The 57,061-nt window shown below is 57.6% G+C and carries 53 protein-coding genes and 3 tRNA genes (2 of these 56 only partly in view); 27 read left to right on the plus strand and 29 right to left on the minus strand.

The window, feature by feature from the left end:
- The 7 genes in view from C4S63_RS13955 to C4S63_RS13985 are tightly spaced (at most 20 nt apart) and all read left to right on the plus strand, a layout consistent with a single transcriptional unit that may run on beyond the window.
- A protein-coding gene (locus C4S63_RS13955) for a chemotaxis protein CheA (RefSeq protein ID WP_103917941.1) crosses the window boundary here: on the plus strand, positions 1-866 show its final stretch. The gene continues 1,330 nt to the left of window position 1, outside the view; the window shows 866 of its 2,196 coding nt (coding positions 1,331-2,196); the start codon falls outside the window, past its left edge; its stop codon occupies positions 864-866.
- Complete coding sequence (locus tag C4S63_RS13960) at positions 856-1,329, plus strand: chemotaxis protein CheW (RefSeq protein WP_062817940.1); 474 nt, start codon at positions 856-858, stop codon at positions 1,327-1,329. The genes C4S63_RS13955 and C4S63_RS13960 overlap by 11 nt, the downstream gene beginning before the upstream one ends.
- 20 nt (positions 1,330-1,349) lie before the next feature.
- On the plus strand, positions 1,350-3,365 hold the full coding sequence (locus C4S63_RS13965; protein ID WP_103917943.1) for a methyl-accepting chemotaxis protein: 2,016 nt from the start codon (positions 1,350-1,352) through the stop codon (positions 3,363-3,365).
- Positions 3,366-3,380: 15 nt separating this feature from the next.
- Positions 3,381-3,773: a response regulator gene (locus tag C4S63_RS13970; protein ID WP_103917944.1), complete on the plus strand. Its 393-nt coding sequence runs from the start codon at positions 3,381-3,383 to the stop codon at positions 3,771-3,773.
- Positions 3,770-4,894, plus strand: a complete 1,125-nt coding sequence (locus tag C4S63_RS13975) for a chemotaxis response regulator protein-glutamate methylesterase (protein WP_103917945.1) — start codon at positions 3,770-3,772, stop codon at positions 4,892-4,894. Before C4S63_RS13970 ends, C4S63_RS13975 begins: the two co-directional genes overlap by 4 nt.
- Complete coding sequence (locus tag C4S63_RS13980; protein WP_103917946.1) at positions 4,891-5,715, plus strand: protein-glutamate O-methyltransferase CheR; 825 nt, start codon at positions 4,891-4,893, stop codon at positions 5,713-5,715. The genes C4S63_RS13975 and C4S63_RS13980 overlap by 4 nt, the downstream gene beginning before the upstream one ends.
- A gap of 10 nt (positions 5,716-5,725) precedes the next feature.
- Positions 5,726-6,172 carry a chemotaxis protein CheX gene (locus C4S63_RS13985; protein WP_103917947.1) on the plus strand — a complete coding sequence of 149 codons (447 nt, stop codon included), beginning with the start codon at positions 5,726-5,728 and terminating at the stop codon, positions 6,170-6,172.
- Between the two features lie 294 nt (positions 6,173-6,466).
- Here C4S63_RS13985 and C4S63_RS13990 read toward each other — a convergent pair whose 3' ends face one another.
- Both C4S63_RS13990 and C4S63_RS13995 read right to left on the minus strand, forming a co-directional pair.
- Positions 6,467-6,922 carry a PaaI family thioesterase gene (locus C4S63_RS13990; protein WP_103917948.1) on the minus strand — a complete coding sequence of 152 codons (456 nt, stop codon included), beginning with the start codon at positions 6,920-6,922 and terminating at the stop codon, positions 6,467-6,469.
- Positions 6,923-6,947: 25 nt separating this feature from the next.
- Positions 6,948-7,748 carry an IclR family transcriptional regulator gene (locus C4S63_RS13995; protein WP_062817947.1) on the minus strand — a complete coding sequence of 267 codons (801 nt, stop codon included), beginning with the start codon at positions 7,746-7,748 and terminating at the stop codon, positions 6,948-6,950.
- 286 nt (positions 7,749-8,034) lie between these two features.
- Here C4S63_RS13995 and C4S63_RS14000 point away from each other — a divergent pair, with 286 nt between their 5' ends.
- The 3 genes from C4S63_RS14000 (at position 8,035) to C4S63_RS14010 (ending at position 12,809) form a co-directional block, all read left to right on the plus strand.
- The gene (locus C4S63_RS14000) at positions 8,035-9,459 is read left to right on the plus strand and encodes an aldehyde dehydrogenase family protein (RefSeq protein WP_103917949.1); all 1,425 of its coding nucleotides are present in this window, start codon (positions 8,035-8,037) and stop codon (positions 9,457-9,459) included.
- 183 nt (positions 9,460-9,642) lie between these two features.
- Positions 9,643-10,581, plus strand: coding sequence for a metal-dependent hydrolase (locus C4S63_RS14005; RefSeq protein WP_062817949.1), 939 nt, complete (start codon positions 9,643-9,645; stop codon positions 10,579-10,581).
- Positions 10,582-10,760: 179 nt separating this feature from the next.
- Positions 10,761-12,809 carry a TonB-dependent receptor gene (locus C4S63_RS14010; protein WP_235000030.1) on the plus strand — a complete coding sequence of 683 codons (2,049 nt, stop codon included), beginning with the start codon at positions 10,761-10,763 and terminating at the stop codon, positions 12,807-12,809.
- Positions 12,810-13,053: 244 nt separating this feature from the next.
- On the opposite strand, the gene C4S63_RS14015 is transcribed toward C4S63_RS14010, so the two are convergent.
- The 5 genes from C4S63_RS14015 to C4S63_RS14035 all read right to left on the minus strand — a co-directional run bounded on the left by C4S63_RS14015 (position 13,054) and on the right by C4S63_RS14035 (position 18,108).
- The gene (locus tag C4S63_RS14015) at positions 13,054-13,824 is read right to left on the minus strand and encodes an SDR family NAD(P)-dependent oxidoreductase (RefSeq protein WP_103917951.1); all 771 of its coding nucleotides are present in this window, start codon (positions 13,822-13,824) and stop codon (positions 13,054-13,056) included.
- Between the two features lie 302 nt (positions 13,825-14,126).
- A complete protein-coding gene (locus C4S63_RS14020; protein ID WP_103917952.1) occupies positions 14,127-14,891 on the minus strand; it encodes an SDR family oxidoreductase in 765 nt (254 codons plus the stop codon).
- 146 nt (positions 14,892-15,037) lie between these two features.
- Positions 15,038-16,084: a phosphotransferase family protein gene (locus C4S63_RS14025; RefSeq protein ID WP_103917953.1), complete on the minus strand. Its 1,047-nt coding sequence runs from the start codon at positions 16,082-16,084 to the stop codon at positions 15,038-15,040.
- Between the two features lie 80 nt (positions 16,085-16,164).
- Positions 16,165-17,373: an acyl-CoA dehydrogenase family protein gene (locus C4S63_RS14030; RefSeq protein ID WP_063508107.1), complete on the minus strand. Its 1,209-nt coding sequence runs from the start codon at positions 17,371-17,373 to the stop codon at positions 16,165-16,167.
- Between the two features lie 57 nt (positions 17,374-17,430).
- The gene (locus C4S63_RS14035) at positions 17,431-18,108 is read right to left on the minus strand and encodes a histidine phosphatase family protein (protein ID WP_063508108.1); all 678 of its coding nucleotides are present in this window, start codon (positions 18,106-18,108) and stop codon (positions 17,431-17,433) included.
- 181 nt (positions 18,109-18,289) lie between these two features.
- Here C4S63_RS14035 and C4S63_RS14040 point away from each other — a divergent pair, with 181 nt between their 5' ends.
- On the plus strand, positions 18,290-19,063 hold the full coding sequence (locus C4S63_RS14040; protein ID WP_103917954.1) for an enoyl-CoA hydratase/isomerase family protein: 774 nt from the start codon (positions 18,290-18,292) through the stop codon (positions 19,061-19,063).
- 156 nt (positions 19,064-19,219) lie between these two features.
- Here the strand turns inward: C4S63_RS14040 and C4S63_RS14045 are convergent, their stop codons facing one another.
- A complete protein-coding gene (locus C4S63_RS14045) occupies positions 19,220-19,849 on the minus strand; it encodes a TetR/AcrR family transcriptional regulator (protein ID WP_103917955.1) in 630 nt (209 codons plus the stop codon).
- Between the two features lie 213 nt (positions 19,850-20,062).
- Here C4S63_RS14045 and C4S63_RS14050 point away from each other — a divergent pair, with 213 nt between their 5' ends.
- The 6 genes from C4S63_RS14050 to C4S63_RS14075 all read left to right on the plus strand — a co-directional run bounded on the left by C4S63_RS14050 (position 20,063) and on the right by C4S63_RS14075 (position 27,633).
- Positions 20,063-20,533, plus strand: a complete 471-nt coding sequence (locus tag C4S63_RS14050; RefSeq protein WP_063508110.1) for a MaoC family dehydratase — start codon at positions 20,063-20,065, stop codon at positions 20,531-20,533.
- Between the two features lie 256 nt (positions 20,534-20,789).
- The gene (locus C4S63_RS14055) at positions 20,790-21,710 is read left to right on the plus strand and encodes an SDR family oxidoreductase (protein WP_103917956.1); all 921 of its coding nucleotides are present in this window, start codon (positions 20,790-20,792) and stop codon (positions 21,708-21,710) included.
- Positions 21,711-21,875: 165 nt separating this feature from the next.
- Positions 21,876-23,081 (plus strand): acetyl-CoA C-acyltransferase, encoded by a 1,206-nt coding sequence (locus tag C4S63_RS14060; protein ID WP_103917957.1) that lies wholly within the window; start codon positions 21,876-21,878, stop codon positions 23,079-23,081.
- Positions 23,082-23,609: 528 nt separating this feature from the next.
- Complete coding sequence (locus C4S63_RS14065) at positions 23,610-25,376, plus strand: DUF1302 domain-containing protein (protein ID WP_103917958.1); 1,767 nt, start codon at positions 23,610-23,612, stop codon at positions 25,374-25,376.
- 62 nt (positions 25,377-25,438) lie between these two features.
- Positions 25,439-26,059, plus strand: coding sequence for a hypothetical protein (locus tag C4S63_RS14070; protein ID WP_103917959.1), 621 nt, complete (start codon positions 25,439-25,441; stop codon positions 26,057-26,059).
- A 524-nt stretch (positions 26,060-26,583) separates the two neighbouring features.
- The gene (locus C4S63_RS14075) at positions 26,584-27,633 is read left to right on the plus strand and encodes a 3-deoxy-7-phosphoheptulonate synthase (protein ID WP_369826446.1); all 1,050 of its coding nucleotides are present in this window, start codon (positions 26,584-26,586) and stop codon (positions 27,631-27,633) included.
- A gap of 249 nt (positions 27,634-27,882) precedes the next feature.
- Here C4S63_RS14075 and pbpC read toward each other — a convergent pair whose 3' ends face one another.
- From pbpC to C4S63_RS14090, 3 genes are all read right to left on the minus strand, one after another.
- Complete coding sequence (gene pbpC / locus C4S63_RS14080; protein WP_103917961.1) at positions 27,883-30,216, minus strand: penicillin-binding protein 1C; 2,334 nt, start codon at positions 30,214-30,216, stop codon at positions 27,883-27,885.
- A gap of 111 nt (positions 30,217-30,327) precedes the next feature.
- Positions 30,328-31,038, minus strand: a complete 711-nt coding sequence (locus tag C4S63_RS14085) for a phosphoadenylyl-sulfate reductase (RefSeq protein WP_062817796.1) — start codon at positions 31,036-31,038, stop codon at positions 30,328-30,330.
- 170 nt (positions 31,039-31,208) lie between these two features.
- Complete coding sequence (locus C4S63_RS14090; RefSeq protein WP_063509505.1) at positions 31,209-31,721, minus strand: outer membrane beta-barrel protein; 513 nt, start codon at positions 31,719-31,721, stop codon at positions 31,209-31,211.
- 304 nt (positions 31,722-32,025) lie between these two features.
- On the opposite strand from C4S63_RS14090, the gene C4S63_RS14095 reads away from it, so the two are divergent.
- Entirely contained in the window at positions 32,026-32,436 is a 411-nt protein-coding gene (locus C4S63_RS14095) for a DUF4168 domain-containing protein (protein WP_103917962.1), read from the plus strand.
- Between the two features lie 55 nt (positions 32,437-32,491).
- On the opposite strand, the gene C4S63_RS14100 is transcribed toward C4S63_RS14095, so the two are convergent.
- The 3 genes from C4S63_RS14100 to C4S63_RS14110 form a co-directional block, all read right to left on the minus strand.
- Positions 32,492-34,438, minus strand: a complete 1,947-nt coding sequence (locus tag C4S63_RS14100; protein ID WP_103917963.1) for a ligand-gated channel protein — start codon at positions 34,436-34,438, stop codon at positions 32,492-32,494.
- Positions 34,439-34,599: 161 nt separating this feature from the next.
- Positions 34,600-35,940, minus strand: coding sequence for a sensor histidine kinase (locus C4S63_RS14105; protein WP_103917964.1), 1,341 nt, complete (start codon positions 35,938-35,940; stop codon positions 34,600-34,602).
- The gene (locus C4S63_RS14110) at positions 35,940-36,650 is read right to left on the minus strand and encodes a response regulator transcription factor (protein ID WP_103917965.1); all 711 of its coding nucleotides are present in this window, start codon (positions 36,648-36,650) and stop codon (positions 35,940-35,942) included. Before C4S63_RS14110 ends, C4S63_RS14105 begins: the two co-directional genes overlap by 1 nt.
- A gap of 160 nt (positions 36,651-36,810) precedes the next feature.
- Here C4S63_RS14110 and C4S63_RS14115 point away from each other — a divergent pair, with 160 nt between their 5' ends.
- From C4S63_RS14115 to C4S63_RS14125, 3 genes are read left to right on the plus strand one after another with little or no spacing between them, the layout of a single operon-like run.
- Positions 36,811-37,416, plus strand: coding sequence for a PepSY-associated TM helix domain-containing protein (locus C4S63_RS14115; protein WP_103917966.1), 606 nt, complete (start codon positions 36,811-36,813; stop codon positions 37,414-37,416).
- Between the two features lie 12 nt (positions 37,417-37,428).
- Positions 37,429-37,917 (plus strand): DUF2271 domain-containing protein, encoded by a 489-nt coding sequence (locus C4S63_RS14120; protein ID WP_103917967.1) that lies wholly within the window; start codon positions 37,429-37,431, stop codon positions 37,915-37,917.
- Between the two features lie 28 nt (positions 37,918-37,945).
- On the plus strand, positions 37,946-38,746 hold the full coding sequence (locus C4S63_RS14125; RefSeq protein ID WP_103917968.1) for a DUF4198 domain-containing protein: 801 nt from the start codon (positions 37,946-37,948) through the stop codon (positions 38,744-38,746).
- A gap of 234 nt (positions 38,747-38,980) precedes the next feature.
- On the opposite strand, the gene C4S63_RS14130 is transcribed toward C4S63_RS14125, so the two are convergent.
- A complete protein-coding gene (locus C4S63_RS14130) occupies positions 38,981-40,525 on the minus strand; it encodes an adenylate/guanylate cyclase domain-containing protein (RefSeq protein WP_063508575.1) in 1,545 nt (514 codons plus the stop codon).
- A gap of 146 nt (positions 40,526-40,671) precedes the next feature.
- Between C4S63_RS14130 and C4S63_RS14135 the strand changes: the two genes are divergently transcribed.
- From C4S63_RS14135 to C4S63_RS14145, 3 genes are all read left to right on the plus strand, one after another.
- Positions 40,672-41,229, plus strand: a complete 558-nt coding sequence (locus C4S63_RS14135) for a nitroreductase (protein WP_062817806.1) — start codon at positions 40,672-40,674, stop codon at positions 41,227-41,229.
- Entirely contained in the window at positions 41,226-41,669 is a 444-nt protein-coding gene (locus C4S63_RS14140) for a YiiD C-terminal domain-containing protein (protein ID WP_062817807.1), read from the plus strand. The genes C4S63_RS14135 and C4S63_RS14140 overlap by 4 nt, the downstream gene beginning before the upstream one ends.
- Positions 41,670-41,797: 128 nt before the next feature.
- Positions 41,798-41,885, plus strand: a tRNA-Ser gene (locus C4S63_RS14145).
- Between the two features lie 75 nt (positions 41,886-41,960).
- Here the strand turns inward: C4S63_RS14145 and C4S63_RS14150 are convergent.
- Positions 41,961-42,314 (minus strand): hypothetical protein, encoded by a 354-nt coding sequence (locus tag C4S63_RS14150; protein ID WP_103917969.1) that lies wholly within the window; start codon positions 42,312-42,314, stop codon positions 41,961-41,963.
- A gap of 86 nt (positions 42,315-42,400) precedes the next feature.
- On the opposite strand from C4S63_RS14150, the gene C4S63_RS17310 reads away from it, so the two are divergent.
- The gene (locus C4S63_RS17310) at positions 42,401-42,805 is read left to right on the plus strand and encodes a hypothetical protein (RefSeq protein WP_146063390.1); all 405 of its coding nucleotides are present in this window, start codon (positions 42,401-42,403) and stop codon (positions 42,803-42,805) included.
- Positions 42,806-43,537: 732 nt separating this feature from the next.
- Here the strand turns inward: C4S63_RS17310 and C4S63_RS17315 are convergent.
- From C4S63_RS17315 to C4S63_RS14160, 3 genes are all read right to left on the minus strand, one after another.
- Positions 43,538-43,948 (minus strand): hypothetical protein, encoded by a 411-nt coding sequence (locus tag C4S63_RS17315; protein ID WP_146063391.1) that lies wholly within the window; start codon positions 43,946-43,948, stop codon positions 43,538-43,540.
- A gap of 40 nt (positions 43,949-43,988) precedes the next feature.
- Positions 43,989-45,077 (minus strand): hypothetical protein, encoded by a 1,089-nt coding sequence (locus C4S63_RS14155; protein WP_103917970.1) that lies wholly within the window; start codon positions 45,075-45,077, stop codon positions 43,989-43,991.
- Between the two features lie 87 nt (positions 45,078-45,164).
- A complete protein-coding gene (locus C4S63_RS14160; RefSeq protein ID WP_103917971.1) occupies positions 45,165-46,598 on the minus strand; it encodes a site-specific integrase in 1,434 nt (477 codons plus the stop codon).
- A gap of 439 nt (positions 46,599-47,037) precedes the next feature.
- Between C4S63_RS14160 and C4S63_RS14165 the strand changes: the two genes are divergently transcribed.
- Positions 47,038-48,516: an AbgT family transporter gene (locus C4S63_RS14165; RefSeq protein WP_103917972.1), complete on the plus strand. Its 1,479-nt coding sequence runs from the start codon at positions 47,038-47,040 to the stop codon at positions 48,514-48,516.
- A 149-nt stretch (positions 48,517-48,665) separates the two neighbouring features.
- Here C4S63_RS14165 and C4S63_RS14170 read toward each other — a convergent pair whose 3' ends face one another.
- The 7 genes from C4S63_RS14170 to C4S63_RS14200 all read right to left on the minus strand — a co-directional run bounded on the left by C4S63_RS14170 (position 48,666) and on the right by C4S63_RS14200 (position 52,673).
- The gene (locus tag C4S63_RS14170; protein WP_103917973.1) at positions 48,666-49,034 is read right to left on the minus strand and encodes a DUF4870 domain-containing protein; all 369 of its coding nucleotides are present in this window, start codon (positions 49,032-49,034) and stop codon (positions 48,666-48,668) included.
- A 36-nt stretch (positions 49,035-49,070) separates the two neighbouring features.
- On the minus strand, positions 49,071-49,910 hold the full coding sequence (queF, locus tag C4S63_RS14175; RefSeq protein ID WP_062817810.1) for an NADPH-dependent 7-cyano-7-deazaguanine reductase QueF: 840 nt from the start codon (positions 49,908-49,910) through the stop codon (positions 49,071-49,073).
- Positions 49,911-49,965: 55 nt separating this feature from the next.
- Positions 49,966-50,739: an ABC transporter permease gene (locus C4S63_RS14180; RefSeq protein WP_103917974.1), complete on the minus strand. Its 774-nt coding sequence runs from the start codon at positions 50,737-50,739 to the stop codon at positions 49,966-49,968.
- Positions 50,736-51,668, minus strand: coding sequence for an ABC transporter ATP-binding protein (locus C4S63_RS14185; RefSeq protein ID WP_062817812.1), 933 nt, complete (start codon positions 51,666-51,668; stop codon positions 50,736-50,738). The genes C4S63_RS14180 and C4S63_RS14185 overlap by 4 nt, the downstream gene beginning before the upstream one ends.
- Positions 51,669-51,712: 44 nt before the next feature.
- Entirely contained in the window at positions 51,713-52,384 is a 672-nt protein-coding gene (locus C4S63_RS14190) for a histidine phosphatase family protein (protein ID WP_062817813.1), read from the minus strand.
- A 103-nt stretch (positions 52,385-52,487) separates the two neighbouring features.
- Positions 52,488-52,563, minus strand: a tRNA-Gly gene (locus tag C4S63_RS14195).
- Positions 52,564-52,597: 34 nt separating this feature from the next.
- A tRNA-Glu gene (locus tag C4S63_RS14200) sits at positions 52,598-52,673 on the minus strand.
- Positions 52,674-52,858: 185 nt separating this feature from the next.
- On the opposite strand from C4S63_RS14200, the gene C4S63_RS14205 reads away from it, so the two are divergent.
- Positions 52,859-53,512 carry a glutathione S-transferase family protein gene (locus C4S63_RS14205; RefSeq protein ID WP_062817814.1) on the plus strand — a complete coding sequence of 218 codons (654 nt, stop codon included), beginning with the start codon at positions 52,859-52,861 and terminating at the stop codon, positions 53,510-53,512.
- A 152-nt stretch (positions 53,513-53,664) separates the two neighbouring features.
- On the opposite strand, the gene C4S63_RS14210 is transcribed toward C4S63_RS14205, so the two are convergent.
- The 3 genes from C4S63_RS14210 to C4S63_RS14220 form a co-directional block, all read right to left on the minus strand.
- The gene (locus C4S63_RS14210) at positions 53,665-54,168 is read right to left on the minus strand and encodes a GDYXXLXY domain-containing protein (RefSeq protein WP_103917975.1); all 504 of its coding nucleotides are present in this window, start codon (positions 54,166-54,168) and stop codon (positions 53,665-53,667) included.
- Complete coding sequence (locus C4S63_RS14215) at positions 54,165-55,481, minus strand: DUF2157 domain-containing protein (protein ID WP_103917976.1); 1,317 nt, start codon at positions 55,479-55,481, stop codon at positions 54,165-54,167. The genes C4S63_RS14210 and C4S63_RS14215 overlap by 4 nt, the downstream gene beginning before the upstream one ends.
- Positions 55,482-55,648: 167 nt before the next feature.
- Positions 55,649-57,061, minus strand: the 3' portion of a protein-coding gene (locus tag C4S63_RS14220) for a RimK family protein (protein WP_062817817.1). Its footprint extends 75 nt past the window's final position; 1,413 of the gene's 1,488 nt are visible here — the last part of the coding sequence; its start codon lies off the right edge, out of view; its stop codon occupies positions 55,649-55,651.

The raw sequence follows: 57,061 nt of genomic DNA on the forward strand, positions 1-57,061 counted from the left end.
CCCAGGCCAATTTGATGGAAGTGGTCTACGTGGAGTCCGACCGTCTCGACAAGGATATCGAAACGGTCCACGACGCCCTGGTCTATCGATTACGGGGCCGATTGCTGCCGCTGGTCGATATGCGCTCCCTGATGCAGATGGGGGACAGGGAAACCGAGAAAGACCAGTTCATTCTTGTCCTCACCGCCGATCAACAGGAGTTTGGTTTGTTGGTGGACGACGTTCGCGACACCGAAGAAATTGTGGTGAAGCCGCTGGGAAAACTGCTCAAGGATAACCCCTGTTTTGCCGGTGCCACCATCATGGGCGATGGTCGCGTGGCATTGATTCTGGATGTGAAATCCACCGCCGACTTTGCCGGTGTCACCCGCCATGAACGCAAACTGCGTCATCAGGAAAATCCGTTGGCCGCAGATACCCAGCCCATTCGTGCCGCCGAAAACTATCTTCTGGTTCGCCCGGATGGCACATCCGGTCGCTCCGCTATCTCCCTGTCAAAGGTGTCACGGCTGGAGGAAATCAGCACCGATCGCATCGAATACTCTGCCGGTCGGGAAGTGATCCAGTATCGCGGCGGTATTCTGCCGCTGATCCGCCTCGACAATCATCACGATATCCGCCCGGACGACCAGGACATTATCCGCATTGTTGTACAGCCCACGGAATTTGGCGAAGTGGGCCTGGTGGTCAACGACATTATCGACATCGTCAGCGATGACGAGGCCGCCATGCAACAGAACGGCAAAACCGAAGGCATTCTGGGCACCGGCATTCTGCAAGGCCGCGTCACCGACTTTATCGACTGTGATTCCCTGTTCAAGCGGTTCCATGGCACGCACGGCAATGAGGACAGCAATGGAAGCTAATCAACTGATCTGCACCTTTTCGGTGGCGGAGAAACATTACGGGGTGGTGGTCGACCATGTTCAGGAAGTGCTCGCCAACCACCAGATTACCGATATTCCACTGGCTCCCCCGGGAGTACTGGGATTAATGAATATTCGCGGCCGCATCGTGCCAGCCATTGCACTGCGCAAAGTATTGCGATTGCCCGGTGAAAACGAAGACGACAACACCATCAACATCATCATCAATCATGGTGGCGAGCAGGTAGGCCTGATGGTGGATCGCATTGGTGACATTGTCAGTGTGCTGCCGGAAGAGATTGAACCCCCACCGGAAACGCTCAAGGGGGCGCCACGCAAGTTCATGCGTGGCGTCTTTCCTGTCCAGGGCACCCTGTACCTGCTACTGGATCTGGACACCTTACTGGCGGACGAATTATGCAGCCGCTCAGCCAGCCGCGCGGCACACTCACTATTGCAATAGGAAGACGGGGATAGACAGCAATGACCGACAATCTGGATCACGCAAACAACAACTCACTCTATAGCCAGGTAGGTGGTGAAACTGCTGTCCGGGCCGTGGTAACCGAATTCTACAACCGGGTGCTGGAAGACCCGGCCCTGGCGCCCTATTTCCGCCACAAACAGCGCAAGGGGCTGGAAGAATCCCAGGTCCGGTTTTTTACCCAGGCGCTGGGAGGCCCAACGATTTATCAGGGCCCGTCCATGGCCGACGCCCACAAGAACCTCCATATCACCGCCCGGAATTTTGACCGGGTGGCCGATCATCTTAACGAGACACTGGCATCGCTGGGCGTGGACTCCGCCCACATCGACGCCATCATGAATACCGTTGCGCCTTTGAAGGGGGACATCGTGAACGAGAACAGCATGGACACAACCAGCAGCAATTCGACAAACTCAAGCGATACCGTCCTTCGTGATGTGGATACCAGCAAGTCTGTCACCGACAGCCTGGAAGGCATCAAGGGCACCATGGCAAGTCTTCAGGCCAATGTGTTTGTGGCGGACACCAACCTCAATATCGTCTACATCAATCCCCGCGCTGCCGAAACCCTGTCAACCATTGCGCAGCCGATCTTCAAGACCTTTGGCGTTCGCATCGAAGATATCCTCAACGGCCATATTCACCGGTTTCACCGTGATCCCAAACGGGTGGAAAGCATTCTTCGTGACCCCAAGGCCATGCCCCATTCCGCGGACTTCAACTTCGGTGGCGTGACCTTGCGCACCCGTATCAATGCGGTAATGAGTGCGGAAGAAAAAATCATTGGTTACACCGTTTGCTGGGAAGATGTGACCACCGAGCTGCGTCAGGAAAACGAATTCCGCCGGGTGATGAACATGGTGGACCAGATGCCCACCAACGTTTTCCTGTGCGACCGTGACCTGCAGATCATCTATCTGAACCCGGCCGCCACCGCCACCATGGAAAAGCTGGAATCCTACCTGCCCATCAAGGCCAGCGAACTGCTGGGTGCCAACATTGATATTTTCCACAAGCATCCGGAACACCAACGGCGCATTCTTTCCGACCCCACCAACCTGCCTTACCGCGCCCGCATCAACATTGGCGAAGAAAAGGCTGATCTGCTGGTCAATGCCATCTACGACGCGGAAGGCAACTATGTGGGCCCCATGCTCACCTGGGAAATCATCACCGAGAAAGTGCTGCTGGAAGAGCGGATTCGCGGCACCGTGGAAGTGCTGGCCACCTCCTCCGAGGAAATGATTGCCACCAGTGACCAGATGGGGTCCAACGCCGGTGTCACCAGCAGCCAGGCCATCTCTGCCGTACGCACCGCCGAAGATATCAACGAGAACGTGCAGGCGGTGTCCAGTGGTATTGAAGAAATGGGCGCCAGCATCAAGGAAATCGCCAAGAACGCCACCGATGCGGCCCGCGTGGCCGATGAAGCGGTCAGCATCGCCGAAGGCACCAACACCACCATCAGCAGCCTGGGCACCAGCAGTGCGGAAATTGGCAAGGTGATCAAGGTGATTACCGGGATTGCGCAACAAACCAACCTGCTGGCACTCAACGCCACCATCGAAGCGGCCCGTGCCGGGGATGCCGGTCGCGGCTTTGCGGTGGTGGCCAACGAAGTGAAGGAACTGGCCAAGGAAACCGGCCGTGCCACCGAGGACATCGGCCAGAAGATCGAGGCCATCCAGGTGGATGTGAAAGGTGCCATCGAAGGCATTGCGCGCATCAGCGAAGTGATTCATCACATCAGCCAGGTACAGGGCTCCATTGCCTCCGCGGTGGAAGAGCAAACCATTACCACCAACGAAATGGGCCGGCGTGTCGCCGACGCCGCCAAGGGCACCAACGAAGTGGCCGGCAATATCGGCGGCGTGGCGGAAGCGGCGAAAAGCACCAACGCCGGGGTGGACAGCATGCGTCAGGCTGCCACCGACCTGGCCAAACTTGCCGCGGATCTGCAAACCCTAGTGGTGGATGCGGAACGCACCGGACGCGCCGATAACCAGAAATAATACGAGGCCAATCAGATGGCGAATACACACGCACTGGTCATTGATGACTCCCGGGCCATGCGCCTGATTCTGAGCGACCTGCTTCAGCAATTGGGCTACGAAATCTCGGAAGCCGGTGATGGCCAAGAGGCCATGGCCCGGCTGGAAGGGGGTGACACCCTTCCCACCCTGGCCCTGGTGGACTGGAATATGCCGGTCATGAACGGCCTGGAATTTATCCGCGCCGTGCGGCAGCAGCCTTGCTATAACGGGATGAAATTACTGGTAGTGACCAGTGAGGCGGAAGTGAGCCAGATGGTCGAAGCCCTCACCGCCGGCGCCGATGAATACCTGATGAAACCGTTTTCCTCGGAGGCACTGGCCTGCAAGCTGGAAATGATGGGCCTGCAACGGACAGAGAGAGCATGAGCACCATCCGTGTCTTTCTGGTGGATGATACCGCCGCCGTGCGGCATATCCTCACCCAGATCCTCGAGGAAGACCCGGACATCGTTGTGGTGGGCACCGCTGCCGATGGACGCCAGGGACTTGATCGATTGCATCGCGTGGAAGCGGATCTGCTGATTCTGGATGTGGAAATGCCCGGTATGGGCGGCCTGGAAATGCTCAAGGAACTGAAGGTCAGCCGTCCGGAACTGCCAGTGCTGGTGTTCAGTTCCATTACCGAGCGCGGCGCCATGGTAACCATAGAGGCCCTGTCCCTGGGTGCCAGCGACTATGTGCCCAAACCCGCCATGGTGGGCACCGCCGCCGAGGCCAGGGACTACATCAAGAACAGCCTGCTGGGAAAAATCAAAACCCTGCTGCAACGTTACAACAAGCCATCTGTGGCATACGCTGAACCTGCCAAAACGCCCCGTCCGGTTGCCTCACAACTCCCCCATCAACGTATCCCCTCCCGGGTGGACCTGGTGGTGATCGGCGCGTCCATGGGCGGACCAAGCGCCTTGGGTCAGCTGATCCCGTCACTGCCCGGCGACTTTCCGGTTCCCATTCTGGTGGTGCAACACATGCCGGCGGTATTCACCCGTGCCCTGGCCACTCGTCTGAACCAGAACGCCGCGCTGAATGTGGCTGAGTGCGACAGCAGGCAACGCGCCGAGCCCGGTCAGGTATGGCTGGCCGCAGGCGACTACCATATGACCGTGGATAAACAGGGCGACAACACACTGATTGCCCCACTGCGCAGTGAGCCGGTGAACTTCTGTCGCCCTGCTGTGGACATTCTCTTTTCCAGCGCCGCCAGGCATTTTGGTTCCAATGTCCTGGCCGTGGTGCTGACCGGCATGGGTCAGGACGGCCTGGACGGTTGCCGCCAACTGGCCAGGGCCGGTGCCCAGATAGTGGTGCAGGACCAGGCATCCAGCGCGGTATGGGGCATGCCCGGAGTCGTATCAAGAGCCGGGCTTGCCTGCGCTGAGCTCCCCTTGCAGGACATGTCGACGGAAATCATGCGACGGGTTAACCGTGGCCGCCCCACCTTCCGCGCGCGACAGCGTGCCGCCATGAACCCCGAGGCACAGGGATGAGCTGTATCAGCGAAAACAGCTATCTCACTCTCTGCGCCCTACTCTCTGATCAGATCGCGCTCAGCCTGCCAGCGGACAAGGTGTACCTGGCAGAGGCCAGGCTGCAGAATCTGGCCAGCCAGCACACCCGGGGGGACATCAATGCGCTCATAGAGAAGGCCTCCACCGTGGCTGAGGATGCACTGCGCACCGAGCTGGTAGAAGCCATGGCAATCAATGAGACGTATTTTTTCCGCGACCCGATTCTCAGCGAGAGTTTCCTGGACACCATGATCCCCACCCTGCTGGATAAACGGCGGGCGGACAAAACCCTGCGCATCTGGAGCGCCGCCTGCAGCACCGGCCAGGAGATCTACAGCGTTGCCATGTTGCTGGACCAGCATTTTCCACAATTGAGAAACTGGCAGGTCACCCTGATCGCCAGTGATTTCTCCCAGTCCGCATTGAGCAAGGCAAAACAGGGCTGCTATGGCCTTAACGAAATGAACCGCGGCTTGCCCGCGCGCAACATGGCGCTTTATTTCGAGCAACAGGGATTGGACTGGCAGATAAAAACCGAGATCCGCGAACGCATTCGCTTTGAAAAAATCAATTTGATCCGGGAATGGCCAGAGGAACTGCCGTTATTTGACATCGTGCTGCTGCGCAACGTGCTGCTTTATTTTTCCATGGACGATCGCCTGCGAGTACTTCGCCGGGTACGCGAACAGACAGTCAGTGACGGCTACCTGCTCCTCGGCGCCACCGAGAGCCTGGAAAAATCCGCCGGCTTCATTCCGGCCATTCCCCGCAGCCATCGTCCTTTTTTCCAACCTGTTTGAGGGTGCACCTATGGAAATGTCATCGCAACCCGCCATGCTGTCACAGAAAATTGCCCGCATCGGAGCCAATGTGCTCAGCGATTTCCTGAACATTCCGGTTCGGGCCCAGAGCGGCCCTCCTCCCACCGTGCAACATGGCGCGGAGGTTGCGATTTCGGGGAAATGGAAAGGCAGCGTGACCGTCTGCACCTGCGACGCTCTGGGCCCGCGAATCGCAGCCCGGATGTTCCGAAAAGAGGATGACGCCGTCACCGGCGAAGATATCATCGACGCCCTCACGGAATTGACCAACATCATCGCCGGTAACATCAAGGCTATCCTGCCCGGCCCCAGCCAGTTATCGCTGCCTGTGCCACTGGCAGTACTGCCCGGCGAGCATCGCAACAATGTGGACGTAACGTTATTCGATGATCGTCAGGGGATGCTGCGGATCAGCCTGCAGCCGGCGGAGCATTGAGGCCTTTCATGTAGGAGCTATGCTTGCATGGCGAACCGCGCTTGCGCGGGAATCGTCCGTAGGGCGATCAGGACTATCAGTGCTCGACAGCTTCCAGAAAACACTGCGGACAGACTTTGATCTTTGCCGCCTCGCTACGCTCGGTTCGCCATGCGAGCATCGGTATTCGCTTCGCTCACCCTTCGGGCCGCACAGAACTACGTGCGTTACTCCGCTACGCTCCGTTCCTACAGCGGCTTCGTAGAAATCCAGAGAACCGCTCACTCGTTCCTTATACAACAAGTGTAGCTCGCCTCAGACAGGCTCGCCCGCCGGGCCGGTACTGCTGGAGCGCAACCGGAACGTGCCCTCGCCCATGGCCAGTAGCTGCCCCTTCTGATCGAACACTTCCATGGTGCTGTTATAGATCCTGGAGCCACCGGCACGTCGCGTGCCGATGGCGCGGATCAACCCTTCACCGGCCTGGCCGGTAAAGGTATTGGTCATGGAGAGTGTCACCGCTTTGCGAATACGGGCAGGATCAGCACAGTAGGTCCCCGCGCAGGCACCGGCCACATCCATCAATGTGGCCAGCACACCACCGTGAATCACGCCACCCAGGTTCAGGTGTTCCGGACGGACCTGAAGCCCCAACACTGCCCGGCCGTCTTCCCATTCCAGAAAATGAAACCCGACCAGGGCGGGGAAACCCATATTGAAACGTGCATTGGCGTCTTCCATGGAAAACGCGGATGGCGGTACTTCTGCCATGGCTTGTCCTCGACAGAGACAGGAATCAGGCCCGCCCCTGTACCATCTGTTCCACTTGGGCCACCACATCCTTGAGTCGTGGTCCCAGGTTTTCAATCAGGGTGCGGCGGCTGAGGCGCAGTGACGAACCGCCACAATTGAAAGGCACCACCTGGGCACCGCCGTCCAGGATCAGCGGTACGGCAACGCCGCTCACATCCCGGTTCCACTCGCCATCGGAAATGCAGAAGCCGTACTCCTGATACTCCTCATAGGCAGACTGCAGGCTGCGCTCCAGCTCCGGCCAGGCCGCCGGGTCCTGACGGCGAATCTGTTCGTAATATTGTTCCCGCTCGGCTTCCGGGGTGGCCGCCAGAAAGGCCCGGCCCAGGGCCGAGGTGGCCATGGGCACACGGGAGCCGATATTCAGCCGCAGCACCAGGGGACCGTTACCCTGGCATACCTGAATGTAGGTCACCTGGGCACCATCCGGCGCTCCGATGGCCACCATGCAGTCGGTGGCATCGGCCAACTCCTGCATAAAGGGCCGGGCCAGTTCCCGCACGCCTTCGCTGGCCAGATAACGGTACCCCAGATCCAGTACCCCGGGGCCCAGCCGGTATTTCTCCAGCTGTGGCACATAGCGCAGGTAACCGAGCTGTGTCAGGGTGGCGGTCATGCGCGAGACGGTTGGGCGGGGAATATTGGTGCGCTTGGCCAGTTCCGCATTGCCCAGGTATTCGTCAGCGGGTCCGAAACAGCGAAGAATATCCAGCCCCCGCGCCAGGGCGGTGACGAAATTCCGGTCTTTGTCGTTAGTACCCACGTCGGCAACAGCTCTGCGCATGGTTGTTTTTCCTTTCAGGCTTCGGGATCGGGAATCCTTCCCCGGTATAACGGGCATAGATTCCACTTATAGTTGTTTATTCACCGCGCAAATATAGCAAAAAGCGGTTTCACCTGCATAAGCCAGTGTTGGCCACGAGAGAACGCCTGAAGCACAATGATTTTGTGTTTCAGCCAGATCCACCTTGTCACGGGATTGGCCAAGTGGTCAATATTTTAAAACTTCGTTCCATTATTGTATTGTGGCACGTCTGACTCAAATCAGTCACCAACAAAAGGATACCCCCATGGGCTCGCTGCAACAGTTCTATATCAATGGCCATTGGGTCGCCCCTGCCGATGGCGCCGGCAGCCACACCGTGATTAACCCGGCCACGGAGAAATCATTGGGAGAGCTGGCCATGGGTGGCGCGGCGGATATCGATGCCGCCATCAGCGCCGCGGCCGCAGCCTTTCCGGCATTCAGCGCCGAACCCCTGGAAACCCGCCTGGGATACCTGGAACGCATTGCTGAAGGCTACCAGGCGCGGCTGGAAGACATCGCCCAGGCCATCAGCCAGGAGATGGGCGCCCCCATTAGCCTGGCCCGCAAGGTGCAGGCCCCCATGGGACTGGGTCATCTGAAAACGACCCTGGCCGTGGCGCGGGACTTCCCTTTTGAGGAGCAGCTTGGCCAAGCGCAGATCCGACGGGCCGCTGCCGGCGTCTGCGCCCTGATCACCCCCTGGAACTGGCCCATGAACCAGGTCATGTGCAAGGTGGCCCCGGCCATCGCCGCGGGCTGCACCATGGTGCTCAAGCCCAGCGAATTTGCCCCCCTCTCGGCACAGATTCTGGCGGAAATCATGGACGAGGCCGGCCTGCCAGCCGGGGTGTTCAATATGGTTCATGGCGATGGCGCCCAGGTCGGCCCCATGCTGTCCAGTGATCCGCGTATTGATGTGGTCTCCCTGACCGGATCCACCCGGGCCGGTGAGTCTGTCAGCCGCGAAGCCGCCGCCACCATCAAGCGGGTATCCCTGGAGCTGGGTGGCAAATCCGCCAATATCCTGTTGCCGGGCTGCGATCTGCAAAAAGCGGTGACCCATGGGGTGCGGGCCATGATGAACAACACCGGGCAAAGCTGTAACGCCCCCTCCCGAATGCTGGTCCCCGCCGACCGGTTAGCCGAGGCTGAAGCCATTGCCGCCCAGGCCTGCGACAGTATTGTGGTGGGCGATCCGCAGAACGAGGATACCGTCATCGGCCCCATCGCCAACGGCCGTCAGTACCAGCGGGTGCAATCCATGATCGAGACAGGCCTCCAGGAAGGAGCAACATTGGTAGCCGGTGGCACCGGCAAACCGGCGGGCATGGAAGCCGGCTATTTCGCCCGCCCTACGGTCTTCAGCCAGGTCAGCAACACCATGACCATTGGCCGCGAGGAAATCTTCGGCCCGGTGCTGGTGATGATCCCCTACCAGGACGTGGACGAGGCGGTGGCCATTGCCAACGACTCGGACTATGGCCTGTCCGGTTATGTGTACGGAGAAGACAGTGACGCCCGGGCGGTGGCAGCCCGCTTGCGTACCGGCATGGTGCATATCAATGGCGCCGGCCCGGATCTGCAGGGCGCCTTTGGTGGCTTCAAGCAATCCGGCAATGGCCGCGAATGGGGCCGCTTCGGGCTGGAGGAGTTTCTGGAGACCCAGTCATTGTTCCTCCCTCACTGATAGAACCTCTTCACCTGTCATTTACGGACACAAAAAGACCTCTTTTGTGTACTGGCACTAGCGCCCCGGCCGGGGCGCGAAAGTGCCATTTACCTGTTGTGCTGTAACCCTGAGTATCGTGACATTCTTTAATGTCACAGTTTGACATCCACCGGTAATAACCGGTCGGGACCAGGAGGACACATGACAACAACAGCATCCAGCAACATCAAGGCCGGTCAGCAGAGCGCTCAGAAAATGCCGTTGGGCGCCACCGTGAACATTCCGCCCCGTCGTCTGGACTTCCAGTTCGACGACAAAACCACGGCGCGGTATTTCTATGACAATGACCCCTTCCTGAGCGCATTCTGGCTGAGCTTGTCTGCCCTGTTCCCGGAAGGCGAAGCCTTTTTCGTGGATTCCGTGCGCCACTATCGCAAGGACATCACCGATCCCAAACTGAAAGCCCAGGTGGCTGGCTTCATCGGCCAGGAAGCCATGCACAGTAAAGAGCATGAAGCCTGGAACGAAATGGGTGTGAAATTCGGTTACCCCACCGACAAACTGGACAAGACCCTGGGCAAGCTGCTCGGTCTGGTGCAGAAACGCACGCCGAAAATCTTCCAGCTGGCCGCCACGGTCTGTCTGGAGCATTACACCGCCATCATTGCCGAGCAGCTGCTGCGGGAGCCGGAACACCAGGCCCGCATTCTCGACGACGCCACTGCCAAGCTGTGGCTGTGGCACGCGCTGGAAGAGAACGAGCACAAGACCGTGGCCTATGACGTGTACGAAAAAGTCAGTGGCAACTATGCCATCCGCGCCGGTGCCATGATTCCCACTACCGTGATCTTCTTCGCGGTACTGGCTGCCTTCCAGGCACGCATGCTGGCCTCCGATGGTCGCCTGCTGAACGTCAAGAACAACTGGAACGGCATCAAGTTCCTGTTCGGACGCAAGGGGCTGTTCACCAAGCTGGCGCCCCAGTACCTGGACTTCTTCAAGCGCGATTTCCACCCGTCCCAGCATGACACCGACGCCCTGCTGGACGAGTGGCGGGAAAAACTCTTCGGCGACCAGGGCCTGCTCACCGAGCAACACGCCCAGGCCAGCCAGCGCAAGGGCAAGAAGAAAGCCCACTGATCGCGTCTGTTTCTCTCCTTCCAGGGCCGCTTTATGCGGCCCTTTTTTATTGCACGCTTTATGCTCCACGGAACATGTAGGCTCAGTTCACTCTACTATCCACCCAGCTATTTCTGTGCTTCTTCACTTGCTTCCACGACAGTGTCCTGTAGAACAGTAGCAACCCTGGGATGAGATTCATGAAGCGTCGTTATTTAACCGTTTTCCTGCTGCTGCCTCCGCTTTCACTGCTTGCCGATCCGGTCACTCTTGAGCCGGTGACCGTCACCAGCACCCGTATGGAAAGGCCCCTGGCCGACACACCCGCCGCCGTAACGGTCGTCAATGCCGACAGCAATCTGCGGGGCCAGACCCGTCTGCAACTGGATGAAAGCCTCAACCGGGTTCCGGGCCTTTATCTGCAGAACCGTTACAACTTCGCCCAGGGCTTGCGCCTGTCATCACGGGGTTTTGGTTCCCGTGCCCCTTTCGGGGTCAGGGGGCTGCGTCTGAATGTGGACGGTTTCCCGGAGATCCTGCCGGACGGTCAGTCGCAACTGGACAGCATCGATCTGTTTGCAGTGGAACGACTAACTGTATTGCGTGGCCCCAGCTCCCTGTTCTACGGCAACGCCACCGGTGGCGTGGTGGACATCGACACCCGATCCGGAAAAACCCGCAGCGATGCCGCCAGCGTATCCATGATCGGTGGCAGCCACGGGCTGACACAAGCCAATGTGCAGACCCGCGGCCGCCATGGCCCGGGCCATCACGCTCTCAGCCTGACTGCGCTGGATTACCGCGGCTTTCGTGAACAAAGTGAAGTGCGCAAATACCAGTTCACCGGCCAGGCAGGCTGGGATCTTGCCGACACCCGCTCAATGACGCTCTTCCTTACCGCCATGGATACCCCCGTTGCCCAGGACCCGGGGGGGCTGACCCGACAACAGGCTCACCAGGACCGGCGACAAGCCAGCTCCTTTGCTACCCGGCTGGATGCAGGCCAGCAGGTCGACCAGCAGCGTCTCGGGCTGCATTACCGCGATGAAGCCTTCGCCAATGGGTTGCTCAATGCCCGCGCCTTTGTCAGCCAGCGGGACTTCCGCCAGCAACTGCCCTTTCCCGGCAGCAGCCTGATCGATTACCAACGACGTTTTTACGGCGCCCGCCTGGATTACACCCTGCCCTTCACCATATTGGCACGCCCCCATCGGCTACTGCTCGGTGTGGACCTGGATCGCCAGGAAGATGACCGTGGCCGCCGTGCGGTCAGTGCCACCGGCAACATCACTGCGGTGACCGCCGACGAAGACCAGCACGCCAGCGCCGGGGGGATCTTCCTGCAACTGGACAGCCATCTGTCCGACCATCTGATGTTCACGGTCGGTGGCCGGGCGGACCGGCTGCGCATGACCATCGACGATGCATTACTGACTGATGGCAACGACAGTGGTCGCCGGGAGTTTGAAGAACACAGCTACAGTGCCGGGCTGAGCTGGCAAGTCGGCCCCGCCCACACGCTCTACACCACAATCAGTTCTGCCTTCGAAAGCCCCACCTTCACTGAGCTGGCCAACCCTTCAGGAAGCGGTGGCTTCAATCCGGACCTGGAGCCCCAAACCGCACTCAACCGGGAAGTGGGTGCCCGTGGCACACTCGGTGAACGGCTCTTTTATGAGGCGGCACTGTTCCGGGTGGACGTGGAGGACGAAATCACCCCCTACCAGATCGACGGCCGCACCTTTTACCAGAATGCCGGAAAGACTCGCCGCGATGGCCTGGAGCTGGGGCTGGAACATGCCACCACCGACCGGTTGACCCTGTCTCTGTCCTGGACCTGGTCCGACTTCCGTTTCCAGGAATTTTTCGACACCCAGCAGAATGTGGATGTGAGCGGCAACCGGTTACCTGGCATCCCGCAACATCAGCTGTTTGCAAAGGTTGACTGGCAGGCGGAAAGCGGCCTGTTTGCATCAGTAGAGTCGATACTGGGCAGCCACCGCTATGCGGAAAACACCAATCGCACCCGGGTCGGCAGCCAGGTCCTGGTGAACCTGCGGGGCGGCAAGGCATGGAAACTGAACCAACAAACGCTGACCCTGTTTGCCGGCATCAACAACTTGTTGGACCGTGACTACTACAGCAACCTGCGCATCAACGCCAACAGCGACCGGCCAGTAGAAAACCGCGGCTACTTCGAACCCGGCCCGGGCACAACCTATTACTCTGGCATCACGCTGGATTGGTAACTCCCGTTCTTGCGGGAGCTAGACGTGTATGGCACATCATGGGGTGTATCGACCGCCAAGGTCTGGGTAAAACGTAGGGTGCACTGAGCCTAGGGCGAACTGCACCATCAAACGCCGGATCGGTGCAGTTCGCCCTAGGCTCAGCGCACCCACGTGCTGAAAAAACACCGGTGCTTGCGAACATAAAAAAGCCCCGGTCACATTTGCACGACCGGGGCTTTGCCTTTCTTCTCGCCAACATCAATCAGAACGCAGACACACCACCATCCACAGCAATGGCCTGGCCATTCATGTAGCTGTTGGCCGGCGACAACATCATCAGCATGACGGTGACGATTTCCTCCGGCTCGCCCAGCCGCTTCATGGGGCAACCGGACGCCAGCATGGCGTGCATTGCAGCCTTGTCCTGGGATAGCTCCCCTTCATCCACCATGGGCGTATGGGTATAGAACGGGCAGATCGCATTGACACGGATATTGCGTTTCGCCATCTCCACGGCGGCGGTTTTGGTCAGGCCAATCACCGCATGCTTGGCAGCGGAATAGGCGCCGATTTTGGGTGCTCCCCCAAGCCCGGCCATGGAGCTTACGTTAACGATGCTGCCACCGTTTTCTTTCATGGCAGCAATCTGATGCTTCATACCGAACATCACCCCTTTCACATTCACGTTCACTTGCTGGTCCAGCACTTCCTCGGTGAGCTGATCGAAAGGAATAAAGCCATGGGCAATACCCGCATTGTTCACCGCCATATCCAGATGGCCAAACTGCGCCAGGGCCGTTTCCACCATGGCCTTGCAGTCCGCTTCGCTGGACACATCACAACGCAACGCCGCCACTTTGACACCCTGCTCCGCCAGCCCTTCGGCTTGCGCATTCAGGGCATCCATATTGATGTCCCCCAGCACCAGCGCGGCCCCACGCTTGCCCAGCTCTTCCGCCAGCAACTTGCCGAAGCCGCTGGCAGCGCCGGTGATCAGTGCCGTCTTGCCGGTAAAATCGAGGATTGGATCCATGAAAGATTCTCCTGATAATTAAGTCGCCACGGGCTATAAATTCAGCTCTCTCAGACTGGCCGTAGGAGCGTCGCTGGCGGCGCGATGTCAGACTCTGACCAAGCTTCCGGTTTTCTGGAGAAATCTGTCGAGCTCTGAAATGCCTGATCGCCCTTCGGTCGATTTCCGCGCTGCGCGCGGTTCGCGCCTCGAGAGGCGTTATTCGCTTCGCTCACCCCTTCGGGGCCGCCCTGCGTGCGTTACTCCGCTCCGCTACGTTCCTACAGCGGCTTTGTAGAAAGCCCGAATTGTGCTGGTAGCGATTAGATAGTCATCCCGCCATCCACCACGACGCATTCCCCGGTCACATAACTGGAGGCATCGGATACCAGGTACAGCACGGTGCCCGCCATCTCTTTCGGGTCGGCATGGCGGCGCATGGGGATCTGGCTGATGGCGGAATCGTAGATGTCCTCGTTGGTAAACAGGGCACCGGCAAACTTGGTTTTGGTCAGGCCCGGCAACAAGGCATTGACCCGGACGTTGAACTGGGCGCATTCCTGGGCGAAAGATTTGGTCATGCTGATCACCGCCGCCTTGGAAATGGAATAGACGCCCTGCATGTCACCCGGGGTCAGGCCGTTCACGGATGCCGTGTTCACGATGGCACCGCCACCGTGCTCACGCATGAGCTTGGCGCCTTCCACGGACATGTAGAAATAACCGCGCAGGTTCACGTCCACGGTCTTGTCGAAAGCCTCCACCGGGGTATCCAGGATGTGCCCGAAGTACGGGTTGGCGGCAGCGTTGTTGACCAGAATATCCAGTTTGCCGTGAACCTCACGGATATGGGAAAACACGGCTTCGATCTGCGCCATTTCCCCAATATGGCAGGCAAAGGCTTCGGCACTGCCACCGTCAGCCTTGATGGCATCGGCCACGGCCTGACAACCGTCGATCTTGCGGCTGGACACGATCACGTGGGCGCCCTGCTCCGCCAGCAATTTGGCAATCTCTTCGCCAATCCCCCGGCTGGCACCGGTGACCAGGGCAATCTTGCCCTCAAGGTTAAAAAGGGTGGTACTCATTACGACTCTCCCGATAAAAAGCGTCAAGCTACAAGCTGCAAGCTTCAACGCGAGCAGACCCTGTAGCCATTCGAAAAACGGAAAAACCGCGCCGCAACGTCAACGCGGTTTTCCTTGTAGCTTCAGGCTTGCAGCTTGAAGCTGCTTTACGCCCCTTCTTTGATGATCTGTACGGCCATGGACGCCAGTGGCTCGACCAGCGCGCCGACCTGAGCCGCTTCCTTGCTGGAGGCGTTGCCATCCACGGCCCGTTTCGCCACACCCTGGCAGATGGCAGCAAGACGGAAGAAACTGAAGGCCAGATAGAATTCCCAGTTGTCGATGCGGTCGATACCGCGGCGCTGGCAGTACTGGTCCACATACTCTTTTTCCGTGGGGATCCCCAGTGCCTTGCGATCCACACCCTGCAGGCCCGCCATCTTGGCGCCCCGCTGTGGCATTCGCATCCCCATGCACTGATAGGCCAGGTCCGCCAGCGGATGCCCCAACGTGGACAGTTCCCAATCCAGTACTGCGATGACTTTCGGCTCACTGGGATGCCACATCATGTTGTCGAGACGGTAGTCGCCGTGTACCAGTGACACCTGACCATCGTCCTCCGGCTGATTGGCCTGCAGCCAGGCGATCAGTTCGTCCATGGCCGGGATGTCCTGCAACTTGGACGCTTCGTACTGTTGGGTCCAGCGCCCCAGTTGTCGCTCGAAGTAGTTGCCGGGCTTGCCGTAATCCGCCAGGCCGACCTCGTCCAGATCGACACTGTGCAGGGCTGCCAGCACCCGGTTCATTTCCTGGTACATGGCTGCACGGGTAGCATTGCCCGCTTCGCCCTCGCCGGCTTCCGGCAAGGACGCGCCCCAAAGAATGCGTCCCTCACAGAATTCCATCACGTAGAACATGGAACCGATCACATCCCGGTCTTCGCACAGATGTAATACCTGCGGCACCGGGACGTCCGTATCTTTCAGGGCTGCCATGACACGGAACTCGCGATCCACCGCATGGGCAGACTTGAGCAACTTGCCCGGCGGTTGCCGGCGCAACACATAGGCGCCGGACGGCGTGGTGATCTTGAAGGTGGGGTTGGACTGGCCGCCGTCGAACTTGTCAGCCTCGATAGGCCCCTTGAAGCCATCAATATGCTGCTCGAGGTATGCGGCCAGTTTCTGTGTATCCAGCGTATCCACCTGGGACATGGAGCTCTCCTGTTTTTCTCTGTCTGCTGCGCAATAGGCAAAGCCCGGGGTGTCTTCACACCCCGGGCAAACACCGCTTCTCAGGCGAAATATTTGGCCAGATTACGGCCCAGTTGCATCATGTGCACCTGGTCCGGACCATCCGCCAGCCGTAGGGTACGGGCATAGCTGAAGAAGTTGACCAACGGTGTATCCTGGCTCAGCCCCACCGCACCGTGGACCTGAATCGCCCGATCAATCACATTTAACGCCATATTGGGCGCCACCACCTTGATCATAGCGATCAAATCCTTGGCGACTTTGTTACCTTCGCGATCCATGGTGTCCGCCGCCTTCAAGGTCATCAGCCGTGCCTGCTCGATTTCACACCAGGATTTGGCCAGGTCCTCACGCACGGAACCCTGCTTGCTCATGGGCTGACCGAACACCACGCGCTCGTTAACGCGCTTGGCCATCAGTTCAAACGCTTCCTGCGCGGCACCGATCAGGCGCATGCAATGGTGAATGCGGCCCGGGCCCAGGCGGCCCTGGGCAATTTCGAAACCACGGCCTTCACCCAGAATCATGTTTTCCTTGGGCACCCGTACATTCTCAAACACCACTTCCGCATGCCCTTCCGGCGCATCGTCGTAGCCGAACACCTTCATGGGGCGCACGATGTTGACCCCGGGGGTGTTGGTGGGCACCAGAATCTGGGATTGCTGTTGATGGCGGTTCGGGTTATCCGGGTCGGTCTTGCCCATCACGATCATGATCTCGCAGGTCTTGCGCATGGCACCGCTGATATAAAACTTGCGGCCATTGATCACGTAATCATCGCCGTCCCGCTCGATGCGGGTTTCGATATTGGTAGCATCGGACGACGCCACTTCCGGCTCGGTCATGGCAAAGGCACTGCGAATACGGCCTTCCAGCAGCGGTTGCAGCCAGTCTTTCTTCTGTTGCTCGTTACCGTACTTGGCCAGCACTTCCATGTTGCCGGTATCCGGCGCGGAACAGTTAAAGGCTTCCGAAGCGATACGGCTGCGGCCCATTTCCTCGGCCAGCGGTGCGTATTCCAGGTTACTCAAGCCGGCACTGTATTCCCCGTATTCCTTGGGCAGGAACAGGTTCCACAACCCTTTGGCGCGGGCTTTCTCTTTCAGCTCTTCCATCACCGGCGGCGTTTCCCACGGGCTTTTTTCCAGCTGTTCATGGTACAGGCCTTCCACCGGACGGATCTCGGTATCGATGAAATGGCGAACCTGGTTGATCAGGTCCTGCACTTTTTCCGTGTATTGAAAATCCATGTCGCTCTCCCTTGTCGCGTGTTCGTTTACAGTCTTGGTGCTGCGTAAAAAACGGAATTAAAAGTAGGTAATGGCCTCGAACCGATCCGGACGATCCAGATGCGGCACATTATTGAAACTGGCCATGCGCACTACCTTGTTATTGAAAAAACCGTGGCTGACGCTGCTGTTGCGAATCTGCAGGTTCAACTCCACTACGGTGTCATCGGCAGCATTCAGGGCATGCTTGAGAAACATGGCCATGGCACCGCCGGAACTGACGATGAGAATGCGATCTTTGTCGCTGTACTGTTGCTGGATATGGTGACGCGCCGCCAGCACCCGGTCGGAAAAATGTTGCCAGCTTTCCGGCAAATCGCCGCTCAGCTCATCCAGACGCCAATGCTTCATGGCCGTTTTCAGCGCCTTGTAGAACGCCGCCACCGGCGCGCCCTCCGCAGGGGCCTGTTCCGGGAACTGCGTCAGGTAGGCATCCACAATGGATTGAAAGTCGAATTCATTCAGCCCGGCATGAATATCTTCCGGCAGCGCCACGCCAAGGCCTTCGCAGATACCGGCACCGGTTTCCCGGTGGCGCACCAGATCGCCGGAAACCAGCGCATCGAAGCCCATGTCCCGTTCGGCAAAATACTCGCCAAGCCACCGGGCCTGCTGGTGGCCAAGCTCGGAGAGACGGTCATAGTTATCGGTGCCGAACGATGCCTGTCCGTGGCGGACAAGATAGAACTGGGCCATGTGGAATCCTTACAACGGGCAAGAGAGCAATTCGCAATGACCCCAGCCTAGTGCAGGCCCGCGAGTTAGTGAAATTGATATTTTGAATCTGGCAGAATGAATATGGTGCATGACGATTTAGCTATTATTCGAAATGCTGTTTCGATATCTTCGGTAGCTTCCCCACTTGCCGGAGACTTCCATGACCGATCTGACTCTCACCAGCGGCTGCGTCCAGGCCCGGGAACAGGGTGCCGTGCTGCATCTGGTGCTGGACCGGGCTGCCAAGCTCAACGCCATGACCGCCAGCATGTACCAGGACCTGACCCGAGGCGTCGAACATCTGGCCAAGCGGGACGATCTGCATGTGCTACTGCTCACCGGCAATGGTCGGGCCTGGTGTGCCGGCAACGATATCGGCGATTTTCTCAATGCGGACCCGGCCAGCCGGGATAGCGGCAAGCTCAGCCCCGCCATGGTGCTGGTTCACGCCCTGATGGCCCTGGACAAACCTGTGGTGATTGGCGTGCAGGGCAATGCCACCGGTATCGGCACCACCCTGCTGCTCCATGCGGACCTGGTGGTGGCCGCCGACGATGCCCGTTTTCAGACTGCCTTTATCAATCTGGGCCTGGTCCCGGAAGCCGGCTCCAGCCTGCTGCTTCCTGCCCTGATCGGTCGCCAGAATGCCAACCGCCTGCTGCTGGCCGGCGATACCCTGACAGCAGAGGAAGCGGAGCGCTGCAGTCTGGTCGCCTACCGGGTCACCCCTGACGAACTGGAGCCCACCGCCAAGGCTCTGGCCCAGCGACTGGCAGAGAAATCTCCACCAGCCATGGCCATGACCAAGCAACTACTGCGTCACAGCCATGAAGCCATCAAGACACAGATCGAAAAGGAAAGCGTGCTGTTTGCGGAGAGGATGTTCAGCGAGGATACGAGGGAGCGGTTCTCTAAATTCTTAAAAGGAAGTTGATAATTGACAGTTGAAAGTTGACAGCGAAAACCTTCGCGAGAATCTTTATATATAAACAGAAACGCCAGAGGCCGCGACCAAGTTATAGTCGCGGCCCCTAGCGTTAGAAACCAATCAACTTTCCCCGTGTAGCTGTCAACTGACAACTATCAACTGTTAACTATTTTTCATCACTCCCCGCAGCGCCACCAGCACCACTTCATCCACCACATCCTGCCGTTGTTCCGGCGTTTCCGAATCGCGGGGCTGGTACCAGTTGATCACCGAGTTCATGGCACCGAAGACCGGCTTGATGGACATCCTCGGACGCGCGGCACGCATGGTGCCATTGGCAATGCCTTCTTCCAGGACAGTCAGAAACAGATCTTCGCAACGCCGGCGGCGCTCCTGAAGACGCTCCAGCTGAACACGCTGGGCTTCCGTGGTGCTGCTGCGCAGCAACATCTGCACCGCTTCCGACACGGTACGCTGGTAGGGCTGGGTCCGGATCAGGGTGCGGACATAACAGCGGGCCATCTCGGTAAACCGTTCCGAAGCCGGCAAACCGGAACTCACCACCGGTTCCAGCTCTTCAAAAAGCGCGTCCATGGCACGATGGTGGATCTCGAAGAATAGCTGCGCCTTGGAATCAAAGTAGTGATAGACCATGCCCTTGGTGGCAGAAAGTCGCCGGGCAATGTCGTCAATACTGGTGGCATTGAAGCCCCGCTCCATAAAGCACAGGGCCGCCGCGTCAAGAATGGCATCGCGGGGGTCGGTCAGCAGGGCGTCGCTTTGTTCTGGCATGGTGCTCCTCAATCACGGTGCAGACCCGTTTAAGGGGAAAATAGTGACATAACCGACGCGCCCCACCATTGACCCTCCCGCACCCCAGTGACGGAATTCTCGCCCTTCATGCCGTTTTTCACCCTTTACGGCCAGTTACGCCACTCCCATACTCCCGATCTTAAAACAATATTCTGAAAAGATAGCGCAGCCGCGCCCTAACAGGGAGAGCCCATGAGCAGATCGCAGATCACTATTGAAGCCCTGCAAGCCAAGACCGGTGAAGTGCTGGGTGTGTCCCAGTGGCGAACCGTGGACCAGCCAAGAATCGACGGCTTTGCCGAGCTGACGGAAGATCCTCAATGGATTCACACGGATCCGGAGCGTGCCGCCAGGGAAAGCCCTTTCGGCACCACCATCGCCCACGGTTTTCTGTCCCTGTCACTGCTTTCCGCCATGGCCATGGATGTGCTGCCTGCCATCAAGGGCCAGGCCATGGGCATCAACTACGGTTTCGACAAGGTGCGTTTCATGAACCCGGTGCGCGAAGGCAGCAAGGTACGCGGCACCTTTACCCTGCTGGAAGTGAAGCAACGCTCAGAGAGCGAATGGCAACTGCGCCATGGTGTGACAGTGGAAATCGAAGGCCAGGACAAACCCGCCCTGATCGCCGAATGGCTGAGCCTGGCGATCGTACCTGCTTGATTTAACAGGCCGCTGTAGGAACGTAGCGCAGCGGAGTAACGACCGTAGGTCGGCCCGTAGGGTAAGCGAAGCGCATAACGTCGCTCGCGGCGCGATAACCGGGTTACCGGTATCGAGTTTTGAGTCGCGAGGAGCGAAAACCCTGTTGTCTGTGACTTTCGGAACTCGCTTCTCGTGACTCGCAACTATCCCGAATCGCGCCGCCAGCGACGCTCCTACAAATAGCATTTGATGTGAATTATCCGGAGAAAGAAGCATGACAATCCGTTTTGACAATCAGGTGGCCATCGTCACCGGGGCCGGCAACGGCCTGGGGAAATCTCACGCTCTGGAGCTGGCCCGTCTGGGGGCCAAAGTCGTGGTCAATGATTTCGGTGGTGCCCGTGATGGCAGCGGCGGCTCCACCGAGGCGGCCGAGCAGGTCGTCGCGGAAATCCAGGCCGCCGGCGGCGAGGCCATTGCCAACGGTGCCGATGTGTCCAGTCCGGAACAGGTGGACGCCATGGTGAAACAGGCCATGGATACCTGGGGGCGCATTGATGTGCTGATCAACAATGCCGGTATTTTGCGCGACAAGAGCTTTGTGAAAATGACCCAGGACGACTGGGACAAAGTCATCGCCGTGCATTTGACCGGCTCCGAAATCTGTACCCGCGCGGTCTGGCCGATCATGCGCGAACAGGGATATGGCCGTATCGTCATGACCACCTCAACCTCTGGCCTGTACGGTAACTTCGGTCAGGCCAACTACGGCGCCGCCAAGATGGCCGTGGCCGGCTTGATGAATACGCTTTGTATCGAAGGGGAAAAGTACAACATCAAGGTCAACTGCATTGCGCCCACCGCCGCCACTCGTATGACCGAAGATCTTATGCCCCCGGAAGTCCTGGCCATGCTGGAGCCAAAGGAAATCACCCCAGCGGTCCTGTTCCTGTGCAGTAACAAAGCACCGACCCACCGCATCGTACTGGCAGGTGCCGGCTGCTACGCCATGGTTCGCCTGATGGAAAGCGAAGGTGTCTATCTGGATGAAGACGAGCGAAATGTGGATGGCGTCGCCGCCCATTTCAAGCAGATCGGCAATATGGACAACGCCCGGGAAATTCTCGCCGGCGGTGACCATGTGACCAAAATTCTTACCAAAGCCGCCCAGGCCAAGGGCATCAAGCTGGGTTAAAGGACAGTAGCGAGTCACGGGTACCGAGTTTCGAAAAGCAAAACCGGGTTGCTAACATGTTCTGGTTTCGCCTTTCGAAACTCGGTACTCGTCACTCGCTTCTCACACACTTCAGGCTGCTGCACCCTCCCCCGCAGCAGCCCTTATCTGGACCAGGAGAGAACCATGAGCAGAGAAGCCGTCATCGTATCCACCGCCCGTACCCCCATAGGTAAAGCCTACCGGGGCGCCTTCAACGACACCCAGGCCCAGGCCCTGGGTGGCCATGCCATCAAGCACGCCGTGGAGCGCGCCGGCATCGACCCGGAAACCATCCAGGACGTGATCATGGGTGCCGCCCTGCAGCAGGGCAGCACCAGTGGCAACGTGGCCCGCCAGTGTGCCCTGCGTGCGGGTCTTCCCACCACGGTGTCCGGCATGTCCATGGACCGCCAGTGCGCCTCCGGCCTGATGGCCATCGCCACCGCCGCCAAGGAAATCATCGTCGACAACATGGATGTGACCGTGGCCGGCGGGCTGGAGTCCATTTCCCTGGTGCAGAACGACAAGATGAACACCTTCCGCGCCGCCGACCCTTGGCTGAAACAACACCGCCCGGACATCTACATGTCCATGCTGGAAACCGCCGAGATTGTGGCCGACCGCTACAACGTCTCCCGTGATGCCCAGGACGAGTACGCCTACCAATCCCAGATGCGCACCGCCGCTGCCCAGCAAGCCGGCAAGTTCGACGACGAGATCGTCCCCATGACCACCGTCATGAAGGTGATGAACAAGGAAACCAAAGAGATTTCCGACCAGGAAGTTACCCTGAGCAAAGACGAAGGCAATCGCCCGCAAACCACCCTGGAAGGCCTGCAATCCCTGCAGCCTGTCTTCAAGGGTGGCCAGCAGGTTCAGGAAGGCGGCTTCATCACCGCCGGTAACGCTTCCCAGTTGTCTGACGGCGCCAGCGCCTGCGTGCTGATGGAAGCGAAGGAAGCCGAGCGACTGGGCCTGCAACCGCTGGGCGCTTATCGCGGCATGGCCGTGGCCGGCTGTGATCCTGACGAGATGGGTATCGGCCCGGTTTTCGCCGTACCCAAGTTGCTCAAGCGCTTTGGACTGACCATTGATGACATCGGTATCTGGGAACTGAATGAAGCCTTTGCCAGCCAGTGCCTGTACAGCCGCGACCGGCTGGGTATCGACCCGGAGAAATACAACGTGAATGGCGGCGCCATTTCCATCGGCCACCCCTACGGCATGTCCGGTGCCCGCATGACAGGCCACGCCCTGATCGAAGGCAAGCGCCGGGGTGTGAAATATGTGGTGGTGACCATGTGCATTGGCGGCGGCATGGGTGCCGCTGGCTTGTTCGAAGTGTTCTGATTGCTGTCTCTGACTTCCCCTTCAGGGCGCCACACGGCGCCCTTTTTTTGTCTTCATGATCAGGGGCCACTGCCGGGACAAACCTTACTGTGTTTTCTGCGATGGAATTCTTTAGCAAATGTGTCAACGCTCACAAATAACACTAAAATGAAATCTTCTTTTATTTGTTACCCTGGGTAACGAATCACCGAGAACGGTAAACATCCACTTTAATATCGTTTCTCTCTCCTGGTCTTGGATCACGAAAACCCCATAAAACCTAACGCCTTTATTCCAGAAACAGGCTCTTCGCTCCCTATTTCCCTTCAACTTCGACGTTGGTCTGTCTTGACCACATACCCGTCGGTATGTATGAATTGAATCCGACGTATCGCTTTTTGAAATAATGGTTCAAAAAAACAAAAGGCGAGGGTCAGGATTTTAACGCCCGATGGGACCGGGAGTGACAACAAGTGCGCTACAACAACGTTCACAACAACAAACGGAATGTCTACCCGGCTCATCACCGGGTAGTGGGAGAGCAAAATAATGCGAAGCAAAGCGATCGCTGTCGGCTGCAGCAGTGCCCTGGCTCTGGGCCTGCTGACAGCCGCAGCCCCGGCCATGGCTGGCGAAAAACAAATCAATGACGACATCAGTCTCAAATGGAACCTGAAAGCGTCCGTGGGCGCGATTTCCCGTATGGAGTCTGCCCGCAAGGAAAACCTGTTTGCCGGTGATACGCCCGGCGGCACCTCCGGTTCCGCCGTCTCCGACGACGGCAACCTGAACTATGATGGTGGCGAAGTGGTATCTGCCGTCGCCAAGGCAGTGGGCGACGTCAACCTGCAGTACAGGAACTACGGCCTGTTTGTGCGTGCCAAGGGCTGGTACGACTATGTGCAGAAAGAGAAGGATGTCCCCCACGGCAACTTCCCCAATGAATTTGTCGGTGGCGAGCCGCTCAGCGATGACGGCTTTGATCGCAACTCCAAATTCCAGGGAGCCACCTTCCAGGCCTTTTTTGTCCACGGCACCTTTCAGGTCAATGAGCAGCCGCTGAAGTTGAAGGCGGGTCGCCAGACGCTATTGTGGGGGCGTAGCCTCTATTCCCGGGGCTCCCTCAGTGCGTTGAACGCCATTGACCTGGCAGCCCTGCACCGCCCCGGTGCCGAGTACACCGAGTTCCTCAAACCCGCTGGCATGGTGACCGCCGACTACCAGTTTACCGACCGGCTCTCCATGAAATCCTTTTACCAGTATGAGTGGCGGGCAGCGAACCTGGATGGCTGCGGCACCTTTTTCTCCACGCTCGACAACACCGCCGTCGGGTGTGATGCCACCTTCTCCAGTTCCGTCATCATTCCCAACAAAACCGCCTTTGAAAACGGTCTCTACATTCCACGTCGAGACGAAAAAGAGCCGGATGATGGCGGTCAGTACGGGCTGAAATTCGACTATGCCTTCCCGAAATCCAAGGCCAAGGTGGGCGCCTACTTCCTGAACTATCACATGCGTCTGCCGATCTATTCGGTGACCAAGGAAGACAGCCCGCTGGCACAGGGGATTACCGCCGGCAACGACATCGCCTACTTCTATGAATACCCGGAAGATATTCAGGTGATCGGCCTCACCGCCGACAAGACCTTCGAAGGGATCGGCAACCTGGCCATGAACCTGAGCTATCTGCCGGATATGCCGGTCCAGATCAACACGCCGGATCTGACTACCTCGCGGGTGCTGGAAGCCAATGGCGTACCGGCAGCCGCCGCACAGGGGTTTGCCACCGTTCCCCAGGACACCATTGATTATGTCTATGGCTCGGGCAACGAAGTGACCGGCTTCAAGGAGTTCGATATTCAGCGTGCCGAATTCACCTTTACCACGGTTATCCCCAAAGTACTGGGCGCCCAGAAAACCATCGTTTCTGCCCAGGTCGGCTCGGAATTCATTCAGGATTTGCCGGACCAGGAAGACATGCGTTTTCGCCGCCACACCAACTTCGGTGTCGGTGATCTGGGCGAGGACGGCTATGTGACTGACTTCAGCTGGGGCTACCAACTGACGCTGAAATCCACCTATGCCAATGCCATTGGCCCGGTGACACTGACTCCGTCACTGACCCTGCAGCACGGTGTAGAAGGCTACTCCAGTGATGACGCCCTTCAGGAAGACCAGCGCAGCCTGGGCCTGGGTATCGGCATGGGCTACAAGAAGCTCAGCGCGGACCTGTCTTACACCACCTATAACGATGCCAGCTATAGCGTAGTCAACGACCGGGATTACCTGTCCCTGAGCACCACCTACAGCTTCTGAGACGACAAAGGACACCGCAGGCTACCCCCCGGTGGCCTGCCAACCAGAATGAGGATGGAACGATGAGAAAACTGCAATTCGCCATGGTGGCCCTGTTCGCTGTGCTGCTCATGGCCTGTGCCTCCGGCTACCACGATACCCGTGTGGTCAACACCCAGACCGGCGTAGAAAAAGACCCACAGGGTCCCTACCAGTCATTGGTGGTGGGGGTCCTCGTTGAGCACGAACTGCGTGGTCACCTGGAAAACGCCATCGTTGCCAGGTTTGCCGAGCAAGGCATCAAGGCCACCGCCGCCCATACGGTCTTTGGTGACAAAGGCATCGAAGGCAAAAGCCGCGACTATCTGGCAGAACGCATGCAAGAAAACGGCTTCGACAGCGCCCTGGCGATCCACCTGGAAGAACAGCGCAGCGAAACCCTTGAGGTCAAAGGCGACCCGGGCGCGGCCGTCCCGATCGCCGGCACCATGACCATGCGTCCCCAAGTGTTCAGCGATGACTTTTTCGTCAATGAGGACATCTATGTGGTTCGGCTGGACCTGTGGGACGTGGCGCAACAAGCCATCATCTGGCAAGGCAACACCGTCAGCTTTAACACCGGCGGCTTCAAGGGCCTGGAAAAAGGGGCCGGCCACTTTGCCCAGGTCATCACCAACGCCATCGGCAAGGCCGATATCTTCTGATTCTGTTTTCTCCTTGATTGTCTCCACCTTCCTTGCCCACTTCGGTGGGCATTTTTTTGCCCTGTCACGCCCCTGTCATCCCGGCCCGGCATATTGACCTCCTATCACGGAGAGAGGCTCGCCCTCTTGCTTCTGGCAGGCGTCATCGCTAGGCTTGAAAGCTGAACTCAACGAGATTTCATCATGAACGCAGCCCGCCACAATCACAGCATGCCTGCAGACCGCAAAACGGTCGGCACCGTTGTGCCCGCTGCCTTCTATTACGGGTATTGGTTTAGCCGCTCGCGCGCCTGACTTATACCCAGGCGCGCCCGCTACGGGACGCCTGCCGAAACACGAAAACCCCGGTCGGTATCCCGCCCGGGGTTTTTTATTGCCCAGACAAGCGCACGACAGAGGACAAACAGCATGTATCGATATAGCCAGCACTTTAAAGCATCGCGATTTAGCCAGTGGCAGCGCCCGCTCCAGCGAACACTACGATCGAATCACGCGCGACGATAATGCGCACAGAACGTTAAGGAATGACCATGCAACAGACACAGAGCCACATCGCCAGCCCCGCCGACCCCCGTTCGCGCCGCAGCGTGCCACTGCCCTCCCCCAGCGCAATGCGCGAGCGCCTGCCGGTGGACGCCCAGCTGGCGGCACAAATCCAGGCCCATCGACAGACCGTACGCGATATTCTCAACGGCGAAGACGACCGCCTTTTAGTGATCACCGGTCCCTGCTCGCTCCATGACCCGAAATCCGCCCTGGAATACGGCCATCGCCTCAGCGAACTGTCCCGTCAGCTGGACGACAGGATATTCCTGGTAATGCGTGCCTACGTGGAGAAACCCCGCACCACGGTGGGCTGGAAAGGTCTGCTTTACGATCCGCACCTGGACGGTAGCAACGACATCGGCACCGGTCTGAACGTGTCTCGCCATCTTTTGCTGGACCTGGCTCGTCTGGGTCTGCCCCTGGCCACGGAACTGTTGCATCCCATGGCCGCCGACTACCTGGGCGACCTGCTCAGCTGGGCGGCCATTGGCGCCCGCACCACCGAATCCCAGATCCACCGGGAGATGGTCAGCGGTCTGCCCATGCCCGTGGGTTTCAAGAACGGTACTGACGGCAGCATCGATGTGGCCAGTGACGCCATGGGCGCCGCCGAGCATCCCCACACGCACCTGGGCATCGACCACAACGGTCACAGTGCGTTGCTGCAAACCGCCGGCAACCTGGATACGCACCTGGTGCTTCGCGGTGGGCATCATGGCCCCAATTACGATGCAGAAAATATTCGCAGTGCCGTCAATGCCTTGCAGGCGAAAGGCCGCAACCCACGACTGATCATCGACTGCAGCCACGCCAACAGTGGCAAAGACCCGCTCAAACAGCCGGAAGTACTGCAGGATCTGCTTGCACAACGCCGCAACGGGCAAAAGCATATCGCCGGAATCATGCTGGAAAGTCACCTGCAGGATGGCAAACAGCCGCTGAAAAAGCCCCTCCAGTACGGCCTGTCCATCACCGATGGTTGCCTGGGCTGGGACAGGACAGCGCAGTTACTCTGCGGCATCGATTAGAGCGGTTCACAGGGACGAACCCGGCAGGAAATATTGATCCAAATCACGACACCGGCACCTATTCAGTAAAGGCGATGGTGTCGTGATATTGTCGAGATAACAGACTGGAGACCTGCACCATGACACTGGAACAATTGATTACCGCTTTCGTACTGTTCCTCAGCAGCATTGCCTTGGTGGCGTTTATTGTTTATCTGAAAAATCAGTCAAAAAACTAATATGGCGCCGTCGCATGTAGCGTTAAAACGCTTATTTCCCCAACACCTTGAACCGGTGGCCTAATCGAAACCCCTGGTCATCCACCAGCGTCAGCGTATGCCAACCGGGTTCAGCGATGATCGCCTGCTCATGGAAATGACGGGTCTTGCCGAGAAAACGATCATCCAGGTGCCAGAACAGTTCTGCCTCACTGCGCTGATGGACAGCGCGGAATACTGCACGTCCCAAACGACCATTCAGCTCCACAGGAATGTAGATAGCGGTGCCCGCATGGGGGTAGACCAGTGCCATGGGTGGCTCGCTTTGCATGGCGCGGGCGCCGGCCACACAGTCCGCCCGCCAGGACGGCAAGGGCCGATACTCCGGATGATGGCGGCGATAGAACCAGGCGTGGGCGGGTGGTAGTACAAACCAGTCCCGATGCTGCATCTGACTCACTGATTCACACTGACTGTGCACCCGTTGGCCATTGGCATCCAGGTGCACGCGGATATGGTGTGGCGTGACAGTCTGAAAATGGCTCTGCCGCGGAGCCCACTGGTCCGCGGTCTCACACCGGCCCCCTGCCAGGTAGCCATCATCGGCACAAACCTGCACGGTTTTCAGCTCATCCAATGGCGGCTGTGGCCAGGACGCAGTCCCCAGCAGGCTGAACACATCCAGCATCAGTGGTGCCGCCGTCGCCGCGCCCCCGAGTGATGGCGCCGGCTCACCATTGCCGTTGCCCGCCCAGACACCCACCGTATATTGCCCATTACTGCCGATGGCCCAGGCATCACGCAGTCCATAGCTGGTGCCGGATTTCCAGGCAATTGGCTGGCTGGAGGTGAACAGTCGCCACTGCTGTGCCGTGCCTGGTCTGGCGACCTCCCGCATGGCCTCCAGGGTAAGCCAGGCAGCACCGGGGCTCAGTGCCATCCCCGGTGCCGTGGCGGTTTGTTGCTCTGCCAGTGTTCTCACCGGTTCTGCTGGTAGCCCGCTGGCGCTTGCCATCATCTGCGCATAAATGGCGGTGAGCTCGTCCAGGCGTCCTTCTGCACCACCGAGAATCAGGGTGAGTCCGTAGTCTTCCGCGCTGCGAAACAGGGTGGTCATGCCCAGGCGCTGGAGTTCGCTATGAAAGCGTCCCAACCCGTAGTCTTTCAACATACGTACCGCAGGAATGTTCAGCGACTGGCTAAGGGCTTGATGGGCTGGCACCGCGCCCCGATAACCATGATCAAAGTTTTCCGGGCTGAAACCACCGTAGTTAGTGGGCAGATCTGCCACCAGGGTGCCGGGTAGCAGGCGCCCGTCATCCAGCATCAAGCCGTACAACAAGGGTTTGAGCACACTGCCGGTGGAACGGGGGGCACTGGCGATGTCCACGGCGGCGCCGTACTCCACAGGGTCCCCATGGGAGACATTGCCCACATAAGCGCGGGTCTGTCGTTGCTGATGATCAATGACCACCACCGCCACGTTATGCACCCCATCGCGGGCCAGCCGCCGACCATGTTGCCGGGCCAATTCCTGAACCCGCCGTTGAAGATCCGCATCCAGCGTTGTGGTCAGTAGCCGTCGCGTTGACGTCTTCGAGAGGGTGTTGAGCAAGTGAGGAGCCAGCCCCGCCAGAGGTCTGGGCGCGGCAGGCAACGGCTCCATCAGCGCCAGGCGCAGGTCTGCCTCAGCCATGGCACCCTGTCGGTGGAGTTGTTGCAGCAGGGCATCACGTTTGGCCAGTAGCCGCTCCCGATTGCGCCCGGGATGAATCAGCGAAGGCGAATTGGGTAGCACTGCCAGCAGGGCCGCCTCCGCCCAGCTCAAGGCTCCGGGTTCGCGGCCAAAATAACGCCAGGATGCGGCACGCAAGCCGACTATGTTGCCACCGAAGGGAGCCCGGCTGGCGTAATGGACAAGGATCTCCGGCTTGCTGAAGTGCCACTCCAGCTGCAATGCCAGTAGCGCCTCACGGGCTTTTTCGGTGAGAGTCCGCGGCGGATCGTCACGCAGTAGCCGGGCCAGCTGCATGCTCAGGGTGGAACCTCCGCTGACCACCCTTCCCGCTTCCAGGTTCAGGCGCATGGCCCGGGCGATGGCCAGCGGATCAATGCCCGGGTGCCGGTAAAAGCGCTTGTCTTCGAACAACAGCAGTGCCTGTTCGTATTTGTCCGGCAGCTGTGCCACCGGCACGAAACGCCACTGCTGATCCTCGGCAATCCGGGCATCCAGCAGACGGCCGTGGCGATCCAGCATCAAGGTGGCGTAGGGCGTGTTATCCAGCCGCTCAGGCAGCGGCCACCATTGCAGGGCCGCCAGCATCAGTAGCGAAGCAAGCCCCCCCCCTATCAGGAGAAAGCGTCTTTTCGGGTATTGTCGCTTCATGGGCTGGCAGACAGAGGGAGACACTGAAAGCCTACTCAACAATGGGGAAAGGGTCGACCGGACAAAAAAACGGGCGCATCAAGCGCCCGTTTTGTGTGGCTTTGCTATGGCTTAAAGGTGAAGACCACACTCGGTTTTCTGCTGGCCTTTCCAGCGGCCTTCGCGGCCTTCGCCCTTGAAGGTACAGTGGCTGCAGCCGATGGAGTTGTAGCCTTCCGCCACCAGCGGGTGGAACGGCAGATCATGCTCCGCGATGTAGCTGTCACGCTGCTCCTTGGTCACGTCGATCATGGGGTTGAACTTGATCATCCCGCCACGCTCTTCGAAGACCTGCAGGCCCGCCCGATGCTCGGTCTGCCAGCCCATCAGGCTGGAAATCCACAGGTCGTAGTTTTCCTTGGCCTCGTCCAGCGGGTTCACCTTGTTCACCTGGCAGCACAGGTCCGGATCGGATTCCCACATGCGGTTTTCCAGGGACACCTGGTGGTGATCCGGGTCCGGCGTCACGTCGATGACGGTCAGGCCGAAGCGGTCAATCAGGTAGTCCTTGTACTTGAGGGTTTCCTCGAAGTGGTAGCCGGTATCAATGAAATGCACCGGCTGATCAGGACGAATCGTGGAGATGATGTGCAGAAAATAGGCAGAGGTCGCCGCGAAGGAAGAGGTCACCATGATCCGTTCGGGAGAAAAATCCTCGAATACCCGGGCGATACGTTCCTCAAAACTCAACGGACCATAGACACGATTCAGCTCCGCCAGGGCCTCTTTGGACAGGCCGGCGGTGTTGTCTCCGAAACGTGTAATAAGCTGTGCACTACCCATGATCTACAGCACCTCAAAACAGGAATTGCGAGTGCCATGATAGGGTTTCAGCGAAGAAGATAAAGGAATATATGGTGATACTTTTATAACATTCGGACATATGCCTCGCGAACCAACCTGTCACCGGGAGCGACTCAGCTGCCCTCCCCCGGCGACAGTGATTCTGCGGGTCAGAACCGGTAGTTCAAGCCCAGACCGATCAGCTCCTGGGAGCCAAAGTCATTATCTACCAGGCGCAGATACTCCAGGCTCATGCTGATGTGCTCTTCCATACCCAGATCAAAACCGCCGCCATAGGAAGCGCCGTCGTCACGCAGGGTTTCGCCGTTGAAGTCATTCTCCACGTAGCTGTAGCCACCGATCAGATACGGGCGAACTGCACCGGCTACGGGCGGCGTCAGTCGGGCATAGACGCCGTAGTGGAAATCGTTTTCCACCTCCACCCCCCGGTAGGAATCATCACCGAAGGCCTTGCCCGCATGGACCTCGGCACTGATCAGTTCATGCAGAACCATGCCTCCCCGCACTGTCAGCCCTGTCAGAGTCACGTTGCTCACCGAACCACGATCGATGTTCAGCATATTCACCTGGGCACCGGTGTAGAACTCCGCCTGTGCTGCAGTACCGGCCAACAGCAAACCCGCTGCAAGCGTTCCACGAAAAATTCCGGATTGTTTCAACATTCAGCTCTCCTTGGTTTTTCTTATCAGTCCCACCGCGGGGAATAGCCCCGCTTACCCATTGAAACTGTCACAGCGGAAAAATGAAAGGGTTACACGCCGGATCCGGTTTGCCGGTCTGATCTGATGACTCAAGTGACGTCTACCACCACGCAGATTTACATAACTTAACAAAAACGGCGGAACGGCTGCTCTCAATCATGTCGGACCTTGCATGTGTCACTCGCGACGACGCAAGACGTTATGACACAGAAACGGCCTTCTGATTTTTATTCGGGGGCATGAATATGCGAAGGAGACTGATTCCATGAAAAAGCCAATGATCACCCTGGCCGCACTACTGTTTTCCGGTGCCCTGACCGCCACCGCCACGGCCCAACAGCCCGGAAACCCCGCCACTCCCCAGCAAAACGCACCGCAAACCCAGACCATGCAGACGCCACAGAATCTGCCGGATGAGTCTGAATTTTCCGATGCGGATCTTGATGCCTTTATTGCCACCCAGAAAGAGATGGCAGGGATCCAGCAGACTTATTCCCGGAAACTGCAAGCCAGCAAGGATGAGCCCCAAAAGGCCATGAAGGTGCAGCAGGAAGCCCAGCAGAAAATGGTAGAAGCCGTGGAAGAGAACGGGCTCGAACTGGAAAGATACAATCAGATCGTTCGCCTGGCACAGCATGATGCGGACTTCCGCGCCACGCTTCAGGAAAAGCTCTAATACTGAGACTTAAAAAAACGCCGGCAAATGCCGGCGTTTTTTCTTCCACTCGCTTTTAGAAATTCACCGTTACCCCGAGCCAGTAACGCCGACCATCTTCCACATAACCGTACTCATCCTCGAAGATTTTCCTGTCGGCCAGATTGTAGATACCGGTATTCAGCTTCGCCTGGGGTGAGAGACGGAACCCTACCCCCGCATCCACCAGGGTATTGGATGGGGCGATGATCGCACTGCTGGATGGGCCGGTGGTCGGCTGGCTTTCCTTACCCCGGTAGCGCACCGTCAGCCAGGGAGAAACCGTGTCCGTGGCCTGCCAGTTGGCCTGCAGACTGGCCAGATGCTCTGGCAGTTGGTTGAGGGGCTCGCCCTTGTAATCGCCGGATTTTTGCTCGGAATCCGTATAGGTATAACTCAGGTTCAGGGACAGCACCCGGTAGAACGTGGTCGACAGGGCAGCTTCCACACCCTGGGTTACCGCTTCATCCACATTGACCCGATAGGTGGGGTCGGAACCGAACTGGTTGGGGCCATCAGTGCAGATCTCGATCGGACAGGCGATGCGGGTGATCTTGTCTTCAAAGTCGTTATGGAAAACCGTGACATTGGCCTGAAGGTCCCGGCCGGCGTTGAAGTACAGCCCCAGCTCCTTGTTCACGGACGTTTCCGGCTCCAGATCCGGGTTACCATAGATATTGCCACCGCGGCTCACCTGTCCCCAATCCGGAGTAATCTCTCGCAGGGAGGGAGACCGGAAGCCGGTGGAGACACCGCCTTTCAGGGTCCAGCGGGGGCTGAACCCCCACACGCCATAAAGACGCGGGCTGAAGTGGCTACCAAAGTCATCATCGTCATCCATCCGTGCCCCGGCGGTAAGCGCGAACGTATCCGTGAGCATCCATTCGTCTTCCGCAAAGAGTGCGTATTTGGCGGTATCAATTCGGGTACGGTCGGAAATCCGGTTGGAGGTCTTGTCGGAGAGCGCTTCCTCGATAAAGTCCGCACCCAGTGTCAGCCGGTGATCCCCCAGCGGCATCACCAGTGACGTCTTGGCAGAGGTGTTGGTAATCACCATTTCGCGGCTCTCGTTTTCCGCCCTCTCCCGTTGCACGTAGGTGTCTGAGGTACCGATTGCCCAGCGTCCAGTATGGCTCAATGAAAAAGCTTCGCGGGTACTGCGGTTGTCGGAATCGGTACACCCACCCCGGCAGCCGGTCGCCTGGGCACTGTAGCCGATCAGAGAGCGGCGCCGCTGGTCCACCTGGCTGGCCTCCAGCACGACGTCGTGATCCTTGCTGGGTGTCACCGACAATTTGGCAGTCAGATTTTTCAGGTTTTTTTCTTCAAAACCGTTTTCAAACAAATCTTCTTCCCGATCCTGGAAGCGACCATAAAGCTGCAAACCGACCAGGCCGTCCTTGAGAGGGCCGGTGAGGCTGAAATTACCCTGCTTGATATCACCGGAGCGGGAGTCATCCTGAATAATGGTGTCCAGCTGAACGGCGCCTCCCCACTCGTCGGCCACCTTGCGGGTAATCACATTGATCACCCCGCCAATGGCATCGGATCCGTAAAGGGTGGACATGGGACCGCGCACCACCTCAATCCGCTCGATACTTTGCAGGGGCGGCAGCCAGTCCTGCTCGAAACCGGCACTGCCGTTGGGACGGGTTTCGCGAGTGGAAACCCGTTTGCCATCCACCAGAATCAAGGTATACGCCGAAGGCATACCGCGCATGACAATATCCGTGCCGCGATCACCGGAACCCCCACCGGTAACAATCACCCCGGGAATATCGCGCAGGGCATCGGTGGCATCCTTGTAGTAGCGCTGCTCAATCTGCTCCCGGTTAATCACGCTGATGGAAGCCGGCGCATCTTCCACTTGCTGAGCGAAGCCACCGGCAGTCACGGAAATCTGCCCCAGTTCATGGCTCCCCTGTTCTGCCCAGGCCATTCCGCTGGTCGCCAACAGCACTAACCCCAGGTTCCCCAAACGCATTCCCATCTTCCTTATCTCCTCAATCATCTCGACAACAGGACCGGACGCTCAAACAGAGACGGATCCCCCGAACACGGCCAGAGCCGCATAAACATGAATGAACATGCTTCACGGCAAGAGATGATATTGATTCTTATTTGCAGATAAAGAAGATTTACAAACTATACAGCCGCCGGCAGGCGCAGGTGGATCCGCAGACCTGGACTCACGTTTTCGGCCCATAGCTGGCCGCCCAGGCGCTGTACCGCACGGCGGGCAATGCTCAACCCCAGACCGAAACCACTGTTGCCGGCACGGGCACTGTCCAGCCGGACGAAAGGCGCGAAGATATCCTCCAGCCGCTCCGCAGGCACACCGGGCCCCTGATCAGTCACCCACAGGTGCCACCACATGCCTTCCCTGGCGCCGCAGAGGGACACACTTCCCTGGGCGGGAGAATAGCGCACCGCGTTCCGCACCAGGTTTTCCAGTACCTGGGCCAGGGCATTCAGATTGCCGCGGACCTGGGCGTCGACAGGCAAGTCACAGGGGAAGCGGGAGGGATGCCAGTCACTTTCGAACGCGGCGTTATCGCTCACCACATCCCACAGTGCCCACAACGAAATTGACTCCTGCCCGGCATCATCGGACTCCGTGTCCTGCCATCCCAGTGCCAGGGTATCGTTCACCAGGGTACGCATCTGGATCAGCTCCCTGGCCACCCGTTGCCGCAGGGCTTGCTCGTCCATCTGGCTTTCCAGGGCCACCGCCAGACGACTGAGGGGCGTACGCAACTCGTGGGACATGTCATTGAGGAGCTGGCGCTGGGTGGTCAGCATGGCCGACACCTGTTCGGCCATGTGATTGAAGCTGCGGGCCACATCACCAAATTCGTCCCGGCGCTGACTCAGCGGTGGGTGGACCCGGGCCTCCGGGTCATCCTTGAATTGCATCACCTGCTGCTGCAAGCCGCGCAGCGGCCCGCGGACGCGCCAGAACAGCACCAGCCCCAGTGCCAGGGCCACCAGGGCGGGTAACCCCACCATTAACAGGGACTCCCATATCGGCCAGTCCTGAGCAGGCATGAAGCGAGGCGGTAGCTGCATGACCAGGCGACCCTGTTCCGGTCGCTGGGGAAAAGGCACACCGATATAAGGCATGGAGCGATAACGAAAACTCATGCGCCACTCCAGCCCCCGCTGAAACCGCAGGCCGTCCCGCTCTGATTCTGTCAGCGGCATACCGCTGAGCGACTGGTCATCCTGGCTGACCACCATGATGTCGCCGGGTTCATGCTCAGCCACGGCAGCGATCCAGGCCGCCACACCCGGAGCCCCCTCCTTCAGCCAGGCTTGTTCCGCATCGGCGGCATAACCGCGCATCACGGTTTTCGCCTCATTACTGAGCAACAACGCCCGGTTACTCAGGGTGCGATTGAGCCAGTGGCTGAGCGTGACGGTACACACCGCCGTTACCATCAGCAGCATTGCCAGTCGCCAAAGCAGGGAATGTCGATCAAGCATCACAGATGAGCGGTCACCAGGGTATAGCCCTGCCCCCAGACGGTGCGCACGGTGGATTCCGACACCCCGGCAGCACGCAACTTGCGGCGCAGATGGCTGACATGCAAGTCCAGGCTGCGGTCGTGGCGACCCCATCCCCGATACAGCACAGCCTGATAGAGGAAGGGCTTGCTCAACACCTGGTCACGGTGCTCCAGCAACACCTGCAGGAGACGGAATTCAGTGCCGGTCAGGCCCAGATCCTGATGCCGATAACTCGCACCCTGGCTGGCCTCGTCCAGCACCAGACCACCGGCGGCTTCCGTTAGCGCAGGCCGATGCCGCTCCAGGCTGACCCGCCGTAACAGCGCCTCCACCCGTACCGCCAGTTCGGCCATGCTGAACGGCTTTGGCAGGTAATCATCGGCGCCACCAATCAGCCCTTGAATCCTGGCCTGCTCGTCACCCAGGGCGGACACCACGATCACGGGCACCGGGCTTCTCCGGCGAAGCTGTGCCAGCAATTCCAGCCCATTCAGACCGGGCAGCAGGATGTCCAGCAATACCAGATCAAAGTCACCGGAAGCCGCCGCCGCCAAACCCCGGGCGCCATCCGCACAGAGGGTGGTTTGATAACGGCGCTCCGTCAGAAAGTCACGCAGATGGGCGCCGAGTAGCGCATCGTCTTCGATGATCAGCAGGCGGGAAGGGATATGGGCAACGGCATTCATTCGCGAATGATAAGAATTACCATTCGCTGAATCCAGCATTATTTGAATCAAATTCAAAAAAGGGCTCCGTCTTACATTCTTTACAGCCCCCGCGTCTATTTAAAAAGAACCATTCTCATTACCATCCCTGGCATCGAAATTTGCCGAGCCCTCCCCCGCTGTGAACAAGAAACGCAAAGCCTTCTGGCTGAAACAGCTCCACCAATGGCACTGGATCACCTCGGCCCTGTGCCTGATCAGCCTGCTGTTATTCAGCCTCACCGGGATCACCCTGAACCATGCCAGCGCCATTGGTGCAGATCCGACGGTACAGGAACAGGAAGCCCTATTGCCCGCCCCACTGCGGCAACAGCTCGCCCTCAGGCAAGAAGGGGCCCTGCCCATGCCCGTCCGCGTCTGGCTGGAACGGGAGATGCAGATCCGTACCGGTGACAAAGTCGCCGAATGGTCCGCCGGGGAAGTCTATCTGGCCCTGCCCCGCCCCGGCGGCGATGCCTGGCTGGCCATTGATCTCAATGATGGCAGCGTGCTGGCCGAACAGACCGACCGGGGCTGGATCGCCTTTTTCAATGACCTGCACAAGGGACGGCATACCGGCGCGGCCTGGACCTGGTTTATCGACATCTTCGCCGTGGCCAGCCTGCTGTTCGCACTCACCGGCCTTGGGCTGATGATGCTCCACGCCAAACGTCGTCCGGCCACCTGGCCGGTGACCCTGGCCGGGCTGGCACTGCCCTGGTTACTGATCGTGTTTTTCATGCACTAAAAGGACAGCCCCATGCGTTTATTCCCCGTCTTGCTGTTTTCTCTGCTGGCCGGTTATGCCGGCGCCGATACCTTTCAGGTGGAAGTGGAAATCCCCCGATTAAGAGTGGCGGAATACCACGCGCCCTACGTGGCCTTCTGGGTAGAAAACAGTGATCGCAGCACCATCCTGCCACTGGGCCTGTGGTACGACGACCAGGAAAAGTGGCTCAAGGATATCCGCCAATGGTGGCGACGTACCGGCCGTGGCCAGCAAAAGCCCTATGACGGCCTCACCGGCGCCACCCGCAGCCCGGGCAAACACTCGGTGGATTTCAGCGAACTGCAACGCCTGCAGGAGCTGCCGAAGGGGAATTACCAACTGGTGGTGGAAGCCTCTCGGGAAGTGGGCGGCCGTGAAGTGGTGCGTCTGCCCTTCCAGTGGCCCGCCAGCCGACCTCAGCAACACCAGGCTAACGGTAGCAGTGAACTGGGCACCGTCACGTTGACCCTCACCCCCTGACGCCAATCACCATGAAAAGGAGAACACCATGAACACCACACTGAAGCGCATCAGCCTGTTATCCCTGCTGGCAATGGCATTGCCCGCCCAGGCCCACAAGCTGTGGCTGCTGCCCAGCCATACCAGTGTCTCCGAGCCCCAGTGGGTCACCGTGGATGCCAGCATCTCCAATGACATCTTCGCCGTGGAGCGCGCCTACCCGCTGGATTATCTGCAAGTCACCGGCCCGGATGGTCAGGCCGCTACCGTGGAAAATCTGCTTAAAGGTCACCGCCGCAGCGTCTTCGATGTGAACCTGGACAAACCCGGCAGCTACCGGATCGCCGTGGCCAACCCCGGTTATTTCCTGATGTACCAGGTGAACGGTGAACGTCAACGCGCCCGTGGCATGAATGCGGACAAACTGCTCGCCGAGCTCCCCAAAAATGCCAGCGACGTAACCCTGATTGAAGTCCATAACCGCCTGGAGACTGTGGTCACCCTGGGCGCTCCGACCCCCATTGCGCCCACCGGTAAAGGCATGGAACTGGAAATGCTGACCCACCCCAACGATCTGTACGCGGGTGAAACCTCGCAATGGCGTCTGCTGGTAGACGGCAAACCGGCCACCGGTGTGGCAATGGAACTGGTCCCCGGCGGCACCCGTTATCGGGATAGCCAGGACAACTGGACCGTGATCAGCGACGACAAGGGGATGCTGTCCATCACCTGGCCGGCCGCCGGTCGCTACTACCTGGAAGCCGCCAGCACTGATGACAGGGTCAGCAACCCGAAAGCCGACCAGCGCCGGCTGCAATATCTGGGGACCGTGGAAGTGTTGCCGATGTGAGAGGCGGCGGCGAGCGTCTAGCTGCTTGCTTCGAGTGTATCGCGGGTGGGCCCGTGCAGAATAAAAACGCCCTGCCCGCGACATTATTCCTGGCCTTTCTGTAGGAGCGTCGCTGGCGGCGCGATTCGGACTTTAGGGAGGGCTGGGCTCTTTATGTAGGAGCTATGCCCGGGCGAGCACTTCCCAACCTTTCCCTACCCAACCGAGCGTAGCTCGTAGCTCGAAACTATCCCTTCAAACCCTGACTTCGGTCTGCACTTTTTTCGCGGCACGGCCCATCACATCGATGATTTTTTCCCGTTCGCGTTTTTTCAGTTCGGCACTTTTCACGTGCAGGCTGAAGCCCTCCGCTTCAAAGTCCAGGTCCACCGTCTTGTCCTGTTTCAGGTCAGTGGCGGATCGGGCCAGCGTCTTGAGGATGGAGTTCTTGTCGAAATTGCGCACCCGCTGCACATCCAGATGAATGCCGAAGCCCTGGGTTTCAGCGGATACATAGCGGTTGCGGGCGCCGGCATCCTTCTTGGCCCCCATGGCTTCATACACCGGAATCGGCCGGTTGAATCCCTTGACCTGAATGTCGCCAATATTGCGGCACTGAATACGGTCTTTCACCAGCTCCTGGGTGGCCTGGGAAATCAGTACACCACCGGGGCGACAGGCGGATTCCAGTCGGCTGGCCAGGTTCACGTCGGTACCCAGAATGGTGTAATCCATTCGCGAGTCGGTACCGAAGTTGCCCACTGTCACGTAGCCGGTATTGATACCAATGCGGATTTCCAGCTTGTGATCAATGCCCTCCCGCTTCCAGCGCTGACGCAGCAGTTTCATCTGCTCCTGCATTTCGATGGCCATCATGACACAGTGGAAGGCATCTTCCTGGGCACCGGCGCTTTTGGGATCGCCAAAAAATACCATCACCGCGTCCCCGATAAACTTGTCGATGGTGCCGCCATGACGCAAAGCGATGCGGGTCATTTCACTGAGATAGGTATTGAGCATGCTGGTCAGGGTTTCCAGCGGCAGCTCCTCGGAAATGGCACTGAAGCCCTTGATGTCGGAAAAGAACACCGTCAGCCGTTTGCGGCGGGTTTCCAGCTTGGCATCACGCTTACCGGAAAACAGCGATCCCCACACCTGGGGCGGCAGATACTTGGCCAGTTTGCGCGACATATCCACCGCCTGCTTCTGCTGGCGGCGCACGGCATCCTGGGCTTGCTTCAGATAACGGGCCTGGAGATGCGCAAAGGCGGAAGATGCCCCCACATAGATCCCCAGGCCCAACAGGGAAATGACCGTCAGCAAGATCGGTGACTGCTCCACCGGCAAGGCGGGAAAACCCAGAATCCAGCCCATCACCAGCGCACCGATGGCCGTCATCAACAGGTTCAGTAGCCAGGGCTTCAGGCCACCACTGCTCACCGCATTGGCATGCACAATGATCAACAACACCATCGAGGGCACCAACGCGAAATGCAGCAGGGCACAGACCACACCGATGATCATCGCATCGGCCTGCATCAAAAGTGTATGAACCGGCTTTTGCGGGCGATCCTGCCTTTCGGCCAGAAGCAGCAAGCCTTGGGCGGTCAAAGGATATACAAGCAACCCCGCCACCCCGAGCATGTAAATCTGTGGGTACAATTCCAGCTTGAGGCCGGCCATGAGAATCATGGCAGCCACCAGAAAAGCCAGTAAACGGATGTAATTGGCCTGACGCCGCGCCCGCTCCATGGGACCGATATGCAGTCGGCGGGCTTTCTTTTTGATTGAGCTTGGCATGTGAACCGTTTCACGTGATTTGCGAGAAGCTTATCCGTTTCCCTTCTAAGAAAAAAGACTGGCATGATCAAAGGCAGACAGATAGCGGTGACTGGGACTTGTTATCAAATCGGGCTACCATGGCGCCCCAGTACAAGGAGCCCTGAATGGACACCATCACCGCCCTGACCACCCGTGTTTCCAGCCCCCGTCTGGACCAGCCAGGCCCCAGCGATGAGCAGCTCGACCTGTTGCTGCGCGCGGCTATCCGTGCACCGGACCATGGCCTGTTGCGTCCCTGGCGGTTTATCGTCCTGGAAGGCGAGCAACGGGAACGGCTGGGCGACATCATGGAAGCCCAACTCCTGGAGGAGCAGCCGGAGGCCGATACACGCAGCCGGGAAATTGCCCGCAGCAAGGCAATGCGTGCACCGACCATCATCGTGGCCGTGGCGGAGGTCACCGAGAACCACAAGATTCCCGTGTGGGAACAGGTGCTGGCCGTTGGCGCCGCCGTACAGAACATGATGGTCGCCGCCTATGAACTGAACCTGGGCGCCATGTGGCGAACCGGTGCCATGGCCAACTCCGATCTGGCCAAGCGCATGCTGGGCTTTGCCCCCAAGGATCAGGTGGTGGCCTACCTGTATCTGGGCACCCCGCTGGGCAATCTGAAAAGCCTGCCGGATGAGTCACCCGCCGACTTCATCCGTACCCTGCCATGATGGATCTGGCCGCGCTGGGAGAACGGGTCCGCGACGCCATCCCCCTGACTCGTCATCTGGATTTCACCTTCGCCGATTTCGACGGTCTCTGCCTGGTCGTCACCGCACCCCTGGCACCCAACCACAATGACAAGGGCACCTTCTTTGCCGGCAGCCAGTCTGCCCTGCTCACTCTGGCCGGCTGGGGACTGACCACGCTGGCGGCCCAGCAGAGCGGTCACCCGGCCGACGTGGTGGCCGTGGAAACCTCGCTGGAATACAAATTACCGCTGGACGGTGATCTGCATATCGCCGCGACCATCAGCGAAGAAGACCGGGATCGCTTCACCCAGCGTCTCAGCCGACGGGGCAAGGCCACGCTTCGCATTCATGCCACGGGCACTGCCTCCGACGGCCAGGTGGTTTGCCTGTATCAGGGCCTGTACCTGGCTAGAACCTGAATCTCCCGCCCGGAACTGCTCAAACCCTGACCAACCAGGCAGTGAGGCGCTTGCCTCAGGCCCCACCCTCCGGTACTCTACGCGCCCTCAAGAGTTGGCCAGATGGCTCTTGAGCACAATCAGTTCAAGGTGGGGTGTCCGAGTGGCCGAAGGAGCACGCCTGGAAAGTGTGTATACGGAAACGTATCGAGGGTTCGAATCCCTCCCCCACCGCCAAAAAAAGAAAGCCCTGTAATTTCAACGAGTTACAGGGTTTTTTCTTGGGCGTTTTGTAGCAAACTTTTGTAGCATTTATTCAAAAATCAGGGCCACAAGCCCAAAGAACAAACCCAGAATCAAGTTTGCCACAACAAAATGCCCCCATATCGCAAAGGCACGATTCAAAAACTTGGGATCAACAACTCGTGTCGCAGCCCCTCCTCTTTTCTCAATCGCATCTAGACGATCTATAAGCCCTTTCACAATAACGCCAAGCTCCGCAACAGCAGCATCCCTATCAAGCTTTTTCCAAACCCCATTAACTTCTTTGTATCCCCTAAGCAATAGCTCAAGACGTATCTCCGAGAGGAAATCAGAAGAATATTTCCCCCTCTCATCATTGATACTTTCTAGTAGTTCTTCATCCAGACTTTTCTCAATATCCATAGTCTAATATCCCTAACATAGACATTTGGCAAATGATTTGAATTATGGGACAGTGACTATAGCGTAATTTCAACCCGAGACAGACCGTGAAAACGACTATTGTAATTTTCTCATCGTCGCTAATTCTCCTTTCTGGGTGCGCAAGCAAACAAGATCCTTGCGCTGGGACAACAGGCCTCGACCGCCCAGCCTGCGGTGCTCTAGGTTTTCAGCCCAGTGACTGGGCCACCAAGAAACTATTCTACACCCCTTCCTCACCAACAAATGACTCTTATCACGACAGCAGCGAATACTGGAATAACCGAGACAAACTGAACCAGATGAGATCTGACCAAGAAGAATACAATCGTCGCCAAAAAGAAATGGAGCAAGGCCTACAGCAACAAAGAAGAGAGACGGAGAAACTCCAGCGTAATTATGAAAGAGAAATACAAGACATGAAAATCAGACAAGAATACGACACCGACCCTCGCTATCCTTCCTACTATTAACCGAGCAGTCCCAGCAAAATTCTATATATACCCTCTCTGTTCTCTCTTTCTAAACCCTGAAAGACGTTGGTTAGGTTAAAGACTATAACCCCAGATAATGCTACCACTCGGTTCCCTCGTGGGCGCGTTTTCGACTTTGCAGAGCAAAGTCCCCCTAATAGCATCCACCCCATTTGGGTGTGCTTGGAGCACTTTTGAGTGTTTGCTCTCTCAGGGTGTCACCCCCGGCTTTGCGTCGCTTAGCAAGTCTTTAACCATCTGGTGAAGATAGTCTCTGCACTGTTACTTGCGTCCTTTTCCAGTGATTGACGTTAATTGACAGCACCACCTGAACAATTCGCTCCAATGTGTAAGCCGAACTCTCCAGCTCGACAGGGACAGCCCCCAGTATACGCGGGTACGCAGACAACCCTTGTACCGCTAGAATAAAACTTATAGACAATCTCCCATCACATCTTGAATCCAAAAAATTGCCGGATATAGTGAGAAAAAATTATTTTTTTGAAGGTTTGTTTTTGGCAGGACTTGAAATACAAAAAATGAGTGATAATCTTTTTTGTATAGTGGTTGTCCTGTCAAGACTTTCTTCTCACTATACCAAGAGTCGCAAGTAAAACTAAGCGGCTCTTTTTTATTCCTACAAAAAAATGTTTTCATATTTTTTTGTTTTGTCAAATTATTTCGAATCAATTTCCGATAATTAATAAAAAAAGAGGCCGAAGCCTCTATTCCTTATTTTTCTACCATTTTTGTTTTGCAAACGTTGCCATAGTAATAATCGTACTGTGGTGAGGGACCAAAACCTGATTTTGTGAAGTTGGTGATATATTTTTCATCACAATAAACATTGTAGTTTATGTCACTTCGCCTCTGCCATTTTTTAACAAGCCTGTACTTAATGTTGATTACTTCATATTCTGGCTGAGGCTGGACTGGCTCTGCCGGGCCTGAACTTCCAGATCCGCTATCCTTTGGCGGCACATTAAAAGAATCAACATCAATTCCTATCCTATGATTCATGTCCGGTTTGGAAAAATTCATTTCCATCATTTTATGTGGGTCGAAGTTCGAGCTGTCTTGCGGTTCTTGTGCTAAAGCTGGAAGAGATATTGATAAAAGTGAAATGATGAGTAATTTTTTCATAATAGTTTTTATTTAAAGCATACACCCAAAAAAACAAAAATCAAAATCCGGGTGGCTTTAGCCTTGGTGCAAGACTATTACGGCGGCGCTTTCTTTCTTCTTCGTCAGGAACTTCAAATCCAGCCCTTTCAAGATCCTGCTCAGTTTTTTCAATCCTGTTGAGGGTTGAGTTAATCCTTTTGTCATTTTCATCTTCGACGTATTTCAAGAGCCTTTTACATTGATCCACATAAGTATCAATTTTTGAAAGTAAATATTCGCTTGCCTCAGACAATTCTTCTTCTTTTTCTTCTATCTCTCGCTTTTTCAGCGACATCTCAAGTTTCAGCTCATTAAATCCAGATTTGTTGTATTTCTCCTTCCACAGTTGAGCAATCTTGATTTCTTTCCTTGCTCTCTTTCTCGCTTTAATAATTGTTCTTTCTTCTTTTTCTGCCTGTTTCTTTCTGGCAAGCCATAGCGGTTCATCACGTCCTTGGCTCAATGCTTCATAATTTTTATTATCAACCTTCAAGACCTCTAGCATGTAGTCATTAAACGCCTGTTTTGACGCATATACGGACTTTTTTTGCGTCAACCCCTTGTGATACTTCCCTTCTACGATATTGCCGACAAGGACGTGAATATGGTTGTTTTTGCTCTTGGTAGGTTCTTCATGGAAAACAACCCCGGTCACATCCCAGAGTTTTTGCGGGTCAATCCCGTTTTCGTTGGCTATCGCCTTCACTGCCCTTGCCGCTATTCCTACCCACTGCTTTTGCGTAGGTTGTGGAATATCTTTCGGCAGTGCAAAAACGTAGCTTTGCGCGTAATTCGACACCCCTCCACCACTAAGCCCTGCTCTACGTCTCTCCGCTTGTCTCAGCGAATGCTCCGCGAGCATGTTGCGCGTGGCTTGTCTGGGGTCTTTCAGTGGGTGGATGTTTGTTGCAGCGTGGGAGGGCTCGTTTGCGCTCAGGAGATAGCGTGTGTAGCGAATCAGACCTTGGTCTTTCTTCTTCACCGCCTTCACCTTCACCGTCCAATTTTTCATAATAATTTTTATTTTAAAAATTATCATAAAAAATCGGACTTGCAACTTCGCCCATGGTTTCGCTTTACCCGCAGGATCGATCCACTTCGATTTCAAGATAGGGGCTTTACTCCGTAAACCAGCGCTCCGCTCCCTTCTTGCTCAGGTGCTTCGCCCCCGAGACCCCCAAAGTCAAAAGACAAATCAAAGGATTTTCAGGGTCGATATTGCTTTGAGTTTTTGCCTTGGGCTTGGCCCTGCACTGTAAACGTCAAACGTAATCGTTCCCGTCTCATGTCCAACGATTGAAGCAATCGTTAGCCCCGGAACATCGTTGTTTTGCAGGAAGGTGATAAAGGATTTTCTCAGGCTATGGAAAACATGATCCGGGCCATACCCCAGATCTCTTTTCAGTCTGCCGAATTGTTTGCTAAGGGAGTCAGATCGCTTTCCATACTTGTTTCTACAGGACGCAGAAATAAGAAATTCTCCATTGGCGTCTTTTGTTAGACGCCTCACCAGTGGCTTTAAGTCATTATGAACAGGAACAATTCTCTCTGCATTCTCATTTTTCCCATTACTGATATAAAAACAATCCACCCCATCCTCTTCCACAATATCAGTAACTTTCAACTGACAAAGCTCTTCAATCCTTGCACCTGTATAGGCTCCAAGCATTATCAGATCCGCAAGGTTTTGGCGCTTATTCTGCGCCTTAGCTGATTCATAAAGTCTCTGAATATCAGCAACAGTAAAGGCTTTTCGCTCTTTCTTGCGAACGCCCCTAATTTCCTCAAAATCGTGCTTTTCAAATGGGTTAGCTTGGTTTTGGTGCTGCTGCTTAAAAGTCTTGTCTTTCTTGATTGCCCACTTCCAGAAACTATTTCCAGCAAATAGCTGGTTTTTCTTTGTCTTGGTGGCGCAATTGAGAGTATCAAGATACGCCTCGATACTCTCATGGTTCAGTTCCCGTTGGTTCTCTTCAAGCCAAGCCTTGAGTTTTTTGAGCCTACTTAACTGCGTATCTACTGTTTTTGCTACTACGCCCCTGCGCCGTTGGTAATCCTCAAAAGCATCCAACCGGGTAACTGTTATCGGTGACTTTGCCCTGTAATGGCTTGGGTCTTTGAGAATCTGCCCCACTTCGGCAGGATCTATAGGGTTGATGGATGCCACCACCTGCCCTTGCAGTAGCTCTGTTAGCTCTTTCTGAAAACCTACCCAATCAGCAATATCACCGCCTTGGTATTTCTGCACCAGCGGCAATACAGCTTCATAGTCCAGCCCGAATGAATCCAGCTCCTTCACCAGCTCAAAACTGGCCTCATTCGCTTCTTTCGTCTTTCCGAGTGCAGAGAGCCGCACAGATTCATTTAAGTACGTCTCAATAGCCTGAGAGGCCAAATATGCCCCCTCTCGCTGACTTTCTGCCCTGTCAGGGGCAAAACCCCTTGCCTCAGCTATTGCGTCCCGCCATGCGCTTAAAAACGGCAATTTCAGCCGTTGGGCTTCTTGCTTCGAGCCTGTTTTGAGACTTGCCGTATATTCTCGGCGGTTGAGGATTGGGCGAACGTCAGCAGGGACGGAGAGACGGACGTACCAGTTACCGCCCCTGAGGATGAGGTTATCGCTTGCCATAGCTGTTCAATTTTTAGCCAAATTTGGCAAAATTGTAGCAGTGGTGAGACTCATTTTGTAGCAATAATTTGTAGCAAAACCAATTTTAAACCATTGAAAACAAAGGAAAACAAAGGCTTAGCCCCCAAATATGGAAAGTCCCTCCCCCACCGCCAAATTTAAAAAAGCCCCGCACTGCGGGGCTTTTTTGTGGGCGCCATGAGGGAGTTGAACCCTCACAACGCCAGGCGATATCTTTCCGCGAAACCGGTAAAGATGTAACGCCTTCCGCCATCTGTTGGAGCTATGCTTGCCCCCCCAAGGGGGATCTGCGACATGCGAACCTTCTCCAACCATTCGCCATGCAAGCATAGCTCCTACGAAACACCGCCCTCGATCACCCTTGTTCCCGCTAGCCGCTCCTCGCTAAAGTAATCCGATTACCACAAGGGGCCACACCATGACCAACACCCCCGGCTGGCTGGGCCGACTGGAAACATTGGGCAACAAACTGCCCCACCCGACCTTGCTGTTTGTCTGGCTTTGCCTGTTGCTGCTTCCGCTCACCGCAGTATTGGGAGCAATGGGGCTATCCACCGTGCATCCGCTCAGCGACGAGACGGTAACGGTGCGCTCGCTGGTCGACGGCGACGGCATTCGCTATCTGTTCACCTCCTTGGTGGGCAACTTCACCGGCTTTGCACCACTGGGCATCGTGCTGGTGGCCATGCTGGGGCTGGGCGTGGCAGAGCAGTCCGGGCTGTTGTCAGTGAGCCTGGCCAGTCTGGTGCGACGGGCGTCCGGACGCACCCTGGTGATCACGGTGGCCTTTGCCGGGGTCCTCTCCAGCCTCACCGTGGATGCGGGCTATGTGGTGCTGATCCCGTTGGCCGGGCTGGTATTTCAGCTTGCCGGTCGCTCCCCCATCGCCGGCATCGCCACCGCCTTTGCAGCGGTATCCGGCGGCTTCAGCGCCAACCTTTTAGTGGGGCCGGTGGATGCCACCCTGGCCGGCCTGTCCACGGAAGCCGCCCGGATTGTGGACCCGAGCCGAACCGTGGATGCCACCGGCAATTACTGGTTCATTATCGTCTCCACCTTTCTCGTCACCGCACTGGTCACCCTGGTCACCCAGCGCATCACCGAACCCAGGCTGGCCAACCAGCCACGTGGTGAGGCCTCCGCCCCGGAAGTGCCAAGCAGCCACCCCCACGCCCTGAAATGGACGCTGGCCACCCTGGTGCTGCTGCTGGGGGGCATTGCCTTGCTGGTGCTACCCGCCGATGCGCCCCTGCGCCACCAGGACACCGGTGGCATCCTGGGCTCGCCGTTCATTCACGGGCTGGTAGTGATCGTGGCAGTCATCGCAGGGGTGTGTGGTGCCGTGTATGGGCGGATGAGCGGCCAGTTTCGCAATGCCGGCGACATCATCAGTGCCATGGAAACCACCATGGCCTCCATGGCCGGCTACCTGGTGCTGATGTTTTTCGCCGCCCAGTTTGTGGCCTGGTTCAATTACAGTCAGCTGGGACTGCTGCTCGCCATCGAGGGCGCTGCCTGGCTGGGCAGCCTGACGCTACCCAAGGTGGTGCTGTTGCTGTTTTTCGTATTGCTTGCCGCTCTGATCAATTTATTGATCGGCAGCGCTTCGGCCAAGTGGTCTATCCTCGCGCCCATCTTCGTACCCATGCTGATGCTACTGGGCATCTCCCCGGAAGCAACCCAGGCGGCCTACCGGGTGGGTGATTCCAGCACCAATATCATCACCCCGCTGATGCCCTATTTCGTACTGGTACTGGGCTTCGCTCGCCGCTATCAGCCAGACACCGGTATCGGCACCCTGATCGCCCTGATGCTGCCGTATAGCCTGACGTTGTTGTTTGGGTGGTCGGTCTTGCTGGGAGTGTGGATCGGGCTTGGCTGGCCGTTGGGGCCTTAAAGGCAGCAGCAAGCCCCAAGCTTCAAGCTGCAACACGAGGTAAAGACATTGCCAAATTCCAGTCGCCGTGCTCCGCGCTGAAACTCTCTTAAAACAAAAAAACCGCGTCCAAAGGGTGCGGTTTTTTTGTAGCTTGTAGCTTGTAGCTATTATTTAATCAACCGAATGGTCAACGGATAACGATACCGCTCTCCGCCATTGGCCTTCACCGCGGCGATGATGGTCATCACCAACCAGAAGATACCGATGATCGGCAACAGCAGACCGCCGATGACCACAAACATCAGCAGGAAGGCAATAAAGCCGGCAATGGAAATGGTGATGTTGAAGTTCAATGCTTCCTTGCCTTGGTCATCGACAAAGGCACTTTCATCTTTCTTGACCAGCCACATGATCAGTGGCCCCAGGATATTCCCGAACGGCACCACCAGACCCGCCAGCGCCAGGAGGTGGCAGGCAAGGCCCAGGCTGCGTTCTTCCGGTTTGGTTTCGCTCTGGGTCTGTTCCAGATCCGACATTATTCGCTCCTTGATAACGATGTTGGCTTGATGATGTTACTGACGGATGGTGCGTCGATTCGGTAAGGGCTGCTCGCTGTTGGAGCGGAACGGATTGATGTCGATGCCTCCCCGGCGCGTAAAGCGACCATAAACGGTCAGGTGGCGTGGGGAGCACTGGCGCATCAGATCCACGAACATCTGCTCGATAATCTGTTCATGGAACCCCTGGTGATTTCGCAGGGACACCACATAACGCAGAAAACTGGCCGGGCTGATGGCACGACCGGTGTAGCGCACCACCACCGTGGCCCAGTCCGGCTGGTTGGTTACCGGGCAATGGCTACGTAGCAAGTGGGAATAAAGCTGGCCGGTCTGCTCGGCCCCCTGGTCGCACAGCAGCAGGTCGGGCCGGTATTCATAGTGCTCAAACCCGATATCGATGTTATCCACGCACTGACCACGATCTTCCCAGACAGGAAAACCGGCGGATTCTTCCAGGGAATACAGCAACACTTCCATATTGCCACCCACGGTCTGGGCCACATCCTTTTCAATGGCAGCGCGTACCTTGTCTCGACTTTCAAAACGGGTGTTGGCAAAGGAATTCAGATACAGCTTGAGCGACTTGGATTCCACAATATTGGGGGTAGTACAGGGAATACGCAGCTCGCACAGGGCCACCACCGGTTTGCCTTTTTCATTGAGCCAGGACAGCTCGTAGGCATTCCAGATATCCGTGCCGTGGAACGGCAGGCTGGTATCCTCATCGCCCAGCTCCTCCAGCTCCAGGGATTCCCGCGCATCCCAGCGCGGCACCGGGCACAACAACGAGGGCATGTACTCATCCACATAATCGGTGGACCGCCCCAGTGGCGTTTCCTTCAAATAACTCATGATTACCTCTTGGCACACCCGTCCATGGATTATATTCCCATCATAATCCGATTGTTTAGTGGCGAATACCCGTACCCCGTTGCAACAGCCACAGTGCCAGCAGATAGAAAGCCACCACAAACATCAGGATCGCTCCCAGTGACGCGTAGACATTCACATCACTGACACCCAGCACGCCGTAACGGAAGGCATTGACCATGTAAACGATGGGGTTCGCCAGGCTCACTGTCCGCCAGAATTCCGGCAGTAAATCGATGGAATAGAACACCCCGCCCAGGTAGGTCAGCGGCGTCAGAATAAAGGTGGGAACGATGGAAATATCATCGAACTTGTTGGCAAAGATGGCGTTGATGAAACCGCCCAGGGCAAACAGGGCCGCCGTCAGTATCACCACGGTGATGGTAATCAGCAGGTGCTGCATGGACAGATGGGTGAAAAACAGACTGAGCAGGCTGACGATCAGGCCCACCAGCATCCCGCGCACCATCCCACCAACGATAAAGCCATTGAGGATCACGTGGGCCGGCATCGGCGACACCAGCATCTCTTCAATGGAATGCTGGAACTTGGTGGAAAAGAACGAGCTCACCACATTGCCGTAGCTGTTCTGTATCACGCTCATCATGATCAGGCCGGGGACGATGTACTGCATGTAATTAAACCCGCCCATCTCACCGATGCGGCTCCCGATGAGATTGCCGAAGATCACGAAGTACAGGGTCATGGTGATCGCCGGGGGCAGCAGTGTCTGCGGCCATATCCGGGTAAAACGACGGATTTCCTTGGTAACGATGGTGAGAAAGGCCACCCACTGTTCGCGTGCACTCATGATGCCTGCTCCCCGGGCAGATTCTGCTCCACCAGTCGCACAAACAACTCCTCCAGCCGGTTGGCCTTGTTACGCATACTCATCACTTCGAAGTGCTGATCCGCCAACGCCACAAACAGGGTGTTGAGGCTTTGTGATTTGGGTACCGCCACTTCCAGCGTTCGGGAATCTTTCAGCCACACCTCGAACCCCTCCAGCACCGGCTCCTCGGTGACCGGCCGGGCCAGATCCAGAATAAAGGTTTCCACCTGCAGTTTTTCCAGCAGGGATTTCATGTCGGTATTTTCCACGATGGTGCCGTGATCAATGATGGCAATGTGGCGACACAGGGATTCCGCCTCTTCCAGATAATGCGTGGTGAGAATGATCGTTTTGCCTTCACCGTTGATGCGGGTAAGGAAATCCCACATGGAACGGCGCAGCTCGATATCCACCCCGGCGGTGGGCTCATCCAGAATCAGCAGTTCCGGTTCATGCACCAGCGCCCGGGCAATCATCAACCTGCGCTTCATGCCGCCTGACAGGGTCCGAGACTGTTTGTCGCGTTTTTCCCACAGGCCCAGCTGGCGCAGGTATTTCTCCGCCCGTTCTCGAGCCAGGGGCGCGGGGATGCCATAAAAACCCGCCTGGGTGACGACGATGTCGAACACCTTTTCAAACTGGTTGAAGTTGAATTCCTGGGGCACCACGCCAATTTTCTGCTTGGCCAGGGCCCGTTCGGTATCCAGGGAATAGCCGAAGATACTCACCTCTCCGCCGGTCTTGTTGACCAGGGAACTGATCACACCGATGGTGGTGGATTTGCCCGCACCGTTGGGGCCAAGCAGGGCAAAGAAGTCACCCTTCTCCACCTGCAGATCGATGCCCTTGAGCGCCTGCACACCATTGGCATAGGTCTTGGTCAGATTACGAATCGTCAGAGCAGACAAGGATTACCTCGCCAAAATAGTCGAATGGATGGTGAAGAGAGAGATCAGTGGTCCAGCACCCGGTGGCCATGTTCACCACGCCAGACCCAGTGCATCTGCCCACCGCTGAACCACACCCACAGCCCTTCCATCATCCAGGGCCAGTCCTCTTCGCTGATGCGGCGGCGGCCATGCAGCTCGGCCACCAGCACCGCCAGAATGGTGTCATGGGTCACGTGAACATTGAGGTGGCCACTGGCCGGCTCCCGGGCTTTCAGGTAGGCCGCCAGCTTGCTGCGGCCTTCTGCCGGGGACAGCATGCCGTCGAACGGCTCCTGAAGGTGCTGATTGAGAAACCGGAAGGCCCCCATTTTCAGGAAGGTGGGCCCCACCTGGTTCAGGTCCTCCACATAGCACCCCGGCTCCACCAGGGTGGTATCCGTGGTGATATCGGGAATCTCATCAATCAGCCCCGCCTTGCGGGCGCCTTCTGCCATGGCGATGGCAGTATTCACACAGCGCCCCACCGGGCTGGAATAGAACGCCTCCACTGGCCGCGCCAGCTGGGCGCCCCATTCACGGGCCATGTCGATACCTTCCGGGGTCAGCGGCAACCGATAGTCGGCAAAGCCGTTCTTGGCCAACTCACGCACAGAATGCCGTGTCAGCAGATGAACAGGCTTGTCCTGCGGTAACAGGTTGAGGGCTTCCAGCAATCGGGGGTGTAGGCGGGCCATAGTCTCTTCGCTTTCGGTCAGTCCCTAGTGTAAGGGCCGCCCGGTTGAAAGCAAATGACAGGGCCGGAAACGACGAAGGGACCCGAAAGGGTCCCTTCTGATTTGGAGCGGGAAACGAGATTCGAACTCGCGACCCCGACCTTGGCAAGGTCGTGCTCTACCAACTGAGCTATTCCCGCTTAACTTTTTGCCAGCTAACGACCAGCGAATTAGTGGCGTCCCCTAGGGGAGTCGAACCCCTGTTACCGCCGTGAAAGGGCGGTGTCCTGGGCCACTAGACGAAGGGGACCCGGGCTTGACGTGGTACGTCAAAGCGGCGCGTAGAATAGGTATCTGATCGGCCAGCGTCAAGGAAAAATTTTGGCCCGGTCCGTCATTGACCCGAAAAACCTGTGCTGCTCTGATATTGGCGCGCTAGAACGGCGAAACTTTCGCCACACCGTTGAAAAAACAACCATTTACCGGGAGAGACCCATGACCATCAAGCTGTACGGAGCCGCCCTGTCACCCTTCGTTCGCAAGACCCGCGTGGTGCTGGCACTGAAAGGAGTTGACTACGAAGCCGTACATATCGACCCCAACAATCCACCGGAAGGCTACGAAAAGATCAGCCCCATGAAACGCATTCCGGCCCTGGAAGTGGACGGTCAGTACCTGGCGGATTCTGCCGCCATCTGCGCCTACCTGGAGAAGGTCTACCCGGAACCGGCCCTCTACCCCACCGACCCCATGGAACTGGGGCGGGCAATCTGGTTCCAGCGTTATGTGGACTATGACCTGGCCATGCGCTGTACCTTCGCCGTGTTCCGCAACCGGGTGGTCATGCGCCTGATCGGCAAGGAGTGCGATGAAGAGAAAGTGCAGCACGCCCTGACCACCACCATCCCGCCCCTGTTTGCCTATCTGGACAAGGAACTGGAGGGTCGTGAGTTCCTGGTTGGCGACAGCCTGAGCGTGGCGGATATCAGCCTGGCCAGCCAGCTGGTCAACTTCAAACACGGTGGCGAAAGCATCGATCCGGCCAACTACCCCAACCTGGCCGCCCACACCGAGCGCATGCACGCCCTGGAGCCCTTTGCCAAAACCATCGAGAAGGAGTCCGGGTTTATTCAGAAGGTGATGGGGTGAACATAATTGACAGTTGATAGTGGACAGTTGACAGCTACGCGTATCAGCACGTCATAGCTTGAAAGCAAAGAGGCCGCGCCCGGACTATGGACGCGGCCTCTTACTTTTGAGAATAAACAAACCTGTCCCGCGCAGCTGTCAACTTTCAACTGTCAATTATCAACTGCCTTTGTCTCCACCGTCACCAGCGCCGCCCGACCATTCGGTGCCACCTTCAGCACCGCCACAGCGCCGTCCCGTAATTCCCGCTCCAGTTGCAGCGCCTTTTCCTTCGGGGCAAACAGGGCCTCGATGCCGTAGGTGACTCGGCGGGTGCCGCCCCAGGGCAAACCGCTGACTCTGCCGCGCAGGTAAAGACCCTGCGCCGGGGGCTGGTGGGACGGAGTCAGCCCGCGCCACAGCTCGCCGTCTTGCTCAAGAGGCAGATAAATCACGTCACCGGGACGAAATCCTGTCGCAGGCAGGGTGCTGAAATCGTAGCCCAGGCGGGCATAGTTGCCGCGGAACAGATCCCGCGGGTCCACCGGACGGGTTTCCACACGGATTTCCTTGCCCAGCCATAGCGGGTAGAAACCGTTCACAAAGACCCCGGCGAGAATCACCACTTGCAGGGTAAGCGCGGCCAGCAAGGCCAGGCCCAGAGTGCGTTGTTTCATGCCTGTCCCTCCCCGCTTTCCGGCGCCACAAGACGCTGCTGGCGACGCCAGTAGCGCGCCGCGCCATAGAGCACCGCCGCCGCCACCAGGAACATGGCCGCGGCGCCCAGGTAATCACCGAACAGATCCAGATAGCGCATCACCGCCAGCGCCAATACCAGGGCAATGCCGCTGTAGAAGAACTGGCTGAGGCCACGCCGCAAGCCCTCCTGAATCAGCACAATGGCCGACAACAACGCCAGCAGATTCACCGCCACCGCAAACAGCATGGCATCGTCCCGACTCAACAAACCATGAATCGCCAGCATCACGAATGGCAGCAGCATGACCAGCAAGCGCCCGCCGGTCTGTCCCAGACGGCGAAACACCAACAATGATGACGCCAGCAAGGCCGGCAGCAGCCCCAGCCACAACCCCGGGTCCGTCAACCCGGCCTGCTCATGGAGGTAACCCTCGGAGAATTCGCTGAACGTGAACGGCAGCAATAGCAACAGATAGCCCCGCAGGGTCCATAGTCCGATCAGACTGCCGGCCCGTTGCCAGTGCAAGGCAGGGCGACTGCCCAGCCAACAGACCAGCGCATAGAGCAACGCCAGCAGGCCCAGATTCAGGGTCAGATGCCCGGCCTCGAAATCCGGCCCGCGCGGGTAGCCATAGGCCCAGCCCAGCAACAGATTCAGCCAGCTCACCGCCACTGCCGCCAGCACCAGCATCAGCCCCGCGGACCGGGCCTGTACCGCCACCGTCAGCCCCACTGCCATGAACAGGGCCATGGCCCAGGGTGGTGAAAACTGCCCTTCGGCAAACAGCCAGAGCATGGCCACCGCCAGCATCAGCAGGGTAATCACCCGGCTACGCACCAGCCAGGCCATGGGTGCCACGCCCAGTGCCCAGTAAAACAGGCCATTCGGGAAATGTTCGCCCAGGTGGTAGATCTGCGCGATCAGCATGATCGAGGCGCCATAGCTGATGCCGCCGAGAAACAGCCAGCCGATACCCTCTCGGCGCTGCAGGTATTGATAGATGCCCACCCCGTTCAACGCCACGGTGGTAGCAATCAAGCCCAGCATGCGCACGGCCCGGGGGATCGACTCCCAGTTGGCTGACACCAGCATCAGGATGGCCATACCGACAAATAACAAGGCCACAGCGACCAGCACCTTGTAGGCCAGTGAACTGTCGGAATCGTCGTCCAGGCGGGTGCCGTAGCGGGCCAGAATGCGGTTGCCCTGGTCTTCACTGATATCGCCGTCGTCCACCCACTGGCGACATTCGCTACGCAGCTCGCGACGCAATAACCCGAGAAGTTGCATGGAGAGTTCCTTGTGCTTTTCTTCGATCAGACCTGACGAGGTGGCGAAAGGCAACGCCAGGATGTTGCGAGAAATGAGCCAAGGCGTTCAATAAAGCCCCCTCTAGGAGCACCTCTGGCCAATGCCCGAATCGCGCCGCCAGCGACGCTCCTACGGAAAGGGAGAGGCTACACCGGCAGGCCGATGCGCTTGGCCTCCATGCGACGCAGGAACTCCAGCATCACCTGGCGATAGAGATCCTCGCCCAACCAGGCGTCTTCCACCCCGGCATCGATGTTCGGGTTGTCGTTCACCTCGATCACTACCACCTGGTCCCCGGACTGTTTCAGGTCCACGCCATAGAGACCATTGCCCATCAGCTTTGCGGCCTTGAGGGCGGCTTTCAGCACCTTGGGCGGGACTTCCTGTACCGGCAGGGTACGGCTGTTGCCGGATTCGGTCTTGCCGCCGCTCTGGTGGTGGTAGATCTGCCAGTGCCCTTTGCTCATGAAATACTGACAGGCGAACAGGGGCCGGTTGTTGAGCACGCCGATGCGCCAGTCGTAATCCGTGTACATAAAGGCCTGGGCCAATACCACCGACGACTGTTTCAGGTAATCCCGCAGGCTGGTGGCCAGCTCTTCGCGGGTCTTCACCTTGCTGATACCCCGGGAAAAACTGCCGTCAGGAATCTTCAACACCATGGGCAGTTTCAGCTCGTCGATCAGTCGGTCAATCTGCTCATCGTCATCGCTGAACACAAAAGCCGTTGGCGGCACCGGCACCCCGTTGGCCTGCATCAGTTCCGCCAGATAGATCTTGTTGGTGCAGCGCAGGATCGAACCCGGGTCATCCATCACCACCATGCCCTCCTGTTCTGCCTTGCGGGCGAACTGATAGGTATGGTGATCCAGTGCGGTGGTCTCGCGGATAAACAGACCGTCGTACTCACCCAGGCGGGTGTAGGCATCACGGCCGATCTGGTCCACGCGAATCCCCAGCTGACGTCCGGCCCGAATAAAACGCTTCAACGCCGCCTTGTCACTGGGCGGCAACGCCTCTTCCTCGTTAACCAGCATGGCCAGTTCGTAGCGGTCACTGCGACGGCGGCGCGGGTTGCGCCAGACACGGGCATTGAACTGCTCCAGGGCCTGGGCAAAGGCATCTTCCTCGGCCCCTTTCAGTTGCTTCAGGGCCAACGGCTTCAACGCTTCGATGGTCCACTGCTCGCGGCGACGGAACTCCACCTTCAACAACGGACAGGGCAACTGATCGAAAATCTGCCGCCCCAGGTCAGCCAGGCCTTCCTGGGTGGTGTGGCCGAAGTACAGCATCAGCGAGAAGTGATCCGTCCCACTGCCCTTGCGTTTCATGGCCTTGTCCAGCGCCGCTTCGAACTGACCGAAATGCAGGCCATAAAGCGCCTTGCGGCTCAGATCATTCACTGTTCGTACGGACGGCAACACCCGCTGCCCACGAGCTTCCGCCAGCAGGGAACAGTAGTAGCCGGGGCTGAGGTATTTATAGCTGCGGCACAGGTTGATCACCTGCACTTTCTTGTCGGTACAGACCGGTTGCTGTGCCTGCAGATACTCCCGGGC

This window comes from Alcanivorax sp. DSM 26293 (assembly GCF_900107995.1).
Taxonomy (GTDB): Bacteria; Pseudomonadota; Gammaproteobacteria; order Pseudomonadales; family Alcanivoracaceae; genus Alcanivorax.

Coding starts and splice junctions, on each gene's coding strand:
- C4S63_RS13960 (WP_062817940.1), top strand. CDS start 856: ATGGAAGCTAATCAACTGATCTGCACCTTTTCGGTGGCGGAGAAACAT.
- C4S63_RS13965 (WP_103917943.1), top strand. CDS start 1,350: ATGACCGACAATCTGGATCACGCAAACAACAACTCACTCTATAGCCAG.
- C4S63_RS13970 (WP_103917944.1), top strand. CDS start 3,381: ATGGCGAATACACACGCACTGGTCATTGATGACTCCCGGGCCATGCGC.
- C4S63_RS13975 (WP_103917945.1), top strand. CDS start 3,770: ATGAGCACCATCCGTGTCTTTCTGGTGGATGATACCGCCGCCGTGCGG.
- C4S63_RS13980 (WP_103917946.1), top strand. CDS start 4,891: ATGAGCTGTATCAGCGAAAACAGCTATCTCACTCTCTGCGCCCTACTC.
- C4S63_RS13985 (WP_103917947.1), top strand. CDS start 5,726: ATGGAAATGTCATCGCAACCCGCCATGCTGTCACAGAAAATTGCCCGC.
- C4S63_RS13990 (WP_103917948.1), bottom strand. CDS start 6,922: ATGGCAGAAGTACCGCCATCCGCGTTTTCCATGGAAGACGCCAATGCA.
- C4S63_RS13995 (WP_062817947.1), bottom strand. CDS start 7,748: ATGCGCAGAGCTGTTGCCGACGTGGGTACTAACGACAAAGACCGGAAT.
- C4S63_RS14000 (WP_103917949.1), top strand. CDS start 8,035: ATGGGCTCGCTGCAACAGTTCTATATCAATGGCCATTGGGTCGCCCCT.
- C4S63_RS14005 (WP_062817949.1), top strand. CDS start 9,643: ATGACAACAACAGCATCCAGCAACATCAAGGCCGGTCAGCAGAGCGCT.
- C4S63_RS14010 (WP_235000030.1), top strand. CDS start 10,761: ATGAAGCGTCGTTATTTAACCGTTTTCCTGCTGCTGCCTCCGCTTTCA.
- C4S63_RS14015 (WP_103917951.1), bottom strand. CDS start 13,824: ATGGATCCAATCCTCGATTTTACCGGCAAGACGGCACTGATCACCGGC.
- C4S63_RS14020 (WP_103917952.1), bottom strand. CDS start 14,891: ATGAGTACCACCCTTTTTAACCTTGAGGGCAAGATTGCCCTGGTCACC.
- C4S63_RS14025 (WP_103917953.1), bottom strand. CDS start 16,084: ATGTCCCAGGTGGATACGCTGGATACACAGAAACTGGCCGCATACCTC.
- C4S63_RS14030 (WP_063508107.1), bottom strand. CDS start 17,373: ATGGATTTTCAATACACGGAAAAAGTGCAGGACCTGATCAACCAGGTT.
- C4S63_RS14035 (WP_063508108.1), bottom strand. CDS start 18,108: ATGGCCCAGTTCTATCTTGTCCGCCACGGACAGGCATCGTTCGGCACC.
- C4S63_RS14040 (WP_103917954.1), top strand. CDS start 18,290: ATGACCGATCTGACTCTCACCAGCGGCTGCGTCCAGGCCCGGGAACAG.
- C4S63_RS14045 (WP_103917955.1), bottom strand. CDS start 19,849: ATGCCAGAACAAAGCGACGCCCTGCTGACCGACCCCCGCGATGCCATT.
- C4S63_RS14050 (WP_063508110.1), top strand. CDS start 20,063: ATGAGCAGATCGCAGATCACTATTGAAGCCCTGCAAGCCAAGACCGGT.
- C4S63_RS14055 (WP_103917956.1), top strand. CDS start 20,790: ATGACAATCCGTTTTGACAATCAGGTGGCCATCGTCACCGGGGCCGGC.
- C4S63_RS14060 (WP_103917957.1), top strand. CDS start 21,876: ATGAGCAGAGAAGCCGTCATCGTATCCACCGCCCGTACCCCCATAGGT.
- C4S63_RS14065 (WP_103917958.1), top strand. CDS start 23,610: ATGCGAAGCAAAGCGATCGCTGTCGGCTGCAGCAGTGCCCTGGCTCTG.
- C4S63_RS14070 (WP_103917959.1), top strand. CDS start 25,439: ATGAGAAAACTGCAATTCGCCATGGTGGCCCTGTTCGCTGTGCTGCTC.
- C4S63_RS14075 (WP_369826446.1), top strand. CDS start 26,584: ATGACCATGCAACAGACACAGAGCCACATCGCCAGCCCCGCCGACCCC.
- pbpC (WP_103917961.1), bottom strand. CDS start 30,216: ATGAAGCGACAATACCCGAAAAGACGCTTTCTCCTGATAGGGGGGGGG.
- C4S63_RS14085 (WP_062817796.1), bottom strand. CDS start 31,038: ATGGGTAGTGCACAGCTTATTACACGTTTCGGAGACAACACCGCCGGC.
- C4S63_RS14090 (WP_063509505.1), bottom strand. CDS start 31,721: ATGTTGAAACAATCCGGAATTTTTCGTGGAACGCTTGCAGCGGGTTTG.
- C4S63_RS14095 (WP_103917962.1), top strand. CDS start 32,026: ATGAAAAAGCCAATGATCACCCTGGCCGCACTACTGTTTTCCGGTGCC.
- C4S63_RS14100 (WP_103917963.1), bottom strand. CDS start 34,438: ATGCGTTTGGGGAACCTGGGGTTAGTGCTGTTGGCGACCAGCGGAATG.
- C4S63_RS14105 (WP_103917964.1), bottom strand. CDS start 35,940: ATGCTTGATCGACATTCCCTGCTTTGGCGACTGGCAATGCTGCTGATG.
- C4S63_RS14110 (WP_103917965.1), bottom strand. CDS start 36,650: ATGAATGCCGTTGCCCATATCCCTTCCCGCCTGCTGATCATCGAAGAC.
- C4S63_RS14120 (WP_103917967.1), top strand. CDS start 37,429: ATGCGTTTATTCCCCGTCTTGCTGTTTTCTCTGCTGGCCGGTTATGCC.
- C4S63_RS14125 (WP_103917968.1), top strand. CDS start 37,946: ATGAACACCACACTGAAGCGCATCAGCCTGTTATCCCTGCTGGCAATG.
- C4S63_RS14130 (WP_063508575.1), bottom strand. CDS start 40,525: ATGCCAAGCTCAATCAAAAAGAAAGCCCGCCGACTGCATATCGGTCCC.
- C4S63_RS14135 (WP_062817806.1), top strand. CDS start 40,672: ATGGACACCATCACCGCCCTGACCACCCGTGTTTCCAGCCCCCGTCTG.
- C4S63_RS14140 (WP_062817807.1), top strand. CDS start 41,226: ATGATGGATCTGGCCGCGCTGGGAGAACGGGTCCGCGACGCCATCCCC.
- C4S63_RS14150 (WP_103917969.1), bottom strand. CDS start 42,314: ATGGATATTGAGAAAAGTCTGGATGAAGAACTACTAGAAAGTATCAAT.
- C4S63_RS17315 (WP_146063391.1), bottom strand. CDS start 43,948: ATGAAAAAATTACTCATCATTTCACTTTTATCAATATCTCTTCCAGCT.
- C4S63_RS14160 (WP_103917971.1), bottom strand. CDS start 46,598: ATGGCAAGCGATAACCTCATCCTCAGGGGCGGTAACTGGTACGTCCGT.
- C4S63_RS14165 (WP_103917972.1), top strand. CDS start 47,038: ATGACCAACACCCCCGGCTGGCTGGGCCGACTGGAAACATTGGGCAAC.
- C4S63_RS14170 (WP_103917973.1), bottom strand. CDS start 49,034: ATGTCGGATCTGGAACAGACCCAGAGCGAAACCAAACCGGAAGAACGC.
- queF (WP_062817810.1), bottom strand. CDS start 49,910: ATGAGTTATTTGAAGGAAACGCCACTGGGGCGGTCCACCGATTATGTG.
- C4S63_RS14180 (WP_103917974.1), bottom strand. CDS start 50,739: ATGAGTGCACGCGAACAGTGGGTGGCCTTTCTCACCATCGTTACCAAG.
- C4S63_RS14190 (WP_062817813.1), bottom strand. CDS start 52,384: ATGGCCCGCCTACACCCCCGATTGCTGGAAGCCCTCAACCTGTTACCG.
- C4S63_RS14205 (WP_062817814.1), top strand. CDS start 52,859: ATGACCATCAAGCTGTACGGAGCCGCCCTGTCACCCTTCGTTCGCAAG.
- C4S63_RS14210 (WP_103917975.1), bottom strand. CDS start 54,168: ATGAAACAACGCACTCTGGGCCTGGCCTTGCTGGCCGCGCTTACCCTG.
- C4S63_RS14215 (WP_103917976.1), bottom strand. CDS start 55,481: ATGCAACTTCTCGGGTTATTGCGTCGCGAGCTGCGTAGCGAATGTCGC.